Origin of the sequence: Enterococcus sp. 3C7_DIV0644 (assembly GCF_002141235.1) — a bacterium.
Taxonomy (GTDB): Bacteria; Bacillota; Bacilli; order Lactobacillales; family Enterococcaceae; genus Enterococcus_D; species Enterococcus_D entomosocium.
The window spans coordinates 576,527-625,480 of sequence record NZ_NGLK01000001.1 but is presented as its reverse complement, the minus strand read 5'-3'; the positions used below and the strand labels follow the sequence as shown (position 1 = coordinate 625,480).

Annotated in this window: 29 protein-coding genes (1 of these 29 running past the window's edge); 25 read left to right on the top strand and 4 right to left on the bottom strand. The window is 44.5% G+C overall.

The features are described from left to right. The first annotated feature begins 272 nt into the window (after window positions 1–272). Window positions 273–3,425 (top strand): MucBP domain-containing protein, encoded by a 3,153-nt coding sequence (locus A5877_RS02995; protein ID WP_086316342.1) that lies wholly within the window; start codon window positions 273–275, stop codon window positions 3,423–3,425. 78 nt (window positions 3,426–3,503) lie between these two features. Here A5877_RS02995 and A5877_RS02990 read toward each other — a convergent pair whose 3' ends face one another. Beyond that, window positions 3,504–4,178: a CPBP family intramembrane glutamic endopeptidase gene (locus A5877_RS02990; RefSeq protein ID WP_086316341.1), complete on the bottom strand. Its 675-nt coding sequence runs from the start codon at window positions 4,176–4,178 to the stop codon at window positions 3,504–3,506. Window positions 4,179–4,412: 234 nt separating this feature from the next. On the opposite strand from A5877_RS02990, the gene A5877_RS02985 reads away from it, so the two are divergent. Continuing rightward, window positions 4,413–5,975: a polysaccharide deacetylase family protein gene (locus A5877_RS02985; protein WP_176273399.1), complete on the top strand. Its 1,563-nt coding sequence runs from the start codon at window positions 4,413–4,415 to the stop codon at window positions 5,973–5,975. Between the two features lie 71 nt (window positions 5,976–6,046). Here the strand turns inward: A5877_RS02985 and A5877_RS02980 are convergent, their stop codons facing one another. Continuing rightward, entirely contained in the window at window positions 6,047–6,931 is an 885-nt protein-coding gene (locus A5877_RS02980; RefSeq protein WP_016620542.1) for a helix-turn-helix domain-containing protein, read from the bottom strand. A 1,252-nt stretch (window positions 6,932–8,183) separates the two neighbouring features. On the opposite strand from A5877_RS02980, the gene A5877_RS02970 reads away from it, so the two are divergent. The 12 genes from A5877_RS02970 (at window position 8,184) to A5877_RS02915 (ending at window position 36,537) form a co-directional block, all read left to right on the top strand. Then, a complete protein-coding gene (locus A5877_RS02970) occupies window positions 8,184–17,594 on the top strand; it encodes an Ig-like domain-containing protein (protein WP_086316339.1) in 9,411 nt (3,136 codons plus the stop codon). 102 nt (window positions 17,595–17,696) lie between these two features. Then, window positions 17,697–19,166, top strand: a complete 1,470-nt coding sequence (locus A5877_RS02965) for an adhesive domain-containing protein (RefSeq protein ID WP_086316338.1) — start codon at window positions 17,697–17,699, stop codon at window positions 19,164–19,166. Window positions 19,167–19,180: 14 nt separating this feature from the next. Then, window positions 19,181–19,489 (top strand): hypothetical protein, encoded by a 309-nt coding sequence (locus A5877_RS02960; RefSeq protein WP_016620539.1) that lies wholly within the window; start codon window positions 19,181–19,183, stop codon window positions 19,487–19,489. Next, window positions 19,486–20,133: a WxL domain-containing protein gene (locus tag A5877_RS02955; RefSeq protein ID WP_086316337.1), complete on the top strand. Its 648-nt coding sequence runs from the start codon at window positions 19,486–19,488 to the stop codon at window positions 20,131–20,133. Before A5877_RS02960 ends, A5877_RS02955 begins: the two co-directional genes overlap by 4 nt. 111 nt (window positions 20,134–20,244) lie before the next feature. Further along, window positions 20,245–21,288 carry a DUF916 and DUF3324 domain-containing protein gene (locus tag A5877_RS02950; protein WP_005235023.1) on the top strand — a complete coding sequence of 348 codons (1,044 nt, stop codon included), beginning with the start codon at window positions 20,245–20,247 and terminating at the stop codon, window positions 21,286–21,288. 657 nt (window positions 21,289–21,945) lie between these two features. Beyond that, window positions 21,946–22,674, top strand: a complete 729-nt coding sequence (locus A5877_RS02945) for a LytTR family DNA-binding domain-containing protein (RefSeq protein WP_005235024.1) — start codon at window positions 21,946–21,948, stop codon at window positions 22,672–22,674. A gap of 28 nt (window positions 22,675–22,702) precedes the next feature. Next, on the top strand, window positions 22,703–28,633 hold the full coding sequence (locus A5877_RS02940) for a bacterial Ig-like domain-containing protein (RefSeq protein ID WP_086316336.1): 5,931 nt from the start codon (window positions 22,703–22,705) through the stop codon (window positions 28,631–28,633). A 267-nt stretch (window positions 28,634–28,900) separates the two neighbouring features. Further along, on the top strand, window positions 28,901–30,583 hold the full coding sequence (gene kdpA / locus A5877_RS02935; protein WP_086316335.1) for a potassium-transporting ATPase subunit KdpA: 1,683 nt from the start codon (window positions 28,901–28,903) through the stop codon (window positions 30,581–30,583). A 12-nt stretch (window positions 30,584–30,595) separates the two neighbouring features. Further along, window positions 30,596–32,626 (top strand): potassium-transporting ATPase subunit KdpB, encoded by a 2,031-nt coding sequence (gene kdpB, locus A5877_RS02930; RefSeq protein ID WP_016620534.1) that lies wholly within the window; start codon window positions 30,596–30,598, stop codon window positions 32,624–32,626. Between the two features lie 48 nt (window positions 32,627–32,674). After that, entirely contained in the window at window positions 32,675–33,211 is a 537-nt protein-coding gene (locus A5877_RS02925; RefSeq protein ID WP_086316334.1) for a potassium-transporting ATPase subunit C, read from the top strand. 12 nt (window positions 33,212–33,223) lie between these two features. Beyond that, window positions 33,224–35,824 carry a sensor histidine kinase KdpD gene (locus tag A5877_RS02920; RefSeq protein WP_008378731.1) on the top strand — a complete coding sequence of 867 codons (2,601 nt, stop codon included), beginning with the start codon at window positions 33,224–33,226 and terminating at the stop codon, window positions 35,822–35,824. 11 nt (window positions 35,825–35,835) lie between these two features. Continuing rightward, window positions 35,836–36,537 carry a response regulator transcription factor gene (locus A5877_RS02915; protein ID WP_016613477.1) on the top strand — a complete coding sequence of 234 codons (702 nt, stop codon included), beginning with the start codon at window positions 35,836–35,838 and terminating at the stop codon, window positions 36,535–36,537. Between the two features lie 286 nt (window positions 36,538–36,823). On the opposite strand, the gene A5877_RS02910 is transcribed toward A5877_RS02915, so the two are convergent. Next, on the bottom strand, window positions 36,824–37,255 hold the full coding sequence (locus A5877_RS02910) for a GNAT family N-acetyltransferase (protein WP_086316333.1): 432 nt from the start codon (window positions 37,253–37,255) through the stop codon (window positions 36,824–36,826). 282 nt (window positions 37,256–37,537) lie between these two features. Here A5877_RS02910 and A5877_RS02905 point away from each other — a divergent pair, with 282 nt between their 5' ends. Further along, entirely contained in the window at window positions 37,538–38,878 is a 1,341-nt protein-coding gene (locus A5877_RS02905) for a peptidoglycan DD-metalloendopeptidase family protein (RefSeq protein WP_086316332.1), read from the top strand. Window positions 38,879–38,955: 77 nt separating this feature from the next. On the opposite strand, the gene A5877_RS02900 is transcribed toward A5877_RS02905, so the two are convergent. Then, window positions 38,956–39,324, bottom strand: a complete 369-nt coding sequence (locus A5877_RS02900; RefSeq protein ID WP_005235074.1) for an iron chaperone — start codon at window positions 39,322–39,324, stop codon at window positions 38,956–38,958. Window positions 39,325–39,742: 418 nt separating this feature from the next. Here A5877_RS02900 and A5877_RS02895 point away from each other — a divergent pair, with 418 nt between their 5' ends. From A5877_RS02895 to A5877_RS02855, 10 genes are all read left to right on the top strand, one after another. Then, entirely contained in the window at window positions 39,743–40,255 is a 513-nt protein-coding gene (locus A5877_RS02895; protein ID WP_086316331.1) for a hypothetical protein, read from the top strand. Beyond that, on the top strand, window positions 40,239–41,594 hold the full coding sequence (celB, locus tag A5877_RS02890) for a PTS cellobiose transporter subunit IIC (RefSeq protein WP_086316330.1): 1,356 nt from the start codon (window positions 40,239–40,241) through the stop codon (window positions 41,592–41,594). Before A5877_RS02895 ends, celB begins: the two co-directional genes overlap by 17 nt. Window positions 41,595–41,695: 101 nt before the next feature. Next, entirely contained in the window at window positions 41,696–42,424 is a 729-nt protein-coding gene (locus A5877_RS02885; RefSeq protein ID WP_008378710.1) for a GntR family transcriptional regulator, read from the top strand. A 788-nt stretch (window positions 42,425–43,212) separates the two neighbouring features. Beyond that, window positions 43,213–44,298 carry a DivIVA domain-containing protein gene (locus A5877_RS02880; RefSeq protein WP_086316329.1) on the top strand — a complete coding sequence of 362 codons (1,086 nt, stop codon included), beginning with the start codon at window positions 43,213–43,215 and terminating at the stop codon, window positions 44,296–44,298. 137 nt (window positions 44,299–44,435) lie between these two features. Continuing rightward, on the top strand, window positions 44,436–45,449 hold the full coding sequence (locus A5877_RS02875; protein ID WP_254907417.1) for a hypothetical protein: 1,014 nt from the start codon (window positions 44,436–44,438) through the stop codon (window positions 45,447–45,449). Beyond that, a complete protein-coding gene (locus A5877_RS17305; RefSeq protein WP_254907416.1) occupies window positions 45,446–45,742 on the top strand; it encodes a hypothetical protein in 297 nt (98 codons plus the stop codon). Before A5877_RS02875 ends, A5877_RS17305 begins: the two co-directional genes overlap by 4 nt. Beyond that, on the top strand, window positions 45,739–46,113 hold the full coding sequence (locus A5877_RS02870) for a hypothetical protein (RefSeq protein WP_086316328.1): 375 nt from the start codon (window positions 45,739–45,741) through the stop codon (window positions 46,111–46,113). Before A5877_RS17305 ends, A5877_RS02870 begins: the two co-directional genes overlap by 4 nt. After that, on the top strand, window positions 46,046–47,425 hold the full coding sequence (locus A5877_RS02865) for a glucosaminidase domain-containing protein (RefSeq protein WP_086316327.1): 1,380 nt from the start codon (window positions 46,046–46,048) through the stop codon (window positions 47,423–47,425). The genes A5877_RS02870 and A5877_RS02865 overlap by 68 nt, the downstream gene beginning before the upstream one ends. Further along, window positions 47,418–48,461 (top strand): hypothetical protein, encoded by a 1,044-nt coding sequence (locus tag A5877_RS02860; protein WP_086316326.1) that lies wholly within the window; start codon window positions 47,418–47,420, stop codon window positions 48,459–48,461. Before A5877_RS02865 ends, A5877_RS02860 begins: the two co-directional genes overlap by 8 nt. A gap of 13 nt (window positions 48,462–48,474) precedes the next feature. Next, window positions 48,475–48,954, top strand: the beginning of a protein-coding gene (locus A5877_RS02855; protein ID WP_086316325.1) for a hypothetical protein. Its footprint extends 975 nt past the window's final position; the window shows 480 of its 1,455 coding nt (coding positions 1–480); its start codon is at window positions 48,475–48,477; its stop codon lies off the right edge, out of view.

Here is a 48,954-nt window from a genome sequence, read left to right as displayed (position 1 = left end):
GAATTTGCACTGGATTTGCTTGAAGGAAAGGGTGGTTGGATTATAAAATTCAGAAGAGGTGATGTAGTGCAATGATAAGTGAATCAGATATACATATGCTCAACGGTATTTCATGTGTCCGCAAAAAAAAACATTTGATAGGAGTGGAAGAGGCGATAAATAAAAAATTATTTGTAAATTAAAAATTAATAAATTATAATGATTTTCAGGCGCTAAAAAAAGTTTGGATAAAAAGGTTTTAATTTTGAAAAAGAAGGTTAAGGTGAAAGTTTGTGAAAAAGAAGTTTAAATATATTCTATCTTTAGTAATCTTATTAAGTGCTGCGGTGGTAACGCCAGCATTTCAGGTAATGGCGGAAAGCCAAATGTTTTCAGAATCTCAGCAGGGGGATCCGGAAGAAGTGAATGCTATCCAATCTGATGATACGAATGCTTCTGCGGATGCTGGACAAGCTACCTCTAAAGTAGAAAATGCTACGCTGACAACAACGACCTCATCGAGTGTGGATGTTAAGAACGAGCAAACACAAGCAAGTAGTGACAGTGAAGAAGCCATTAATGGATCAGAAAATAAAGAAGAATCTGCTGCAAGCACTGTAGATAAGGTCCCTTCATCTGTTAATGCTTCAGCTGCAAGAGCTATCAATGGGCAACTGACGGTTCAAGTGTTAGATGGTAATTCAAACCAACCGATCCAAGGAGCTTATTTCACATTGACCTCTTCAACATCAGGTGAGGTGACATTGTTAGTCACGGACAGTTCAGGAAAGGTTACAATTCAACTTCCTTCAGGTGGCTATTTTATTAAGCAAGTTGGTACCACGAATCAAAGACTAAACTATGCATTCACATCGGTTGGAAATTCCATCACCTTGCAGCCAGGGGAAACGAAAACACTTGAACTTTACGAGCGTTTAATTGCGGGTGAGTATGCTTTTGGAGATAGTCCTGATACGATTCATATTCCTGTAAACAGCACATTTGATTTCTCAACCAAAGCATTAGGGATTGAGGCGTTTAAACTAAATTTTAGCGGCAATATAGAAAAAAGCATTTCTGACTCGCAGATCTATCCTTACTACACCAATGTTGACCCAAGCAAGCCAGGTTCCTATGTAGCAATTTTTATGGCTCGACAAGCCTCCTATAGCGTGAATACCACACATGTGGTCAATGTCATTGTCGATCCGGAGCAGATTGGAGAGGTAAATGTCCGATACCTTGATAGTCAAGGGCAAGAAATCCATGAGATGCAGACCTTGACCGGTACGATTGGTGAACCATATGATGCCAGCACTGAAGATTATAAGCTAAGATTTGATGGCTACACCTTAGACGAAAGCCAATTACCAGAAAACAGTAAGGGTGTATTTAACGAAACAGCGCAAACTGTCACCTACATTTACACAAAAAATCCTGTACCAGCAGCGGATGTAACAGTGGAGTATGTGGATACAGAAGGAAAAGAAATTCACCCTTCGCAAAAGATCAGTGGAAACGTAGGCGAGTCATACGATGCTAGCACAGAACAATATCAACTAAAAATCGAAGGCTACACTTTAGACGAAAGTCAATTGCCAGAAAACAGTAAGGGTGTATTTAAAGAAACAGCGCAAACTGTCACCTACATTTACACAAAAAATCCCGTACCAGCAGCGGATGTAACAGTGGAGTATGTGGATACAGAAGGCAACGAAATTCACCCTTCACAAACGATTAGTGGAAACGTAGGCGAATCTTACGATGCTAGTACAGAAAAATATCAACTAGCAATCGAAGACTACACATTGGATGAAAGCCAATTGCCAGAAAATAGTAAAGGTGTCTTTAGTGAAACCGCGCAAACAGTCACCTATGTGTATACAAAGAATCCGATATCAGCAGCTGATATAGTGGTGGAATACGTGGATTTAGAAGGCAAAGAAATTCACGCTGCTAATAAAATTAGTGGGAATGTGGGTGATCCATACGATGCCAGTACGGAACAATATCAAGTAAAAATCGATGGCTACACATTGGATGAAAGCCAATTGCCAGGAAACAGTAAAGGCATATTTAGAGAAACCGCGCAAACCGTTACTTACATTTATACGAAAAATCCCGTACCAGCAGCGGATGTAACAGTGGAGTATGTGGATACAGCAGGCAAAGAAATTCACCCTTCGCAAAAGATCAGCGGAAACATAGGTGATTCATACGATGCCAGTACAGAGAACTATCAATTAACGATCGACGGCTATACACTGGATGAAAGCCAACTGCCAGAAAATACCACAGGAGTATTTAGTGAAACTGTACAAACAGTCACTTATGTGTATACAAAAAATCCCGTACCAGCAGCGGATATAACAGTGAGATACGTTGACACAGAGGGCAATGAAATTCATGACTCCCAAACCATTAGTGGAAACATAGGTGATTTATACGATGCCAGCACAGATCAATATAAACTATCGATCGATGGCTATACACTAGATGAAAGCCAATTACCAGAAAATCTAAAAGGGGTATTTAGCGAAACAGCACAAACAATCACATACATCTACACAAAAAATCCCGTATCAGCTGCGGATATCAGGGTCGAATATATAGATACCGAAGGCAACGAAATCCACGCTTCTCAGACGATTAGCGGTAATGTGGGCGACCCATACGATGCCAGCACAAAGAACTATCAATTAATGATTGAAGGCTACACTTTGGATGAAAGCCAATTGCCAGAAAATAGTAAAGGTGTATTTAGCGAAACAGCACAAACAGTCACCTACATCTACGCAAGGAATCCGATACCCGCAGCTGATGTCACAGTCGAGTACGTGGATACAGAAGGTAAAGAAATCCACTCTTCACAAACGATTAGTGGAAACATAGGCGACCCATACGATGCTAGTACAGAAAAATATCAACTAAAAATCGACGGATACACCATAGATCAAAGTCAATTACCAAAAAACAGTAAAGGTGTGTTTAGCGAAACAGCGCAAACAGTCACCTACATCTACACAAAAAATCCGATACCAGCAGCGGATGTAACGGTGGAGTATGTAGACACAGAAGGTAACGAAATTCATGCTTCCCAAATCCTATCAGGAAATGTAGGCGAACCTTACGATGCTAGCACAGAAAAATACCAAATATCAATCAACGGCTACGTCTTAGATCAAAGTCGTTTACCACAAAATGCGAAAGGCACATTCGGCAAACAGGGGGCAACTGTGACGTACGTTTATACAAAAGGACAAGCTGCAACAGTTGATAGTTCTGATAATAAGGAAAAAGCTCCTGTCCAAACTGTTGTTTCGAAAAAAAGCGCGTCTGCACAAAGATTGCCGCAAACCGATGAGCAGGGGACGTTGTTCCCAATTATAGTTGGTTTGTGCTTTATCGCCACGGCAAGCTGGCTTTATTTCAGAAAGCGAAAATAGCGATTAAGTAAGCCATTGGGGAAAGGCATCACTGACTAACAAAAAGGACAGCTAGGATTCAGCTGTCCTTTTTGTTGCTTATTTACCTAAAAATGAAATGAACCCAAGGGAATCATAGAGAAAATGGCAGATCCAGCTGACCCATACGCTATTGGATTTTTTCCATACGTAGTTGAGTGCCAATCTGGCAGGCATCAAGGTGATCAATAATTGGGCTGGATGAAAACCATACGCTGGGATATGCCACAAAGCGAACAGCACACTGCAAATGATGGAAGACCAGAGGAAAGAGAATCCTTTTTTCTGTAAAGCTAATAAGAGATTGGTACTAAGCAACTCTTCTCCCATCAACATGAAGGGAACTTGTAAAAAGACCATTTGGACGGTGATGGTTTCGCCGATCGAGTTAGTTGTTGGTTGTCCAAAAATAGCGGCATAAATAAAGGAAAAGAACACGCCAGTCAAAATGACGAAAGGCACACCCCATAATAAAACGATGAAACGAAAATGTTTGAATTGTTCCAAAAAGGTCCTTCGTAAGAGAAAGTACCCTGCACCAAATGCCAAAATCACATTCCATACAGTACCAATGATGGATAAAACGGAATCGCTTAGGGGTGTATAGGGAAGCATTTGATAGGTTAAACCGATGACTAATGTAAGAATAAATAAATACGTTGTTGACTTGTGTTTCATTTTGAACACATCCTTTAAAGTAATTGCCACACGCTGAATTATAAACAGAAAAAACATCAAAGTACAAAAAGATCTCTCTCATTATTTTTAAACGAAAATAAAACGGAGTGAATACGATATCATGGCTGATAGGCTTGCTTTTATTAGTATCAGAATAAAAGATTTCTTAGAACAATTCTCAAAAATGGCGAACAAAAAGAGAAGTTTATAAGAATCTCTGTAACACTGTTGAAATATTATTACGCTTATGTTACATTTTGTTTACGTTATTATGTTTTAGGGAGAATGTTTATGAAGAAATCAAGTAATTATTCAAATAATTCACAACATAAAGAAGCGACGTCTGAAAAACAAGCACCTTTTTCAAGGGTCGAATCACATCAAAAGCAAACAACGGGAACGGCAAGACGCACGCAAATCAACGATCGTCAAGTTTCTAAAAAGAAGCCAACCCATCGTAAGTATCTCTTTTCATTGATGACGCTTCTGACAATTGTCATTATCGCCACTGGCGGCTATATCGCCTTTACGTTGAAGCAGCAAGAAGCCTTGGCACGGGAAAAATATGAGGCTGCTGCTGAAAAGTTATTGGCATCGATCCAAGAAGAACAAGTTAAAGAGGGAATCCCAGCAAAACTCGAAACATTGTCTAATGGGGACAAGAAAGAATTAATTTTCCGACCAAAAGAAGAAAGTACGATTCCTGTCAAAGATGCAAGCAAGAAATTGTCGACCATGGCAAACAAATTATGCAAAAAACACACCGACAAAGAGACAGTCACCGTTGCTCGGATTGAAGCACAAGCGGTCGCATCGAAAGTGTCAACCTATTCTTTAAAAGCGGACAGCTATGTTTGGAATCGGGAAACTGGTCGCTTTGAAGATGCGGATAGCGTGGTTGCCGATCCAATTTTTATTTCCGAGAAAACCGGCAATGAATTATCCTTGAAAGACTTGGTTCCAGACGAGGGCAGCTTGCTAGGAATACAACAAGTCATTCAGCAAAAGATTTTAGACCAAGCCAAGGAACCTGATAAAGTCATTGATGCGGTCTTGGCGATGGATCGAATCACCTATGAGTCGAAATTTACGTATGATCCTGAAAAATTAACGATCCAGTTGCCCCAAAATCAAACTGGCGTATCTGAGATCACGTTGGCGTACAAAGAGATTGCACCGTTTATTGATCCGGAACTTGTTAATGCGGATCAATTGAAAGAGCAACAATCGACATTGGACGAAAACAAAAAATATGTTGCACTGACTTTCGATGATGGCCCTAACGACACAACCACATTAGATCTTTTGAAGATTTTAAAGGACAACGATGTCAAAGCAACGTTTTTTGAATTAGGACAAATGGTGGATCGGTATCCTGAAGTATCGAGAAAAGTCCATGAGGAAGGGCATGAAATTGCCAGTCACTCCTATTCACATCCGCAATTAAATACGTTGTCGCCGGAGGATGTCAAAGCTGAAATAACTAAGACCGACAAAGCAATCTATCAGGCAACAGGAGTCTTACCTAAGAATTTGCGCCCGCCGTATGGGGCGATTGATCAACAGAGCGCCCAAGCGGCAGGAAAATCGATCATTCAATGGAGTGTTGATACCGAGGATTGGAAGCTAAAAGATCCGAACAAAATTTTGAAGGTCGTACAAAATAATGTCTACGATGGTTCAATAATTCTGCTCCATGATATTCATCCGAAATCCGTTCAAGCCGTACCTGGTATTATTCAAACGCTGAAAGCGCAAGGCTATGAATTTGTGACGGTGGATCAGTTGCTCAATGGCAAACAAAAACCAATGTATCAATACTTTGGTGCCACAGATGAACGCAGTGTTAGCTAATAGCTCAAAAAGGAAGTGATGGCAATCATCGCTTCCTTTTTTCAAAAACGAACGCTGCAGTTGCCGCTTTATCACTCGGAGGAGGCAAATGCTCGGAGATAATCTTCATCCAATAGTAAAGCAAAATCATCGGCAAGGGCTTCTTGATCCAGTTCTCGCATAATAGCCAACATCTTTTGTGTGATCGTTTCACCAGCTTTTTGATCGCCGGTTCTTATGAGCAACACGCCTTGGAAAAACTTGCAGACGGTTTGGTGGAAAAATTCTTTGTAGTCTGTCGCTAAAAGTTTCAATTGGACAACGAGAACTTCCGTCGCATCGTACTGCTGGTGTTTCAGCGTATATTCAATCAAATTGATCAGCAAGGCGCAGTAGATTTCACGACCTTTTTCCATATCGATGTAGTACTCGAGCATCTTGGATACTTTTTTGAAAAAGAGGAAATTATGGTCGTTGTCCAGAAGATCGATGGTGTTGCCAAATAGTTGGATTTCTTGTAACGTCCAGCTCTCAACATCAATGAGGTAAGAAGTGATCGTTTGGCGATCGCATTCTAAAACAGCACTTTGTCGATAGACCCCATGTTCTGCCAAGCATTGTAGCATGCGAATTCGCGAGCGAACCTCTGCAATACGGATATTGTTCAGTCTACTAGTGGTTTGTTGTAGTTCCTGTAACAGCTTTTGTAAATTTGGCAGATCGTGTTTGTTTGAATATTGATTATACCGATGATTATAGCTGTTTTGCTCATCCAGGCGATAGCCATTCGCGATATAGAGAAATTCATCGATATCCATAGAGAGATTTTCTAAAATTTGCAACAGCAGATTGGCAGCAATTTGATGCTTGCCTTTTTCGAACTCGATGGCATAAGACTTTGAAATAATCGTGCCATAGACTTCTTTTTGGGTGAAGCCTTTTTTCAATCGGATTTGTCTGATCGTTTCGCCATACATAAGAAAGCCTCCGCTCTCGTTGAATTAATGAGATCTTGTATCCCCATTATAGTAAAGTAAAGCCAATAGAGGAATCTAAAAGGTCTTTTATTTCAGACTTTCCTTGATTTGGTGGAAGAAATCGTTCAGTAATCTTCGTGATAAAGGATCCTTAGAGGGGGATCGTAGAAAAGCGTGAGAACATTCGGTTCTCACGCTTTTTTTAGACAAAACTGAGGCAGATCAATAGAAAAATCATTACTAGCCAATGCATCGTTTGTTGCTCCTTAAGTCGTATTAGAAGAAGCCAATTGGGCAGCGGTGTTTCCTTCTTACCAACAAGTATAACCGCTTAAAGTAGAATGAACGTTTACGTCCGAAATGTAGGACCAAATAACTGGGTGAGGATGAAAAGCAGTGAAGAGCAACTGAAGAAATAATCGTTCATAATAGTGCAACGTTGATTTTGATAGAATAGTTTCATTCTTTTTTCACAGAACTTTCTGCGAGCGTTTCGATTCCTTTTTTTCGTTAGTAAGAGTTATTTTAGGTGATATCGTGAAAAACGTCTAAATTATTTTTGTTTTTTTATTTGCGGAGGTAAAAAACGAGGTTAAAATCATGAAAAAACACAATCATCATTTTTCTCTATCCCGGTGTATAAACATGCAATTGAAATCGTATTCATTATATTGATTAAATATAAAAAAAAGAAAGGTTAACTGACGAAAAAAGGCAATATTTTATCATTATACATTTGTTTATAAGAAAAATATAAATAATTTCTGCTTGTTTATAAAATAAACCTTTTGTGTTTTGAAAGGTGAAATTCAGTGTTTTTTTAATTATTTATCGTGTTTATAATTTGTTGGAAAGAAATAAATTTGCTAGAATTTTGGTACACAGTGTGTTCGTTTAGTTATTTTATTTTTTTGTTTCACAAGTGTGAGCTAATGTGCTTCTAAACCTGTCTCTTATACACATCTAGATGTGTATAAGAGACAGGTGTGTTCGTTTAGTTATTTTATTTTTTTGTTTCACAAGTGTGAGCTAATGTGCTTCTAAACTATTTGAACAAAAATCACTGGGTTTTTCAGAAAGCTTGCGAAAAAAATCTTCGCTTTGCGATCGGTTACTTTTGTTTTCTCTCTATGCCTTTGGGTGTTGGGTTGAAATAGATTTTCATCTGGTTTTAAAGGGGGAAAGAAGGATTCCAGAGATCATCAGTTTTATCTTTTGTCGGTTAAATTTTTTTCGAACAGGAGGAGAATGAATGAAAGGCATTAATTATAAAAAGCTCATGGATTCAAAGAAAAACACACGCGTTCGAACAAAGAAAAATATTATTGCGAATTTAACTGTCAGTGGAATGTTGTTGACAAGTACGGTGGTCGTGCCAGCAAGTTTGTTATGGGCACCAACGACGGTTGAAGCTGCTTTGGTTTCAGCTGAACTTTTCTCAGATATCACAGCGTCTAATAACTCAGGCACGAGTGCGTCTGCACCTTATGCAATTCCTGGTGCAACGAACCAAGTCAATTTCTCGATTTCTGGATCGAATGCAGTAACGGTTGATGTCTTGAATGGGGATAAAGTCGCGGTTGTTGGGGTTCCTCAAGGCCTTACTGGTTTGGTTCAACCGGCAGGGAATGCATCGATTTCCACCAATGTGATACTCCAACTGGGGAATTTCCCAGCCTTGCAAACACTGATCGGTACAGTCACACCAGCAGTCAATACCTTGATCAGCACGGTGGATGGAATCGTCAATCAAAATTTAGCTGATGCACTTGATATTCCGCCAACAATCGTTGGCGGCTTGCCAAATCCGTTGTATACGGCGGCTTCAATCGTGGATGTTAGCCAAGTGATTTCCGTCAACTTAGATGAAATCACTACCCAGTTAGACTTATTAAATCAACTTGGACAATTTGGCCAAGCGAATTTTGAAGTTCCAGCTGGACTAACCGATAACGAACGTGCCCTGATTGCCAATGTGGATGATGGTTTATTTATCGTTATCAATCAACGCATCAATCAAATTCTCGATAATTTACAAGCAGCCCAGATTCAAGTCAGTATTTTGGATGGTGCAAGTGGGATTCCAGGCATCGGTACCTTGATCGGTCAAATCAATACGTTGGTACAAAGTACCGTTAATACAGCTAAAGCCACTTTAAACGCAACGGTTGAAACAGCACAAACAGTCTTCAATGCAACGACAGATTTAGCAGATCAAATCGCTTCTGCATCTGTTTTAGGTCAAACCAATGTGGTCATTCCAACGAATGTCACCAGTCCGACCTATGCACAATTGGTTGAAAACGGCGTGGCGAATCCATCTAATCCTTACGAAGCCCGCTTCGAAGGAACGATGTCTCAACTTGATTTGATCACCATTGATTTATTTACGGATGCTGACGGCAATAACTCGATTTGGTTTGCGCCAGATACACCAGAAGATCAAACCGATACACCAACAATCAATCCATTGACAGCAGGGGAAACGACGATCAGCGGAACAGCTGAGCCAGGCGCAGCCATCACATTGGCGATCAACGGCGGTGCACCTATTACAACAACCGCAGATGGTGACGGCAATTGGACGGCAGATGTCCCTGAATTGGTGGAAGGCGATACAGTCACAGCAGTAGCGGAAGCTGATGGGGAATCGGCGAGTGAGCCTGCAACGGCAACGGTAGCAGCACCAGTGGTTAATGCACCAACGGCTTCGATTACAGGAAATAGTACCGATGGGTACCCTGTGACGGGGACAGCCGCAGCAAATGCAGCCATTGAAATCACCAATGCCGAAGGTGAAGTCGTTGGCTCTGGGACGGCAAATGAGAACGGCAACTACAGTATCACGTTGAACCCAGCAGATGTAGCGGAAAATGAAAACTTGAATGTTGCTGCAATCGTCACTGCCGGTGGGCAAACTTACCGTAGTGGCAATACGCCAATCGTCGTTCCAGCAGACGATGCGGAGCAACAAACGGGAACACCAACGATTCATCCGGTGACTGCCGGGGATACAAGCGTCAGCGGAACTGCTGAGCCTAGTGCCTCGATTACTGTGACCGTCAACGGTGCAGATCCGATCGTGACGGAAGCCGATGAAGAGGGCAATTGGCGTGTTGATGTGGACGAAGTGTCAGAGGGCGATACGGTTTCAGCTATCGCCGAACTAGCAGGACAAACGCCAAGCCAACCGGCTAGCACCACCGTGTCCGCCTTAACAGTCAACGCACCAACGGCTTCGATCACAGGAAATAGTCAAGAGGGCTATCCAGTGACTGGAACAGCAGCACCAAATGCGGCCATTGAGATCACCAATGCGGATGGCGAAATTGTCGGAACAGGTACCGCCAATGAGAATGGTGTTTATACAGTCACGTTAGATCCAGCGGATGTTGACGCGGAAGAAACCCTGAATGTGACAGCGGTTGTGACCGCTGGCGGCGAAACCTATCGAAGCAACCCAACACCTGTTGTGGTGCCTGCAGATATCCTGCAGACGGAAACACCAACGATCGATCCAGTCAGTGCTGGAGATACGACCGTTAGTGGGACAGCGGAACCGGGGGCAACGGTAACGATCACGCTTCCTGAAGGCGATCCAATCACGGCTGAAGCCGATGATGAAGGCAACTGGGAAGCAACGGTTCCTGAATTATCAGAAGGCGATTCCGTGACCGTCGTAGCTGAGTCTGAAGGCAAAGATCCGAGTGCACCAATCACCGTGAGTGTAAACGGTTTAACCGTGGCGGCGCCAACGGCTACGATCACCGGAAATAGTACAGATGGGTATCCAGTAACGGGAACAGCGACTGCCAATGCAGCAATTGAAATTTTGAATGAAGCAGGAGAGGTCGTTGGTAGCGGAACAGCTGATGAGGATGGCAACTTCACGATCACCCTTGATCCTCAAGAGGTGACAGCTGGTGACAACTTACGAGTGGAAGCGATCGTGACGGCTGGTGGTGAAGACTATCGCAGTACAGGCACACCGCTTGTAGTTCCTGCAGATGATGTCGAAAATTTAACTGAAACACCAACGATCGACCCAGTAACAGCTGGGGATACGACCGTCAGCGGAACGGCTGAACCAGGGGCAACTGTGACGATTACGCTGCCTGAAGGCGATCCGATCACGGCAGAAGCCGATGACGAAGGCAATTGGGAAGCGACGGTACCAGAATTAACGGAAGGTGATACGGTAACAGTCGTTGCCGAAGTAGAAGGCAAAGAGCCAAGTGCACCGATTACCGTGACCGTTGATGGTGTGACTGTCAGTGCACCGAGCGCTTCCATCACAGGCAATAGTACGGATGGCTATCCGGTCAGTGGAACAACCACGCCGAATGCGGCCATTGAGATTTTGAATGAAGCAGGAGAGGTCGTTGGTAGCACGACGGCGGATGACACGGGTGTTTATACCGTCATCTTAGATCCAGCTGATGTGGCGCCAGAAGAAGCCTTGCAGGTGGTGGCAGTTGTGACAGCGGGCGGTCAAGACTACCGCAGTAATGCCACGCCAATCACGGTACCAGCAGACATTGAACAAACAGGGACACCAACGATCGATCCGGTCACAGCAGGTGATACCACGATTAGCGGAACGGCAGAACCAGGTTCGACGGTTACTGTTACGATCACCGGTCAAGAACCAGTAACGGCTGAAACGGATGACGAAGGAAACTGGCTTGCGGAAGTGCCAGCAGTCTCTGGTGGCGATACAGTCACAGTCGTTGCGGAAGCCGAAGGCAAAGAGCCAAGCGCGCCAGTCAGCGTTGGAGTCAATGGAGTCACCGTTGCAGCACCAACAGCGATCATCAGCGGCAATAGTACCGATGGCTATCCAATCACGGGGACTGCTCCAGTGAACGCAGCGATCGAAGTGTTGAATGAGTCAGGCGATGTGATCGGGACTGGGACAGCCGATGGGGATGGAAACTATACGGTAACCATCGCACCATCCGATGCAGCACCAGAAGAAACCTTGTCTGTCGTTGCGATCGTAACAGCTGGCGGAGATCAGTACCGCAGTCCTGCCACACCGGTGACGGTCCCAGCAGATGAGCTTGAACAAACAGCATCACCAACCATCGACCCAATCAATGCCGGGGATACGACGATCAGTGGGACCGCAGAACCAGGCGCTACGGTGACGGTAACGATCCCAGGTGAAGAACCTGTTACTGGTGAAGCCGATGACGAGGGGAACTGGACAGTTGAAGTTCCTGAAGTTTCTGAAGGAGAAACCGTCACAGTGGTCGCACAAGCACCAGACAAAGACCCAAGTGCACCGATCAGTGTTGGAGTCAATGGGTTGACGATCGCTACACCAACCGCGACGATCAGCGGCAATAGTACCGCAGGTTATCCAGTAACGGGAACGGCACCAGCCAATGCAGCCATCGAAATCTTGAATGCCGATGACGAGGTCATAGGTACTGGCACCGCCAATGACGAAGGCCAATATACGATCACGTTAACGAGTAATGACGCGTCTCCAGCTGAAGCCTTACGGGTGGTGGCGGTAGTCACAGCCGGTGGTCAAGAGTACCGCAGTGCGGCTGCACCAATCACAGTACCTTTGGATCAAACTGCAGTCCCAACGATTGAATCGGTGACAGCCGGCGACACGACCATCAGTGGTACGGCTGAACCTGGCGCGACAGTCTCAGTCACGATTGGTGACGCAGAGCCAGTCACTGCCGAAGCGGATGACGAAGGCAAGTGGACGGCAACTGTGCCCGAGGTTTCTCAAGGAGAAATTGTTTCTGTGGTAGCGACCCTTGATGGGGAAACACCAAGTGATGCAGCTACGGTCGTCGTAAATCCACTCACTGTGGCGACACCGACAGCAGCGATCAGCGGCAATAGTTCGGATGGGTATCCAGTAACCGGAACGGCCACGCCAAATGCAGCGATTGAGATCTTAAATGCAGCCGGTGAGGTTGTTGGTAGCGGTGAAGCAAATGAGGAAGGTGCTTACAGCATCACATTGAGCAGCGACGATGTTGATCCTTCAGAAGCACTTCAGGTGGTGGCAGTGGTAACAGCTGGCGGCGATGAGTACCGCAGTACGCCGCTCTCCATCGTGGTACCAGCAGACCAAACGACCACCCCAACGATCGATCCAGTGCAAGCAGGTGATACATCCGTCGGAGGAACTGCCGAACCTGGTTCAACGGTGACGGTAACGATTCCTGGAGAAGATCCAGTGACTGCCGAAACGGATGAGGAAGGCAATTGGACAGTCACCGTACCAGAACTTTCAGAAGGCGACACGGTCACAGTGGTTGCTGAAGCTGAAGGCAAAGACCCAAGTGCACCAATCAGTGTTGGTGTCGGTGCCTTGAACGTGGCTGCACCAACCGCAACGATCACGGGCAACAGTACTGACGGCTATCCAGTCACAGGAACAGCACCAGCCAACGCAACCATTGAAATCTTAAATGCTGCCAATGAAGTGGTAGGCAGTGGTACTGCCAATGGAGACGGTGAGTATACGATCACTTTGACAGAAGGTGTTTCACCAGCAGAAACCTTGCGAGTGGTGGCTATCGTATCAGCCGGCGGTCAAGACTATCGCAGTCCGGCAACTACTATCGTGGTGCCAGAAGATAACGCAGAAGACCAAACAGCGGCACCGACTGTCGCACCAGTGATTGCTGGGGCTACAACCGTTAGCGGAACGGCTGAACCTGGGGCAGATGTAACGGTTGAACTACCAAACGGCGATACTGTTACAGTAGCAGCGAATGACGAAGGTGAGTGGACGGCAACTGTGCCGACGGTTTCTCTGGATGATGTCTTGACAGTTACTGCCTTGGCAGACGGCAAAACAGAAAGTTTACCAGTAACAGTGACGGTGCAAGGGCTGATCGTGGCAGCACCAACGGCAACGATTTCTGGCAATAGTGCAGATGGCTATCCAGTAACTGGTACAGCACCAGCTAATGCGTCAATCGAAATCTTAAATGCTGATGATCAAGTGATTGGCACAGGGACGGCCAATGAGAATGGTGTTTACACCGTTACCTTGACCAGTGAAGAGGCATCAGCAGGAGAAACGGTCCGTGTCATTGCCATCGTTTCAGCAGGTGGGGATGACTTCCGTAGTCAACCAACGGCTGTCGTGGTACCTGCGGATCAAACGGCGACACCAACGATCAATCCAGCAGTTGCCGGCGCAACAGAAATCAGCGGGACAGCCGAACCAGGAGCAATAGTCAACGTGACGGTCGGTGAGCAAGACCCAATCTCAGCCGAAGTTGACGAAGAGGGCAATTGGCAAGTTGATGTGCCAGAGCTTTCCGAAGGGACGACTGTTACGGCAGTAGCAGAAGTAGAAAATGAAACACCAAGTACACCAGCAACGATCACAGTCGGTGCATTAACGGTGGCGGCTCCTAGTGCGTCCATCAGTGGCAATGCAGCCGATGGTTATCCAGTGACCGGAACAGGACCAGCGAATGCGACCATCGAAATCTTGAACGAAGCTGGCGAGACAGTTGGAACGGGTACGACCAATGATGCAGGGCTTTACACGATCGATTTGACCAGTGAAAATGTCTCTCCTGAAGAAAACTTGACGGTAGTTGCGGTGGTCACAGCTGGTGGTACAGATTATCGTAGTCCAGCGACACCAATCATGGTGCCAGCTGAACCGGGTGAAAATCAAACAACGGCACCAACGGTTGATCCAATCAAAGCAGGCGATGAAACAGTTAGCGGAACGGCAGAACCAGGCTCAACTGTGACTGTGACACTACCTGACGGCACAGAAGAAACCGCCGAAACAGATGATGAGGGCAACTGGAGTGTCGATGTGCCTGAATTGTCTGAAGGGGATACCATCACAGTCGTCGCAGACAGTGACGGCAAAGACCCAAGTGATCCAATCACTGTCATCGTTGAAGGAGTGACTGTCGCAGCACCAACAGCTTCCATCAGCGGCAACAGCACGGATGGCTACCCAGTGACTGGTACAGCACCAGCCAATGCAGCGATCGAGATCTTGAACGCAGACAATGAAGTCGTTGGAACAGGCACTGCCGATGGAGACGGCAACTATACAGTGGACTTAACTGCTGAAACTGTCGATCCAGAAGAAACCTTAAATGTCGTTGCCATCGTAACAGCTGGTGGGAAAGAGTATCGCAGTAATCCAACAGCGGTCATCGTACCAGCAGATACGGTAGTGGATCAGACAGCTGCACCAACGATCGATCCAATCACGGCAGGAGATACCAGCATCAGTGGGACCGCAGAACCAGGTTCAACCGTGACGATCATTGTACCAGATGCGGAACCAATCACGGCTGAAACGGATGACGAAGGCAATTGGACAGCAGAAGTACCAGAAGTTTCTGAAGGCGATGCAGTCACTGTTGTGGCTCAATCACCTGACAAAGAGCCAAGCGCTCCAGTAACAGTTGGTGTGGGGGCGTTGACGGTCACTGCTCCTAGTGCAACCATCACAGGCAATAGCACGGATGGCTATCCAGTAACTGGAACGGCACCAGCCAATGCCACCATACAAATCTTGAATAGCGATGGACAAATCGTCGGTTCAGGAACCGCAGACGCGGAAGGAAACTACAGTATCACTCTTGAACCAACAGCTGTTGCACCAGCGGAAAGCCTAACAGTCGTCGCAGTTCTGACAGCTGGCGGCAAAGAATACCGCAGTAATGCGACACCAATCGTGGTACCTTTGGATCAAGAAGAGCAACAAACTGCAACACCAACGATCGATCCAGTCAAAGCTGGCGATACGACGATCAGCGGGACTGCCGAACCAGGTTCGACGGTGACGGTAACGATTGGTGAAAATGAACCGATCACAACTGAAACGGACGAAGAGGGCAATTGGACAGTCGAGGTACCTGAAATTGCGGAGGGTGATACCGTCACTGTTGTGGCACAATCCCCTGAAAAAGACCCTAGTGCACCAATCACAGTGAGTGTGGATGGCATCACGGTTTCAGCACCGACCGCTTCCATCACTGGCAATCCAGAGGATGGTTACCCAGTAACGGGGATGGCAGCACCAAATGCGGCGATTGAAATCGTGAATGAAGCGGGGGATGTCGTTGGATCAGGCAATACTGATGAAAATGGCAACTACACCATCACGCTCTCTGGTGAAGATGTTTCTCCTGAAGAATCATTGAACGTCGTTGCGATCATTACAGCCGGCGGCAAAGACTACCGTAGTAATGCGACACCAATTGTAGTGCCCGTTGAGAATACGATTGATCAAACCGCCACACCAATCATCGAACCAGTCACAGCTGGTGACACGACCATCACTGGTACTGCTGTACCGGGATCGATGGTCACCGTGACGGTAACGGGAGAAGAAGCGGTTGAAACCGAAGCAGATGAAGCAGGAAATTGGTCAGTGGAAGTTGCAGAAGTTTCTCGAGATGAAATCGTAACAGCAGTGGCGCAAAGCGAAGGAGAAACCGCCAGTGAACCGGCAACGACCGTTGTTAATGGCATCACGGTCAACGCACCTTCAGCGTCCATTACGGGTAATTCCCAAGAAGGCTATCCAGTAAGTGGGAACGGACCTGCCAATGCAGCAATTGAAATCCTTAATGAAGAGGGTGATGTCGTAGGAACAGGCACGACCGATGAAAATGGTGACTATACGATCACATTGACTAGTGAGGATGTCGCACCAGAAGAAAACTTATCGGTTGTGGCGATCGTCACTGCTGGTGGGGATGACTACCGCAGTAATCCGACACCAATCGTCGTACCTGTCGATGATGAAAGCATCAAGACAGATACACCAACCATTGACCCAGTTACGGCTGGTGATACAACGATCAGCGGAACGAGTGAGCCAGGTGCTACGATCACCGTTACCATCAGCGATCCGTTAACAAGTAGATTCCTGACCATCTTCGCGGCTGAAGGACCAATCACAACGATCGCCGATCAAAATGGTGACTGGGATGTTGAGTTATCCGCGGAAGCGACGGAAGGCGAAACCGTTACGGTTCTTGCTTTAGCCGAAGGCGAAACCTTAAGTGATCCGACGACGACCGTAGTCGGTGCCTTGACGGTTGACGCACCGGTTGCCACGATCACTGGCAATCCTACCGATGGCTATCCAGTCTTCGGGAATGGGCCAGCCAATGCGACGATCGAAATCTTGAATGAAGCGGGTGACGTTGTCGGAACTGGAACGACCAATGGGAATGGTGCCTTCAGCATCACATTAGACCCAGAGGATGTTTCACCAGAAGAAACCCTTAACGTTGTGGCTATCGTTACAGCAGGTGGCAGAGAATACCGCAGTGCAGCAACACCAATCGTGGTACCAACGGGTGACAATGGTACGGATGGTACCGACGGCACGGACGGTAGCAATGGCACGGACGGTAGCAATGGCACGGACGGTAGCAATGGCACGGACGGTACCAATGGAACGAATGGTACCGACGGAAGCAACGGCGCTTGGGGTAACTGGGGCAGTTGGGGGAACAACAACGGCAACGGTAGCAATAACAACCAAAGCTGGTGGGGAAGTAAGTACCTACCGAAAACGGGATCTGAAGGAACTTGGTATGCTTCACTGATTGGGGCAGCAGTCTTCGTTGTAGGAGGAATTGGTTTGTTCTTCAAAGCAAGAAAGAAAAAAGACCAACAAAAATAGCATGACTTTACCAGCGGAGTGGACATCCTCCGCTGGTATCTCTAGTGAACAATAGTTTTGAAGCAATGATCATCGTTTCGTAAAGAAAGGGTTAGAAATGGTATGAAAAGCAGAAGGAGGGAAAAATGTCTTTACAAATGGACGATCGGCCAATTAATTCTCTTTTTGACCAGCATCAGTTTCGTCAATTTGTATCTTTTAACAACGACAATAAAAGCCGAAGCAGCAGTGAATGTTTTAGATGTGGAGATTTTAAGCAATTTAACGAGTGCCAATACAAGTGGCACCTCAGTAAGCGTTCCATGGCCAGGCAGCGTGACAAATCGACCAGTGACTTTTTCTATTAAAGGCAACGGCGGGTTGAACGCTTCTGTCAATGTCAGTGGGGAAGATAAATTTGCTTTATTAGCGATCCCAGCAGAATTGAGAACTAGCATTAGTGCCAATGGATCCGCATCGATCAAGACGTCGACCACAGTCAATATTGCCAATGTCCCACTTTTGAATGCGATCTTAACAGCGCTTGATTCCTTGACCAGTTCACTAAATCTCAACCTTGGGATTGTTCAAATCGATTTGACAGCGATCAATCAGCAGATTTCTTTACTAAAGACTGTCGGAAATATTGGGAATGTTGAATTTACCAGTCCATTGCAGTTTACGACCCAGAAAGAAGCTTTATATGCCAATATGAGTTCGAACCTTGGTGTCGTCTTAGGAACCAATGTCCCGCAAATTCTACGGAATTTAAGTACCGCGATTCAAAATACCCAGATCCGAGTGATCGGCATCGATATTGGCGGCGTCGTGCGCGCATTGCTGCAAGGGTTGCTCAATACTCTGCTTAGCACCGTGAACTCAGCGTTGAATGATTTGACAACTGTCCAAGAACAGCTGGCGGATGCAGCTGTTTTAGGAGCAACGGATGTTCAAATTCCGACGTTACTTTCAGGTCCGGGTCAGTTGACTGCAAATTGGACCGCTAATTTTTCCGCTTCTGTTTTGAAAGCAAAGCCGACGGACATCAATCTCTTGAACTTTAGTGCGCTAAATATCAGCAGTCGCCAAACCATGATTTATTTCATGGTCGAAGCATTGACGATGGATCGGGCGAATCTACCGACTCAGCTGAATTTTGGCCGACATGCCATTCAAACGAAAAAGAGTGAGACGTGGCGGGCAACCGCCAACGGCGATCAAAGCGCAGCTGCTACAACTGGGATTTTACGGATCAATGATACCCGCAATCGGCAGAAAAAATGGCAAGTAAAGGTCAGACAATCCACCAATTGGGTCAATGGTACACGCACATTGCCAGCCGCCGAATTAAGGGTTCAGCTTGGCACTGTCAATTCAACCTTTACGGATGGTCGAGTGGTTTTACCTGATAATGCAACGATTGCCCTGCAGCAAAATGTCGAAAAAAATGTGGTGGCGTTGGAAAATGCGGCATCGACTGGTGGACTGACCGTTAATTTTTCCCAGTTCAATTTATTTGTACCTGAGAAAACACCTAAATTTCAAGGTCAGTATCGCGCCACAGTCGTGTGGACCGTTTCCGATACACCTTGAAAAGGAAGAGCAGAATGAAAAAGAATTCCCTTGTGCTGCTTCTGATTTTGATGATCGGCAGTTTCTGCAGTTTCGTTCCATCAGCAGTAGCCAATACGACGACCGGCAACATTGAGTTTTATGAAGGACCAACGGAAACAGCTAGCAGTGATTCAATTGATGAAGAAATTGAACCACCGCCCAGTCAAGAAACGGTCACTAACGTAGAAGAACCACTGCCGCAGCTTGCTGAAACCAATCACTTTTGGCTGCCCTTAATAGGTGGATTCTTCATTAGTCTGACATTGATCATTTGCATCAAAAAAAGGAGGATGGCAAAATGATTTCAAAGAAATCGGTAATAGGCGCATTGGGGGTATTGACCGCCCTTAGTATTTTGACCACGGTGCAAGCGGACGATACGACCGGTGTCGTAGAATATACCTCTGGTGGCATCGTGTTTGACCCGGATAAAGGCGGGAGTGATCCCAATACGCAGCTACCAACGAATTTAGATTTTGGTGCCCATGAGATCCAAACAGAAAATGCCGAAACGTGGGTGGCTACTACGGATGGGACTGGACTACCTGGCGATGGGTCCACGCTGCAAAGAGGGGCAGTTGCAGTCAGTGATAACCGAGGACAGGCGAACTCTTCTTGGGCAATTAAAGTACGGCAAGCAACCCAATTTACGGCAGGAGACAGTACGTTGGACGGTGCGGTATTAACGGTAGATACGGGTACATTGACCAACAACTTAAGTTCGCCGCCAACCGGAACCAGTGATATTGCCAATGGCGAGCTTGATTTTGCGGCGATCAACAATGAATATGCTTTCTTGACCGCCAATGCTGGTGAAGGGATCGGTGAAACGTCGATGCCTCTAGAACAATTTACCCTTTCGATCCCAGCCAATACGGAAAAACAATCGGCAACCTATCAAACGACCCTCGTTTGGACGATCAGCAGTGCTCCGACGACCCCATAGGTTAGTAGTCATTGCTTAACAGTTAGCAGAAAAAAAGCAGCTTGCCTAAGCGGCTGCTTTTTATGCTAGCTGATTTTTCTTTCCTATTTTGTGTAGAAAGGATCTGACAGGATGCATCAGAACAAACTTCGAGGCAAAGGATTTCAGTATTGGGTAGTAAGTATTCTAACGGTCTTATTTTTCATTGGTACTAGTAGTACGGGGGCAGCAGATTCACTTGATACCTTCGATGTTCAAATCAAATTGCCGGAGTCACAGCGGGACAAAGAGTTGATGTACTATGATTTGTTGCTGGAGCCCAAGGCAGAAGAAAAACTAGCAGTCATGGTTTCCAATAAAAGCGAGCAACCAATCAATCTACAGCTATCGTTTAATCGAGCGGTCACGAACATGACTGGCGTCGTTGAGTACTCTGGGGCAAATGAGGAAGCAACGCCTTCTGCTCCGTACGCGATCGAAGAACTCGTTACTTTGAGTGATGAAACACTTTCATTAGCCCCTAATGAACAAAAAGAAATCACCTTGACAGTCCGGATGCCATCTAAATCATTTGATGGGATTTTGGCAGGGGGACTATACGTACAGCAAACCGGCAGTGAAGAATTTCAAGGGAATGTTCAAAACCTATTAGCAAGAGAAGTGGCGGTATTGCTCCGAAATAAAGAGTCAGACATCCCGCCAGCGGTCCGAATTGAAGAAGCCCATTTGGAAGAGATCAACCGCCGCAATGTCATCATCGTAGCGGTGGAAAATGCAGCAGCTGATTATCTCAGTAAAGCCACGCTTGCTTATGAAGTGTTTCATGAAGGAAAAGCAACAGCCATCAAAGGAGAAAAAGAGATTCAATTAGCGCCCAATGCATTAATGAATTACGCACTTCCGCTGGATGGAAAGGAACTGCTATCAGGAGAGTATGAAATAAAAGCGACCCTCAAAGCAGCCGATCAAGAATGGCAGGGAGAGCCGACCTTCCAAGTTGCAAGGCAAGAAGCGCAAGAAAGAAACGAGCAAGATGTCAGTATTGAAGAAACCGCTTCGCCGATCCTTCTCTATCTATCGATTGGGGGTGTTTTATGTTTGATCATCGCCTATCTGATTTGGCATAATCGAAAACTAAAACGAGCATTAAAAAAAACAGATGATAAAACCCCATGAGCACTTGTAAGAAATTCCTTATTAATATAGAAGGAAAAAAAGAAAACAATTAAAATTCACGGGATGCATGTAAATCAGAAGCATAATAAAAGCAGCAAACAGGCCATTTATTGTTCGAAATAAATGGTTTTTTGTCGTGTCCATGAAGATTCGATATGGTAAATTAAGTAGAAAAATTTTTTGATTGCATCTTGCAGCAGCGAACGATCACTTTTATTTTGATGGAAAATCTTCAGAGGAAACAGTTGATTACCCTTAACCGGACTGCCCAAAGAGAAGGGTAGCTTTTTTTTGCGAAAAAACGAAGAATAAATAACGATTAATATTTTATTTGAACGAAGGTTATTTTTTTGGAAATCATTAGAAAGGTTGGGCAGTAGTCGGTAAGTTTTGGAATTGTTAATTAGTTAAACTACTTAAAAAAACATAAGTTTTTATTGTTGTTTGCGCTTTCTGTCTTATAAATGTGTTAAGAAAGCAGTACGACGGGAACTCCTTTACTATAATAGGTTTAGACCAATTATAAAGTCTTTTCTTACTTTGTTTTTAATTTAAACTACCTTTTTTGCATAAACGTTTCGCTAATTCGTTTGAAAGTGCAAGCAGGCATTTTTAATTAAGAATACAATTAGAAATGATGTGAAAAGGAGAATTAAGATGTCTGCAAATTTGAGCAATTTCGCTGTTTATATAGTAGATGACAACTTTTTTAATGGAAATTTGATGAAAAAAATGATCACTGAAAGTCATGTTCCTTATTCTATGGTGGAGATCATTTCACCGGAAGAACTAGATTCTTTTCTTGAAGGGTACTTAACAGATGTTAACGATTTATTTTTATTTTCCATTGAAATGATGGGCTTTGATCGAAGTTTTCAATTAGCAGGGCGATTGAGGGAGCAGTGCAAAAAGTGTCAAATTGCTTTTTATGGTGCCTATGCGTCCAAAATCGAAATCAAGAAACTGAATCTTATCTGTCCTTTAGGAATCATCGATACAGAAGAAAAGGATGTGGCAATGCAGTTAAGAAATTTGTTAACAGAAGCAATTGAAGTGAAACGATCATTGCTGGGAAAAAAACACTTATTAAAAATTGTTAGTAAACGAGAGTTGATGATCGTTGATGCAGAAGCAATCAACTACATAACAACGATCAAAGGTGAGCGAAACCGAATCGTATTCCATCAAAAGAAATCAGTTGAGTGCATTGAAACTTCGTTAAAGGTCATCAAACAGCTAGATTTGCCTGAGTATTATAAAGTATTCAAATCGTACATTATTAATGCGCGACAAATCAAAATGATTGATCGAACAAACAATGTTCTTTGCTTTTTTAATGGGGAAGAATTAGAAGTTGGAAAAAAAATCCGTAAAGCAATCAGTTAAAACTACATATATTTAATGGAGGAAAAAAATGAAAAAGAGAAATAAACGAATTCGTCATGGCATTGTTGTTACCGCTTTAGGTCTGTCCCAAGTGATCACTCCGGTCATGGCGCTTGCGGAAACCACGGAACAGGAACAGACCATTCGTACTTTAGATAACTCAAATCATCTGCTGGAATCAACCAGCGGCGTTGCCAATGAAACAAACACAAGCGACGCGCAAACAACTGAGACTACTCAAACGGATCGTTCTTCAGAAGAAAGCGGCGAAGCAACCTCCAAGACGGATGCAGCAACAACGAGTCAAAGTGAAACGCCTGCTACAACTTCATCAACGCATACAGCAGATACTACAGATTCGACGCAAACAAGTTCTTCAGAAACTGAATCGAAAGAGGCAAAAGGAGCCGAAAAGAGTTCCCGTGTCAGCACCCGCATCAATGGACAAGAGCTTTTAGAAAAAGGCACATTACTGACGATTGCTGGTGAGGAGTTCAGTCAAACGGAAGAAACGCGGATTTTAAACAATAGTCCGGTGAAACTGAAATTAGACTTTGAAATCAATGACGAAGACTATTTAGCCGGCACCACTGCTGTTTTTGACCTGCCGGAAGGCCTTGGTTTTAGTGATATGCAAGGAACAAATGAAGCAATCAATGCTTCGTGGGCAGTAGATAGCGCCGCCCATCAATTAACGATCACCTTTAACCAATCCATTCATGATGCATCGTTTTCGATCGAGTTGACTAGTTATCTTTATTCAGAAGACAAGCCTCAGCTAACCATTGAGATAGGCGATCAAAACCAGACAAGCTACGCCATTGATTTGTATGAAGAAGTTGACCCGATTCAATATGTGTCAGAAAAAAATGTCTTTGGGATGCAAGGAATGGTTTACTACAATACTGATCGGACATTATCTGGAACGGAAACTCTTTCACTGCATTTGGTTGATACGCCGGGTGCGTCCTTCAAAAAGATTGAGACCCAACCGTTAAAAGTCTTCAGCTATGAAGTGGATATCAAAGGAAAGATCAAGCCAGAAACACAGACAGCATTAGTCGAAGGGACAGACTATACGATCACCTCAAATAGTCTTTACAATACTGCTGTTGAAATCAAACAGATGGACAAACAAAAGGCTTATGGGGTTTCTTATCAATTCACCATGAGTTTGACCGAGCTGACGGATTATACGCCTTCTTTTTCAAAAGGGTATCCAACGACCGGATTTGGTTCGGTACAGCTAAAACAAACAACTGCCCAAAACAGAGGGTTTTCCTTTACCGCAGCAACCAGTAAAGATGAAAAAGAAGTCGATTCTAGGTATTATATGGGGGTTGCTTCTGCCAGTTTTATGAATGGCCTTTCTAAAGGAAACTACTATGTATCAATTCATCAAATGCCGACGGAGATGAAAGCAGGTCAACAAATCATTCTTTCGAGTCAAAACGGACAGCCGATCACGGCGAAACAGTTAACAGCAAGAGACGCCTTCTATCAAAATGTGACTTTTACGGATTATTTTTCTGTCGAAAATAATGGGGACAAACTGATTGTGACGGCCACAAAAGACAGCAATCTCACTCTTGGTTCCACGAACATAACCGTACCCTTTGATCAGAAAGATATCATCCTCAATGTCTCGACACCGTTAATTGCTAATAAAGAATTCAAAATCGTTGAAGACAACTACGTCGAACCAATCAGTGTTCTTAATCCCAATAACGCTGAAACTGCTTGGGGAAATTATGATCAAAATGGTGCCTATGCCAGTGACACTTCAGTCAATATCGAAGGCAGCACCTCACAACCGATCGAAAATTTACAAATGTTTATTGAACATCCCGAGTATCTTTCTTTAAGAAAGGTACCAAAAGTCGGCTTCTATTATACTTTAGGAACTGATTATACGATTGAAGAAGTAGCAGGCGGAACGATGGTCACCTTTACGTCGCCCATTACCTATTCTGTTCAATTTGATATTGGCTTCAATTATGTGCCAGACAGTTTAGCACCGACAAAATCAATTCCTAACGATACAATTCCAATCACGATTTCCGCGACAGGACTTGACACGGTTCATACCTCCGTCTATACCGGAAGAAAACTGTATTCTGAACGCACGCTCCAAAGCAGTAAGAATCAGTTTTTAGTCAACGCTCGTCAAGATACCATCAGTGATTTGACTGTTGAGACCCATGTTCCGAAAAATACGGATGTTGTGTTTTCGATCATCGATGTTTCCAATGAACAAGTCAGTGGCATTTATCCACAGTACTGGGATCGTGGTTATTATGATAATCAAGCCATGAAAGAAAGCGATCCGAATTATCCAACGATCACCCATGATGAGGCAACCAACTATTATACCTTTGATTTTGGGACGACTAACCATCGCTACATCATTTCCTATCAGTACGCCAATGGTTGGCAGGAAATGAGTACGATTTATGTACCTGGTTTTGCAAAAGAGCCGCTATCAAATAATCAGCAAGGCTCAACTACCGTTTCGGTTTCCAATACAGCGACGGATATTATTGGGATTACTCAAAATACCGTGAATAATACAAAAAACATGACTCAGGTCAAGGTCACAACAAAAAATATCGATGATGGCTCGAAAAAAGTAGCAAATCCAACGATCCTTCTAAAATCATTGGGAAATACCAATGGTGAAATCGATCTTAGGTCAATCAATGTTTCAAATGTGCCAGACGATAGCTACGAAATCAAAGAAATTGACGGAGATGTACAGCTTGTCTTTTCAAACTATGTTTTAACGAAAAATATCGAAATCAGTTACAACGTACTTTCACAAAACGCCGGCCAAATCTCAGCTTCAGCAACGATCGTTTCTGATACGATTGATACCTTGTCGGAAGCCAAACGGACGGCTACTTCGACGGTGACTAACCTGCAATTTTCGGCAGGTGATTCAAACGGGATCATTTACAAAACTAGTGCGTCACTTGATGTTTATAATACCGAAGAACCAACTCAGAAAATTGCAGGCGTTACATTGATGCTTTGGAATCAGTTGACTGGAGATGTTATTTCTGTTGTAACGGATGAGAAGGGAGAGTATCAATTAGCTGATATTTATACAGGGACCTATACGCTTTATGTTTCCTACGTCCCAGAAGGTTACGTCATACCACAGGAACTTCAGCTTGGTAAAGAGGTGCAAGTGAACCGGACGGGCAATCATCTTTCTGTCGGCATCACACCAGAAGAAGACTTGTCGACGATCGACGCCAAAGATAGCACGATCTACGTGGGAGATGAATGGCATGCTGAAGACAACTTTGTTTCAGCGACAGACAAGCATGGCAATGCGTTGACCTTCTCGGAAATTACCGTCAACGGTGAGGTCGACACATCTAAAGTCGGCACTTATGAAGTCAAATACATGAATGGCAACGTGAGCGAGACAGCGACGATCACTGTGGTGGCCAACCAAGAAACGGTGGCAGCCAAAGACAGCACGTTATATGTGGGCGATGCATGGACACCAGCTGATAATTTTCTAGCGGCAACGGATAAAGACGGTAACACAGTGGCAATCACAGAAGTGACCATCACCGGTGAAGTTGACACGGATACACCTGGAGAATACCAAGTAATCTATCGTAACGGCAAAGCCGAAGCAACAGCGACGATCACGGTCTTAGCAGACCAAACTTCGGTTAAAGCCAAAGACAGCACCTTATACATCGGGGACGACTGGCATGCGGTTGATAACTTTGTTTCGGCAACGGACAAAACAGGAGCGAACGTTCCATTTTCAAATGTGACAGTTAGTGGAGCCGTGGATACTTCCAAAGAAGGCCAATATTTAGTGGTTTATCAAAATGTCAATCAAAAAGCAGTCGCCACGATCACCGTGGTTGCCAATCAAGAAACAGTCGTTGCCAAGGATAGTACACTTTATGCTGGAGATGCGTGGGAACTTGCGGATAATTTTGTTTCAGCAACGGATAAGAAGGGACAACCGTTAAGCTTGGCAGAAGTCACCACCAGTGGTGAAGTGGATACGAAAGTACCAGGAGAATACCAAGTAACCTATCGCAATGGCAAAGCCGAAGCAACTGCCACGATCACCGTGTTAGCGGATCAAACGAGCGTTCAAGCTAAAGACAGTACTTTATATGTCGGTGATGAATGGGAAGCCGCCGACAACTTTGTTTCCGCAACAGACAAAACCGGATCAAACCTACCATTTTTAGGAGTGACGGTTAGTGGGTCAGTCGATACCTCCAAAGCAGGCGAATATCCAGTGGTTTACCAGAATGGCCATGTTAAAGCAACGGCGACGATTACGGTCGTTGCCAACCAAGAAACGGTAGTCGCCAAAGATAGTACGATTTATGAAGGCGATGACTGGCAAGCCGCCGATAACTTTGTGTCGGCAACAGACAAAGACGGCAACGCAGTAAAACTGGCTGATATCATAACGATAGGTACAGTCGACAGCGCCATACCAGGGAAATATGAAGTAATTTATCGCAATGGCAAAGCTGAGGCGAAAGCGACGATCACCGTGTTAGCTGAGCAAACATCAGTTAAAGCCAAAGATAGCACCTTATATGTCGGGGAAGACTGGCAAGCAATCGACAACTTTGTCTCAGCCACAGACAAAACCGGATCAAACCTACCATTTTCAGGAGTGACGGTTAGTGGGTCAGTCGATACGAGCAAAGAAGGTCAGTATAAAGTTACTTATAGCAATGAGAAAATGGAAGCTATTGCTACGATTACGGTCGTTGCCAACCAAGAAACGGTAGTCGCCAAAGATAGTATGATTTATGAAGGTGATGACTGGCAAGCTGCTGATAACTTTGTGTCGGCAACAGACAAAGACGGCAACGCAGTAAAACTGACTGATATCACAACAGTAGGTACAGTCGACAGCGCCACACCAGGGAAATATGAAGTGATTTATCGCAACGGCAAAGCCGAAGCGACTGCCACGATTACCGTGTTGGCAGATCAAACGAGTGTCAAAGCCAAAGACAGTACCCTGTATGTCGGCGATGACTGGCAAGCTGCCGACAACTTTGTCTCAGCCACAGACAAAACGGGAGTAACGGTTGAATTATCAGGAGTAATGGTTACTGGTACCGTCGATACCAATCAAGAAGGCACATACGAAGTCACTTATACGAATGGAAAAGTCAGCGACATAGCGACAATCACTGTGGTTGCTCACGAAGAAACGGTCGTAGCAAAAGATAGTACAATCTATGAAGGAGAGAAGTGGCAAGCCGTCGATAATTTTGTCTCGGCAACAGATAAAAGCGGACAAGCAGTCGATTATGATCAAGTATTGATTAGCGGTACAGTCAATACTGATGTGCCCGGAAAATACCAAGTCATCTATCGCAATGGCAAAGCCGAAGCCACTGCCACAATTACCGTGTTGGCAGACCAGACCTCTGTGACTGTGAAAGATAGCATGATTTATGTTGGTGACAACTGGACAGCTGCCGACAATTTTGTCTCCGCTACAGATCGTGATGGTAAGACACTTACGTTGGAGCAACTGTTGGTGGACGGTTCGGTTGATACCAAAAAAACCGGAACCTATCAAGTCACCTATTCAATCGTAACCGATGAAGCAGCAACCCCTAACTTTTTCGCACGCTTATTTGGTACTGACTCACAAGAAGCAGTCACCGCCACAGCGACGATCAAAGTCATTGAAAAAGCAGAAGAACCAGAGGAAAATGATAAGCAGCCAGAGAAAGATGATTCTAATAAAGGGCAAGAAAAACCAACGGATGCAGGACAGCCTGGTAAACAAAGCAAAGCGACCGCAAAGGACAAACGGGTGTTACCAAAGACTGGTACAGCCATCACTCAAGGCTATTCGATTGTAGGAGTGAGCCTTGTGGCACTAGCGGGGATCGTCTTCTTTCGTAAGAAACACACGAACAAAAGCAGAAAAACGAAATAAGTCTCAATGACTCTAGCAGCGGATATCGTGAAGGATATCCGCTGTTTTTGTTTTTTTTTTAAAACCTGCTGTATTGCGGTTTTCTTGTCCGATAAGCAGCCGTATAAAGAAGATATAAAGATGCTAGCAGAAGATTTACACTATTTTTATTTCTTTTTGCGTATACTTACGTCATGAAGGAGTGAAGAATATGAATCTTGTTTTAGGAATAATCGGAGTGATCGTAATGATCTATCTCTTTTGGTACTTGTTTGAGGGGGGAGAACGATGAGTAGCTATTTTGTGCAAGGCTTTTTATTTTTACTGATCTTACTAGCAGTAGCGGTTCCTTTGGGCTGGTATATCAAAGAAATCATGCAAGGAAAAACACCGCGGTTTGTCCGCTTTATTCAACCCATTGAACGGTTGACCTATCGAGTGATTGGTTCGGTCAGCAAAAAAGAAATGACCGCCAAAACCTATCTATTTTCCGTCTTGGCCGTCAGCGTCTTTTCCATCATCGGATTGACCGGATTATTGATGGTCCAGCACCAGCACTGGTTACCGCAAGGGGCGGCCGTTGAGAATTTGTCCTTTGACTTAGCATTGAACACAGCCGTCAGTTTTGTGACGAACACGAACTGGCAAGCTTACGCTGGGGAAGAAGCACTGACCAATCTTTCCCAAGCATTAGGATTAACGGTGCAAAATTTCTTATCTGCGGCAGTAGGACTAGCTGTACTGTGTGCCTTGATTCGTGGGCTGCAGCAAAAACAAAAACGAACAGTAGGAAATTTTTGGCAAGACATCACCCGTTCCTTGCTCTATATCCTTTTACCACTCTCATTGATTTTAGCAATCTTGCTCCTGTCTCAAGGCGTCGTCCAAACGTTGAGGAGCGGCGTGGAAGTCAATGGATTTGAAGGGAAATCCTTTTGGATGGCGCTCGGGCCGGTAGCGAGTCAAATCGCCATCAAGCAATTAGGGACCAACGGCGGCGGTTTCTTTGGCGCTAACGCCGCCCATCCATTTGAAAACCCAACGATGTTCAGTAATTTTTTAGAAAACTTAGCGATCTTGTTGCTGCCAGCTGCTTTGATTTTTGCCTTTGGCTTTTGGATCAAAGAGTGGAAACAAGGACGTACGATCTTGATCACCGCAACCGTCTTTTTGATCCTTGCTTTTATTGGCGTAGTGATCAGTGAAGCTTATGGACCGCAATTCAGTCAAGTGCTTGGAACGGCCAATCTAGAAGGCAAAGAAGTACGTTTTGGTATCGGTTGGTCGAGCCTCTGGGCAGTGAGTACCACCGCCGCTTCCAGTGGATCAGTCAATGCCATGCTGGATAGTTTCACACCACTCGGGGGTGCGATCCCAATGTTCTTGATGCAGCTGGGGGAAATCATCTTTGGCGGTGTCGGTAGCGGACTTTATGGCATGATCGCTTTTCTATTATTGACGGTCTTTATCGCTGGTTTACTCGTGGGACGAACACCAGAATATATCGGCAAAAAAATCGAAGCCTTTGACATTAAAATGACGAGTATCGTTATTTTGACGCCATTGCTACTGACGCTTTTCGGGGCTATGTTGATGACCTTGCATCCTGACATCATGAGCTGGCTAACCAACCAAGGCGCCCATGGCTTTAGCGAACTGTTGTATGCAGCAACTTCGTTCAGCAACAACAACGGGAGTGCCTTTGGCGGCTTGACCGCAGATACTGTTTTCCTGAATAGTTTGGGTAGTATCTTGATGTTCGTTTCACGTTTCGTTCCCATCGCAGCCATCTTGTATCTGGCAGAAAACATGGGTGCCAAAAAGAAAACCGTTCGTAATGAAGGAACCTTGTCAACCACGAGTCCAGTCTTTGTCACGATGCTAATCATTGTGATTATCGTGATCGGTGCACTGAGCTTTTTACCAGCGATGGCTTTAGGACCAATCGCAGACTTTTTTACAACGAAATAGGAGAGAGAAAAAATGAAAAAAATCTATCAATGGGCGATCGGCGAATCCTTTAAGAAATTGGACCCTCGCCAACAAATCAAAAACCCCGTGATGTTTGTGGTTTACCTAGGGGCGATCTTGACAACGATTTTATGTTTTCAAGAACAAACGGTCCCGTTGTGGTTTAGCATCAGTGTGACCGTCTTCTTATGGTTGACTATATTGTTTGCCAATTTTGCCGAAGCAGTAGCAGAAGGGCGCGGCAAAGCACAAGCGGATAGTTTGAAGCAAGCCAAAAAAGACATCATGACCTACAAAGTCATGTCCTTGGAAGATGTCGCCAAAGAGGCTTTTATCGAAGTCCGTTCCTCCGATTTGAAAAAAGGCGACTTGGTTTATGTTCCTTCTGGCGAACAAATTCCTGCCGATGGGGATGTCGTGGAAGGTGCTGCTTCGGTGGACGAAAGTGCCATCACAGGAGAATCAGCACCTGTCATTCGTGAATCTGGTGGCGACCGTAGTGCAGTCACGGGAGGAACCTTAGTCGTTTCCGATTACTTGGTCATTAAAGTGACCGCTGAAAATGGTCATTCTTTTTTGGATAAGATGATTGCGATGGTGGAAGGGACACAGCGGAAAAAAACACCCAATGAGATTGGCTTGCAGCTGTTCTTAGTGACACTGACCATCATCTTCTTGGCTGTTTCCATCACATTGATTCCCTTTACTGATTTTAGCAGTCAGTTATCTGGTCGGGGAATGGCGATTTCCAGTGTGATCGTGATCGCTTTACTGATTTGTCTCGCACCAACCACGATCGGCGCCTTGATTTCCTCGATTGGGATCGCTGGAATGAGCCGTTTGACCAAAGAAAACGTCATCGCCATGAGTGGACGCGCGATTGAAGCTGCAGGAGATGTGGATGTTTTGCTGCTAGATAAAACAGGAACCATTACTCTGGGAAACCGCCGTGCCAGCGAGTTCTTACCGGTACCGGGGGTCACCGCCAAAGAGTTAGCAGATGCAGCGCAGTTGGCATCTTTTGCCGATGAAACGGCAGAAGGACGCAGTATCGTAATTTTAGCCAAAGAAGCCTTCAATATTCGTGAACGGGTATTTCAGCAAGCTGATGTCCATTGGATCGATTTTAGTGCCAAAACCCGGATGTCTGGGATCGACTATCGTGGTGATGAGATCCGTAAAGGAGCTGCTGATACGATCAAGCAATATGTGACGGCAAAAGGGCAGACCTATCCCACTGCATGTGACGAGATCGTGGAAAAAGTCGCTAAAGCTGGTGGAACCCCATTGGTCGTAGTGAAAAATGGCCAGGTACTCGGGGTCGTTTATTTAAAAGACATCGTGAAAAACGGCGTCAAAGAAAAATTTGCCGACATGCGAAAGATGGGCATCAAGACGATCATGATCACCGGGGATAACCCCTTGACGGCAGCTGCTATTGCCGCCGAAGCGGGCGTCGATGATTTCTTAGCCGAAGCAACACCAGAAAACAAAATGAACCTGATTCGCGAATATCAGGAAAAAGGGCATTTGGTGGCGATGACGGGGGATGGAACCAACGATGCACCCGCACTCGCCCAAGCCGATGTGGCAATGGCGATGAACACTGGTACACAAGCAGCCAAAGAAGCGGGCAATATGATCGACCTTGATTCCAGCCCAACCAAATTACTGCAAGTGGTGCAGATCGGTAAACAGCTGCTGATGACCCGTGGGGCATTGACGACCTTTAGTATCGCGAATGATATCGCCAAATATTTCGCAGTGATCCCTGTTCTGTTTTATGCGATTTATCCAGAACTCGCAGCGCTGAACATCATGAATCTTGGTAGTCCCTTAACGGCGATTTTGTCCGCAGTCATCTACAATGCAGTCGTGATCATCGCCTTGATCCCTCTGGCGTTAAAAGGGGTCAAATACCAAGAAAAACCAGCCAGCCAAATGCTGCGGCACAATCTTGTCGTCTACGGCCTAGGCGGCATCATCGCACCATTCATTTGTATCAAGCTAGTAGATTTGCTTTTGTCAGCTGTTCTACTATAAGAGAAAAGAGAAGTCCATCAGAGACAAAGAGTCATTTAGGAGGAAAACATGATGAAGAACACCCTCTTTGCCAGTATCAAATTTTTACTATTTAGTACCGTGCTATTTGGCGGTCTCTATACATTATTGGTCACCGGTGTCGGACAAGTCTTTTTTGCCCATCAAGCCAACGGCAGTCAAATCGTGGAAGATGGAGCGGTCAAAGGGTCTGAGCTAATTGCGCAACCCTTTGACCAAACAGGTTACTTCCAAGGCCGTGATCAAACCGTTTCGCAATTGTCGCCCTATGATCCGACCCAAAAAAAGACTGTAGCTGAGCGGACAGCGGCGTTACTGGCAGAAAACCCAACCCAAACCAGTGTGCCGATCGATCTCGTGACCGCTTCGGGTAGTGGCGTTGATCCTGATATCAGTGTCGAAGCGGCACTTTTCCAACTGCCGCGGATCGCTGACACAAGAGGCATCGATGAACAAACAATTCATGATATAATAAACAGAAATAAAGTAGCTGATCTGTTCTCCACGAGAGAATATGTCAATATCATGACCTTGAATCAGCAGCTCGATCAATTACCCGAAGAATAGGGGGAAGCATCTATGAGTGAAAACAACCAGCAGACGATCCCAGAAGAGATGCTGCTGCAAGCCGGATTTGGCCCCAAACGTGGCAAGCTGCGGGTATTTTTCGGTTTTGCTGCCGGTGTCGGAAAAACCTATACGATGTTAACCGAAGCCCATGAGTGTTTGCTCATGGGCAAAAATGTGGTGATCGGCTATATCGAACCCCACAAACGTCCCGATACCAATCGATTGCTTGAAGGGTTACCACAAGTACCATTAAAGCAATACCAGCACAAGCAATTGACCCTATATGAGCCGGATATCGATCGACTGATCCAACTAAAACCAGATATCGTCTTGATCGATGAGTTAGCACATACCAATCCCATTGGTGCGCGAAACAAAAAACGTTACCAAGATGTTGATGAACTTTTGCATGCAGGAATCACCGTCTACACGACCATCAATGTCCAGCATATCGAAAGTCTGAATGACATCGTGGAAAAGGTCACGGAAGTGGAAGTCAGAGAAACGGTGCCTGACACCTTTTTCCAGCACGCCAGCTTACGAGTGGTGGACGTTGAACCAGACGAACTGATTGATCGGTTGGAACAAGGCAAAATCTATGCCGATGAAAATGCCAAGCGGGCACTAAAAAACTTTTTTACGCCAGAAAAACTTGATCATTTACGTGGACTAGCGATCCAAAAAGCTTCCAATCATATCAATCAAATGAACGGCGGTCGAAAACGAGTCCAAAGCAAGCTTTTGACGATTATTGATGATCGCTTGCCTAAAATGGCAGAGAAATGCATTCGTTGGACCGCCCGCTTAGCCCAAGGAGTGGGGGCGGAATGGACGGTGATTCAAGTTCGATCATTAGATGATACACCTACCGAGGTGCCATTGGCAGAGCGTTTGGGAGCAGAAGTCATCAACATCGAAGCGGATGACAGTTTTGAGACCATCGTAGAGTATGCCAAAATGACGGGTGCCAGTGACATTATCATGGGGAAACAGGTTTCTCAGAAGTGGTTCCAAAAATTGTTTGTCGAGGATTTGGAAGACCGCTTGATTCGGCGCCTTGATGATATTGAGATCCATTTGATTCCTTTTAAAGAAAAAATGCAGCGACCACGGCTGACGTTTTCGCAATTATTTGAAGGCGGTGGTCGAGATTTCACCTTGACCTTTGGGCTGATCATGCTCGCCACCATAGTGACAGAAGGCATGCAGTACTTACATTTCGGCGATCAGAATTTGATGCTGGTTTATATCTTTTTTGTTCTCTTAGTGGCACGTTACACAAGTGGCTATCTTTGGAGTGCCATGGCATCGATCATTAGTGTCCTTTCTTACAATTGGTTCTTTGTCGAACCCTTGTATTCCTTGACGGTCTATAAAGCAGGCTATCCAATCACATTAGTGATCATGCTGATCGTTGCCTTAATGATCAGTAATTTGATGGTTCGATTGAAGACCCAGGCAGAAAATGCCAAGGAAAAAGAGCATCAAATGGAGATATTGTATGAGTTGAACAAACAATACATGGAAACGCGGAATGAGCAAGACATTTATGAAAGTACGACCACCTATTTGGCACGCTTACTCCAGCGAGAAGTGGCGTTATATGACAGGGAAGGTCACTTGAGAAGTCTGCATTCTTCAAGAGAAACATTGTCTCAACTGACTGGCAAGGATGAGAAAGCCGTCGCTTTTTGGGTCGTGAAAAATCAAAAAGAAGCCGGTCGCGGCACAGATACTCTGATTGGTGCCAATGGATTTTACTTGCCGATCGTTTTAAACGGCAAACCACTAGGCGCCCTTGGGGTAGAACGCAACGAGGAGCATCAGTTGGCCAATAGTCAATTGAATTACTTGCGCCTTGTGATCACCCAAATTGCGACCGTGTTGGAGCAAGTCTCTCTGGCGAGTGAGAAAGAACAGATCCAATTGGAAAACGAACGGGAAAAAGTCCGCAGCAATCTACTGCGTGCGGTTTCTCATGACTTGCGGACGCCACTGACGACGATTTCTGGCATTGCCGAAACATTGAGCGAAACCGAAGGCGCGATCAAAAAGGAAACGAAACAAAAGCTGCTAGGAGATATCCAAAGTGAATCCCAGTGGTTGATCCGCATGGTCGAAAACTTACTGTCGGTGACCCGCATCAATTTGACTAACATGGCGGTCAAGCGCAGTGAAGAACCAATCGAAGAAATTATCGAAGCGGTTTTAACGCACCTAAAAAAAGTCTATCCGCAACAAAAAATCATCGTGAAGATGCCCGATCAGCTGATTTTTGTCAAAGTCGATCCAATCTTGATCGAACAAGCCTTGTTTAATTTGATTGAAAATGGCGTACGCCATGGAACCGCCGATACACCGATTTTCTTGCGAGTTTTTCAGGAGCAAGAAGTGGTCATTGAAATCGAGAACCAAGGGGAGATCCCCCTAGGGCAATACCAAAAAATCCAAGCGAATTTGACTAATGACACCGAAGTGCCGGTGGATTCCAAAAATGGACTAGGCATCGGACTGAGTATCGTTAAAACCATCATCCATGCCCATGAAGGCAAATTGGCGATCGAAACGAAAGCCGGCAGTACCATCTTTCGTATTTATTTAAAGCAGTAAGGAGGAAGAGCATGCAGCGACATTTTTTATTGATTGAAGATGATTCGAATATCGTTGATTTTATGGAGGTCGTCTTGCAAAGAGAACACTACAACTTTACGTCAGTTGGCACGGGCATGGAGGCATTGATGCTCTTGCAGGAAGAAACTATCGACTTCATCTTGCTGGATCTGGGCTTACCGGACATTGACGGCATGGAGCTGTTGAAAATCATTCGTAAGCGCATGAACACACCGATCATCGTGATCTCTGCCCGCAAAGATGAACAAGACAAAGTGCAAGCGTTAGACCTCGGTGCCGATGATTATGTAACAAAGCCCTTCAGTACCAATGAATTATTTGCCCGTATCCGCACGGCATTGCGGCACAAGGAGTCAGCTGCCTTTAGCAGCAGCCCGATTCTCGTAAACAAGGAGTTAACGATCGATTTTGAGAAGAAAATCCTGTACAAGAATCAAAATGAGATCCATTTGACCAAAAACGAATACCGTATCATGGCAGTAATGTTCAAGAATTTAGGCAAAGTCGTCACTTACGATACGCTGACCAGTGAAGTCTGGGGACCTTTTGCAGCGGATGCACAAACCTTACGAGTCAATATCTCAAACATTCGCAAAAAAATCGAAACCAATACGCTGCAGCCAGAATATTTGATCACTGAAATCGGCGTCGGGTATCGCTTGCGGGAGTATCCAGCAGAATCTTCTGTATAAGTTCGATTCAATCCTAAACAGCCTCCTCCTAAAATTTAGGAGGAGGCTGTTTACTTTCATTGCATCGATGACCATAGTATCCACTGCTTTATACCATTTGACAGTGCCAATCCAAGGGGAGATGGGACTGCACGAAGGGGAAAATGTCGCTCATTCAAATTTTGTATATTTGTCCTATATGTATTGCTGGGAAATATGTTGTTTGATCAGTTATACTTTTTTTATTAAACAGTTTCCAAAGGGTTCGTTAACTAACAGGTAGAAAAAAATAGGAAAAAGAGCAGCATCAACGATGCCACTCCATGGTGTTTTCGATTTCATTGGTATCAGAATCCAGTTGTTCAGAAACGATGGTAAAGCCGTTTTTGAGATAAAACGCAATAGCAGCTGTATTTTTTTTGTAGACATTCAGAGTCAGCTTCTCGTGTTCTGCTTGTACTTTTTGTAAAAGCTGCTTGCCAATGCCGTGGGCACGATAGTCTTTCAAAACGAAAATACCAGCGATATAATCACCCAACATCCCGATGAAGCCGACGGGCTGATCATCCACCGAATAGGTGTAAATAAGGGCATCAGAGAAGGCTTTTTTCACAAAATCATAGTTATCTTGCCAATGGGCAGCCGAAATAAAGTCATGGGCATCCAAATTACTTTGCAGCCAAATCTGGGCGATGGTTTCTAATTCAGAATCAGTAAATTGGGTCACTTGTTGTATCATGAGAACCTCCGTTTTTATTCAGTATAGCATAGGTCCAGTACTGATTGCTGCGAATCGCGGCACTTTCGTAGACAATCGGTCAGGAGACGAACCGCTTGATAAGTAACGAAGGTTAAATGACGAAGAAAAGCAATCTTTTTCGTTGAAATATTCTAACAATTTTGTTTCAGCTAGATGTCAATTTCTTGCAGCCAGATGTTATTTGTGTGAAAACAGCCCTAAGAATGAAATCTTTCGGTATGCTAGAGAAAGCGATAAGACACATCTAGTTAAGGAGAAAAAATGAAAAAGACACTTTTGGTTGCAAGTTCACTTGTTTTGCTGACGCTGCCTGTCGTGACGGTATCCGCAGACAGCTTTGATCAGAAGATCCAGCAGCAAAATGAAAAAATCAATGACATAAAAAATGAATCTACCTCATTAGAATTACTGAAACGATCCACAGAGGCAGAGATTCAATCGATTGAAGGAGAAATCCAAGCAATCCTACAAAAGAAAACGACGACGGAAGAAGAAGTCAATGCCTTGGCACAAGAGATCCAAGTCCTTGAAGAAAAAATCATCAAGCGCACAGAGGTACTGGCGAATCAAGCGCGTGACATTCAAACGTCTGAACCTTCCAATCGGTTGTTCCAAAAAATCGTTGATGCTGAATCCATCGGAGAAGCCATTCAACGGGCGATTGCTTCAGTAACGATCATGAATGCCAGCAATAGCATCGTCGAACAACAGCAAGAAGATATCGCAACGAGCCAGCAATTGGAAAAAGAGTTGCAGGAACAATTGGTTGTGATCGAAGAGCAGTCAAACGCATTGCAAGGAAAACAAGCGGAATTAGCTGATGTCAAATTGAATCAAGAAGTTGAACTAGCGGACCTTGCCTTGGCATTGAACACCGAAGAAGAGAAAAAAGACCGATTGGAAGCGGACCAAGCAGAAGCAAAACGGCAACGAGAAGCAGCGTTGAAGCAACTGGCTGAGCAAGAAGCACAAGAAGCAAAAGCGCGCAAAGAAGCAGAAGAAGCAGCAAAACGCCAGCAAGCAGCAGAAGCCGAGTCAGCTAAAACTGCTGAAAATCCTGCCGTTCAACAAGCAGCAGTGGCAGCAGCACAGCCGAAGACGGAAGCCGCAGTGTCGTCAGAAACATCGGTGTCGTCAGAAAAACCTGCAGCTACTCCTGCACCTGTGCAGCAAGCAACTGAGCCAAAAGAACAAGCAAGCACAGGTGGATGGCAAATGCCAGTCGATTCGGTTCATATTTCGAGTCGTTTTGGGTATCGAACAGATCCAACAGGGGCATCAGGAAATCAACATAATGGCATCGACTTTACCGGGGGGACAGGAACACCGATCTATGCGATTCAAGCAGGCGAAGTTGTCGAAGCGGGCTATGGTCCGTCAACTGGTAACTATGTGATCATCAAACATGCCAATGGCATTTACAGCTACTACATGCACTTTAGTACACTGCCAGCTGTCTCGGTCGGACAAAGCGTCTCAGCTAGACAATATGTAGGCGGTATGGGAACGACTGGGAATTCAACTGGCGTCCATCTACATTTAGGGATGTCAACAAGCTTATGGTCAGGATTCTTTGATCCGGCACCAGAATTGGGCTTATAATAGTCAGAAAATCCGCAGAAGCGAACAGGCTTCTGCGGATTTTTTGGTTGCTATTCTTTTACGAAGTCTCAATTGGCTCAGCGCCAAAAGCGGGTCATCTCCGCTTTGTCTTTCAGGTTGAAAGCGATCATGTCTTCAATCAATGCTTGATCGATCGGCTCAGTCCACTTGATGCGAAAAATGTTATCCGTATGGCTGTAGCCAGCTTTTTCAATGGCATCGATAAACTGTTCAAGACACTTGGTTTCTGGAGAGACAGAAAAGTGCGGTTTTGAAACGCTGAAACCGATAATAAAGGTTTCATGTGCGGTGAACATCGGCTGATTCCATTTAATGACTGGAACGAGGTCAGGAAATTTCTTGGTAATAGCGGCAAATAAGGCACGCAGTTTTTCTTGTTTTACTGGATCTTCAATGCTGGTTAAGTAAGTTTCTAATACATCCATTGGGAGATCTCCTTTCGTTTTAAGGAACGAGTACAGGCAATGTCGATTAATAAAAATAACGCATGTTTGAAATCAACTATTTTGTTACTTAGAGTGTACTGTAAAGTTAGTAAGTTGACAAACCTGTTGCCTTGCATGGGGGATAAAGCCTTCAGAAACAAACATTTTTTGCAAAAAGTAACGCTAAAAACAACTTTTTTTCTGCTCGAACAAAAGCCAAACATCAGGAACATTCCAGTATTATCCTGCAAGGTTCCTTGAGATCAGCTTAACTTTTCAGAAATAACAAATGAAAAAGCAGGTTATTTTCAGAGAAAACTTTCAAAAAGAAATCGGTTGCATTCAACAAGAATTCTGCTAGAATATAACTTGTTCGAACAAGTTGTTGAGCGAAAGCAAAAAGAAAGGAGGAGGACTTGTGACCAAAAGGAAACCGGTAACCCAAGCAGCCAAGAAAGAATATGCAAACAAAAGTATGCGGTTTAATCGTTTTTTACTTTTTCGTTATATGACTGCGATCTTTTTCTTTGTCAATCTTTATTGGACCATATTGAGTCTGTCTCAATGGACATGGGCTGGTTTGATTCCCATTGCCTTATTGATCGTTGATGGACTTATACTTATTGAACAAACTCAAAAATATTGGCAGCAATCGAATCGTTTACTGGTGACAAAAATCGGATATTGGCTCCAATTCGGTGTCAATCTGATTGCAATTCTATTTATTTTGATCGGACAGCAAGCAACATTGATTCCTTTTATGAATCAATCGGGTAGAGGCATCTTACTTGCCTTGTTTACTGTCGGCATGATCGCGTGCCTGTTCATCCAGCGTAAAGCGTGGTTGATCGAGCATGACCGCGACAAATATTTCACGTATTTGACTACATTTGAAACTCAAGGAGGAACAGTCAATGGATTCAGAAAATAACAAAATGTTTGCCTTCTTGGACCGCTACTTAATGGGTCCAATGGGGAAAATCTCACAATTACGGATCGTTCGTGGGGTCATGGCAGCCGGGATGGCGTCGATTCCTTTCACTATTGTAGGATCTATGTTCTTGATCATTAGCGTTTTGCCACAAAGCTTCCCTGCATTAGAGGGCATTTGGAGTGCGTCATTCGATAAGATCCAAAATCTTTACATGTTAGGTAATACCGCAACGATGGGGATTTTAGCACTTTACTTCTGTGTCGTGTTTGGTTACGAGTACACCAAAATCCAAGCACAAGAAGAAAAAATCGTTCTTAGCCCAGTCAATGGCGCGTTGCTTTCAATGATGGCGTTCTTTATGTGCTTGCCACAATTAGTTTTTGAAGGCGGTATGGCAACATTAGTTAATGTCATTTCTGATGACCAAAAAATCATCGATGGTTGGGAAATGGCTGGCGGGGTGACTCGTTTAGGAACAACTGGGATCTTTACAGCGATCATCATGGCGATTATTGCCGTAAAAATCTACGCATTCTGCGTGAAACGCAATATTGTCATCAAAATGCCTGACACAGTGCCAACAGGAGTATCTTCCTCTTTTACAGCATTGATCCCAACGGCACTGACTTCATTAGCTGTAATCGTCATCAATGGTGCATTAGTCGCAATGGGCACAGATATTTTCAAAGTCATTGCGATTCCTTTTAGTTTCGTGACGCAATTGACCAGTACCTGGGTCGGACTACTTGTTATCTACTTCTTCATGCATGCGCTCTGGATCGTGGGTATTCATGGGGCAACGATCGTGACCTCGTTCTTGACGCCAATCGTATTGTCGAATATGGTGGAAAACCAAAATGGTGCCAACATTGCCTTCGCGGGTGAGTTTAACAATAGTTTCGTAACGATCGGTGGTTCAGGAGCGACGTTAGGAATGGTGATTTTCATCGCCTTCTTTGCAAAATCAGCGCAGTTAAGTGCTTTAGGAAAAGCAGCGATCGTGCCATCCTTCTTCAATATCAATGAACCGATTTTGTTCGGGATGCCAGTGGTATACAACCCGTACACAGCGATCCCATTCTTCTTAGCACCGATGGTTTCAATGTCCGTTGCTTATTTTGGCATCAACTTAGGCTTTGTTAACCCACCGATTGCCCAAGTAGCGTGGCCAACTCCAATTGGCTTATCCGGCTTTATTGGTTCAGGTGGTGACTGGCGTGCCTTTGTCTTAGCAATCATCTGTGCAGTCGTTGCTTTCTTGATTTGGTTCCCATTCATCAAAATGTATGATGGCAAATTATATAAGGACGAACAAGCAAACGCAACGAAGGCATAATCTATCCGTTTTTTTGATAAGCCGGCTATGAAAAATAGCTGGCTTTTTTTACGCCAAAGACGATAATAGTAGTAGAGAATCGCAAGGAAAGGAGTAGGCAGATGACGAAACTCAGTATTGAAGACTTAGCAGCAGAATTGATCAGAAAGATCGAAGCCGGTGACATTGGAAATGAGCAGGGGAAGATGCCTAGTGAACGAGAGCTTTTGGCAATTTATCCAGTTTCTCGTTATACGTTACGCCAAGCCCTCAATAAGTTGAGCAAGATGGGCTGGATCTACCAGATGCAAGGCCGCGGCTCGTATATTCGTTTTCATAACAACCAAAAACCGACCATTGAACAAGGAGATCTTGGCTTCAATGAAGACTTGACACGGGGCGAGAAAAACATTCGAACGGTCAAAGCCTCAAAGCGACTGGTCAAAGTATCAGAGGCGTTGTTTCTCCCAAGTCAAAAACAATTTGCGAAAGATCAGCACTTTATCGAAGTCCAACGGTTTCGCACGCTAGATGACAAACCGTATTTGATTGAGCGTTCCTATTATATACCTGAAATCGTAGGGGAGATCTCCGAAACAATGATGGAGGGGTCAATGTTCCAAGCTTTGGCAGAAGAAAAACAACTGACAGTCGCCTTCATCGACAAGTTCATTCAAAGCAAACCGTTATCACAGGAACAAGCAGCGTTTTTTCATCTAGAAGAAGGTATGCCCGCACTGATCGTACGAGACGACAGCTATCTGAGAAATGGCGAACTATTAGCCTTTTCGATGATCCATTATGATTATCGGATGGCGACCTTATACATGCATAAAAAGTTGTTCGTTTAAAGAAAATGGATTTTCAAGAAACGGTTCTTTCTTTTTTTGAAGGCAATAGAAAAGCAGCCCATTAGGGAAAAAAACTTACAGTTGCAGATCGGTAGACAGGAACCGGCTTTCAAACTGAGAGAAAAGGGATCGCTTCCAATAGATGAAAGATGACTGAGCAGTAAAACTATATAATAGGTAAAGAATCGATCAGCGACCTTGGCTTATAAGGTCGCTGATTTTTTTTGAGGGGATTGATCGGCGGTTAAGAAGGCGTGATTGTTGATTTAAGATAAAGATCGTTTAAAGAAGACCATTCGTTTCCTTAACACGAAGATATTTTGCTCAATTTTTAACAATATCATGTGGATAAACGACTTGCTCTGACAGATATTTCATCAAGTGAAGAAATATCTGATTTTTCAATCTGTTTTTGCTTTGATACTATCAAATAGACAACAGATGTTCTGCGAACGGAAGCCGTCTTTTCGTTTAATGGCTATTTTATTGAGAAACAGGCCGATTCACTGACTTGATTTCTATCCTCCAAAATAAATGGAGGTCGTGGAAATCAAGGGGTGTGGTGGTTTTTGCTTTCTTTTTTTGAACGAATGATGGCAAGAAGGAAACGGACATCACTGCTCAAAAGGTCACAGCAGAAACGTCAGCTCGTTTGAAAGAACGACCGCGGATAGAACAGCGAAAGTGCAACTTTTCACGAAAGCAGACGAACAAGCAGACCAATTTGTAGACACACTAAATTGTTAACGAATCAAATCATCGATGAGTGAGGAATCAGGAGGGGTAACATGGCATTATTTCGCAAAAAGAAAGATGAAGAAACTTACGAAGGCGTTCATGTCTACGACGAGGAATATGATGAAGAAGAGTACGACGAAGACGAGTACGATGATGAAGAATATGATGACGATGAGTATGACGATGAAGAATATGAGGACGACGAGTACGAGGACGATGAGTACGAGGATGAAGAATACGAGGAAGACGAGTATGACGATGATGCCCAAGAAGAGCTGCTGGCATTAGAAAATACCGTTTCACAACTGACCAAGACCGTCGAACATTTGACCAAGCAATTGGAAAACAAACAAGAATCCATCAATCGGATGGCTTCGCAAGCGACGCAACAAGAAAGTATCATTTATGAAAACAAGCAGCTGCAAATGCGCTACAACGAGTTACAGCAGCAGTTAAAAGAAGCAGAACGTCAACAAGAAGCCCTCAAAACCAATTATGAGCAAGAAATTGAGCAGTTGACGAGTCAAGAAGACGAATTGATCGAAGTAGAAGAAGAGCTCGAACAATTGCGTCAAAGAGAAGATGAACTGCTAAAAGAATTAGAAGAAAAAAGCAAGCAAGTCCAGGCTTTTGAAGAAAAAGCGATTCATTTAGAAGAAAAAGCGGCGATAATCGAAAACTACAAATTAAAAGAAGTCGAAAGCATGCGCCGGATCACTTCGCTTGAAAATGAAAATCAACAGTTGAACTTGCGCTTGCAAGAAGCGGAAGCGAAATATCGGGATCTCGAACGTTCAAGAGTCGAACAATTGGCAGATAAGAATGTCTTACAGCGTGACTTGGAACGTGAGCTGGCAAAGGTCGAACAAATGAAGGACGAGCTGGCGACGATTTTGATCGAAGCAAAAGAAAAAGCACGGGAAACCGCTGCTGAAGCAGAACTGGAAGCCGACAGAAGACGTCAGATGGCGGAAAATGAAGCCCACAAGATCATTTCAGAAGCATCGATGGAAGTGATGAAAATCCGTCAAGAGATCAAGCAATACCAAGAACGACTTACGACGTTTCATCATGAATCGAAAGGGTTGTTTGAGCAGTTGATCCAGCATAGCAAAGTGTTGAATCTGCCAGACTAAAAAGAAGGTTATGAGTCGGAATAGACGAAAAGGTCTGCTAAATAATTTCCGAGAGCGACACGACAAAGGAGGGAAACCCACTAGGACCATATATGCTGTATAAGAAATCACAGGCAACAACTACGACTTGATTTCTTATGAGAATGTTGGTCATTGGGACGAATGTGACGAATGATATTTTAAAAATTGCCATCTATCCAACCTTGAGTCCAAATCTTGAGGAATTATTTTACAAACAAGAGGCACTTCCATCAGTAATCACTGCCTGTGACAACCTCTATCAAAAAAAGTGGCCGCTCAAATCGTCGATTCGCAAACAAGTGACGCATTACTTTGAGCAATTTTATTCCATCGAAGCCTTCACCCATCATATCGAGATGGAGATCTTACGGAAAAAAATCGATTACTCAAAATTACGCATTCCCTTGGAACAGCAATTTCCTCAGTTTGTGTGGACGCAAATTGGCATCAATCATGTGTCCGATGAGAAAAGCAATTTGTTTTTGGAGTTTGTACCAATCGCATACACAGAAGAAGAGTTTCCCTTTACGATGCAGTTGCATGCTAGCTTGCAGCAGCAAGCCCCCGCTGGTGTAAGTGATGCGAACGACTTTAAAGAGCAACTGGTAAAAATCGTACAAAGCGTGATCGACGAACAAAATGTCACGTTTGTGAGTCGCCCGAAAGCGCAAGTCCATGAAGAAAAACGTCAGGGCAAAACCAATGCAATGAAAAAAGAACTGGAAGACACGCTCGAGTTCCAAAAGGTCAGTGCGGATGAGCCACCAAAGTTCAAAAAGAAAGTTCGAAAAAAAAGCAGCAAAAAAAAACAGTCAAAAAAAGCCAAGCAATTGTCCAAAGTCAACGCCAATGAATTAGCGTTGGAGGAAGAGGCGAAACGAGAACGAGCAAGCAAAGAGCGCTTGCGCTTGGCCAATCAAAAGCTTGAGATCTACATCGAAAACTTAGAAGCCTCTTTGATCAAAAATAGTATCCACTATTTAAACAGCTTGACCGATGAAGAAGACGAGAACTGGCATACGCAATTGAAAATCAGCTTACGAGAATATACCTATCTTTTTCAAAAAGCCAAATACCTCGAACAGGTTTGGCGCATCAATGAAATCTCGTACAAAAGATCGAAAAAATGACGTTGAACGAAAAAGAATTGACCTATGAGAGAGGGCAAGTGCAGCAAGTGGTCGACAACAACCTATCTGCTAAAGATATCAGTTTAGTTTTTTATGAATGCAGCGTGATTGAATCACGAGTCAAATTGTATGAGCGACCATGGTTTAGAAAACCTTACGCACGCATTATGAAGATGGACTATGACAATCTTTTACGAAAAGCCGCTTACTTTGATCTTCTCCAAAGCGAAAGCTATCTATTAGAAAAAAAAGCATTGATCGAAGGCAATACAGACGTTAGGAGCAGTCTATGAGAACCCAAAAGCAAAAACAACGATTCTTATTCTTATACCGCATCTACTTTATTGCTTCTTTGATCCCATTAGCGGTATTTTTGCAGCTGACCGCCTATTTTTATCTCTCTGCCTTTCGAGAATATGTCACTATCAGTCACTTGTTTTTACTCGCTCTTTTGCTAGGTTTTACGATGTATTTGCGGAACAATGCCTTTCATTATCAATTGCTGCTTGTGCAGCTTGATAAAAATGAAAGCAAAGACCATGAACGACCAAAAAAAGGCACCAGCAAGAACAGCCCCAAGGAGGAGGATCAAGAAGATGAAAAAGCCCAGAAGAAACGTAAAAAGTCTGTTAGCGATCGGAGCATTTATCGGAATCATCAATAATCAAACGATTTCTGAAGCCATGGTTCGATCGATCTTAGGTGTAGAACCATCTACTTATATGGAAACCATCGATGCACAACGAGAAAGTCGTGGGCAATCGATAACGGATGCCCTCCGACCGGTCTCTTACGAAGGAGCTGACAGGATAACGGAGCAACTTGATACTCCTCCAGAACAAACAAAAGAAACCCTTCCAGAAGAAGCGGAGCAGGCCGAAAAAGGAACGGAAGTCCAAGTCGTAAATGATGTGGAACGACCGGCAGACGAGGGACAGACAGACGAGGAAGAGATGGAGAGCGGCTCGGATGAAACAGAAGACCAAGAGGCCGAAAACGTTCCGTCGACGCCAGATCCTTCAGAAGGCGATCAACAGCCGAATCAGCCTGCTGGACCTGAAACGAATGAGCAAGAAACCAACGATACCAACAGCAGCAACAATAGCGGAAACAACCAATCAAATGGGAATCAAACCAATCAGGACAAAGAAAAAGAGCCCGATCCAATCACTGAAGAACCCGAATCGCCGATCGATGAAGAAGAGCGGGAAAGCAACTTTCAGTTTTCGGTTTCACGTAATCTAACGACACAACAATTCATCAATGAGATTGGTTCTGACGCGCAGGATGTTGCCTATAACAATGATCTTTATGCCTCAGTGATGATCGCACAAGCCATCTTGGAGACTGGCTCAGGAAATAGTGCCTTATCCAGTCCGCCGAACCACAATCTCTTTGGCATCAAGGGCAGCTTTCGTGGGCAAAAAGTGACCTTCAATACGCAAGAAGATGATGGAAGTGGTGCGTGGTATACGATCTCTTCCAATTTCCGTAAATACCCAAGTTACCGTGAATCCATCGAAGATTACGCTCGCTTACTAAGAGGAGGCATCACTGGCAACCCGCGCTTTTATGCCCCCGTTTGGAAAGAAAATGCCCCAACTTATCGGGAAGCAACTGCGTGGTTGACAGGGCGCTATGCTACGGACATCCATTATGACCAAAAGCTGAATGCGTTGATCGAGGCCTATGATCTAACCATTTATGATAATGAGCCGACCGAAGAGATTTTGGAAGAGATTGAACGCACACGTGCACACGCAATCGAAGCAGCCCGCAAGGAAGAAGCGGAGACGACCCGTTCGTTGTTTGAAGACTTGCAAAGAAGCGCGGCAAATCGTCGAGGCTCAGGGAATTTGCCAGCATCCATTCGGACCGTCAAGGATCGCTTGCAGGAAAATGCCAATGCCAATACTTATGCAAACCAATTAAGAGGGATGGAACGAGCGGGCAGCGAGGTAGATGCCAATGAGTAATCAGTCGCAAGCACCTAGAAGAAAAAAACGTCCGCCACAGCCTGCCAAACGTGAAAAAAAACGAGACCAACCAGAGGATACACCGAGAAATCCCCGAATCGAAAAGTTTCAGGCGCAAGGAAAGCAAGCCAGCCCTTCTAGTGGCAAGAAACGACCAAAAAAGCCGACCCAAAAAGAACCGACAGGACAGGCGCCTGTGAAAAAGAAACGAAAAAAAGCGGCTGGTACAGCGAATCGCCCCAAATTACCGACCGAAAAGCAGCGTCCTAGCAAGCAAAAAGAAAGAGCAGCTGCCAGTACGACCAGTGAAGCACCACGCAAAAAGAAAAAGCGTCCACCGCAGCAAGCACGTCCAAGTCAGCACAACGAGCAGGGGAAAATCAAAAAATCAAGTCATCCTAATGCCAAATCAAAAGGGACCCACAAGCACGGCAAAAAACCAGCGGAAGTTTCCCAGAAACGACGTCCCCCGCAAAAAGGCAAAGCCGCGACGAAGAAACCAACAGCCAAAAAGAAATCTGGCAATCTCGTACTGAAAATCATCTATCTGATTTTCTTGGTTTGTAGCATGACTGTCCTATTTACGTTTATCGGCTTATATGTGACTGATCAAAACGAAATGACAGTTTTTAATCATCGGGTGGTGCGTTTATCAGATAATGGGATGGCGAATCTTGACAGCTCCGCATTACGCACACAAGATTTGATCATTTTAAGAGAACAAGCCTTCACTCAAGTACAGCCAAACGGGCTCGCGGTCTTTACAAATGGCTCAGGAACCGGCTATATTGCTCGCCGAGTACTATCGATCGAGGCTGACGAAGAGCAGGGCTATCATTTATCCGTCATTGGTGATGGACAGGCATTTGGGGAAGAAGCCATCGAAGCAGACCGTTTCGTTGGAGAAGTCTCAATGAGTATCAACCATGTAGCAGATGTGTTTCGTTTTATTGATCAAAACTTGATATTATCCATCATCTTCTGTGTATCATTGATCGCCTTATTCATTCTATTAGGCATTTATCTCTTTACTTGAGAGCCGTCATTACTTGAGAAAAGAGGAAACAAGGGTGCAAAAAAAAATAGTGTTAAGAAATAGTATCGCGGGTCTGCTTTTCTTTCTTTTGTTGCTTAGCATCTTGATTTGGCAGAATAATCAGTCTATTCATATTCGTCGATTAGCGGATGAAAATGAAGTGTTCGAAAAAATCGAGATTTTGGAAGAATGGCAGGAACGAATGACCCTTACAGGGACGACGATCCAACGATCCGTTCGGGTAATGAACGCTAGTGAAGTGCCAGTCTTTGTCCGAGCAAGTTTTGAAGAAGTGCTGCGCTATATCGCGCCAGACAGTGAGGAAGCAGCTTTTGAGCAGGCGGCAGATGCGAGTGATGCGCCAGACTTATTACCAGTACTGTCTCGCTTTGATGAAAACGAAATTTTAGCAAGAGGGTATCAGAACGTGACCCAGCAGATCCCAGAACTCATTGGAAATGCTCTTGATGGTCAAGTGATGGTTTGGATCAGC

What these genes read in the sequence shown, in the direction of transcription:
- A5877_RS17305 (WP_254907416.1), top strand. Translation starts at nt 45,446, where the DNA reads ATGACGTTGAACGAAAAAGAATTGACCTATGAGAGAGGGCAAGTGCAG.
- A5877_RS02950 (WP_005235023.1), top strand. Translation starts at nt 20,245, where the DNA reads ATGCATCAGAACAAACTTCGAGGCAAAGGATTTCAGTATTGGGTAGTA.
- A5877_RS02875 (WP_254907417.1), top strand. Translation starts at nt 44,436, where the DNA reads ATGAGAATGTTGGTCATTGGGACGAATGTGACGAATGATATTTTAAAA.
- A5877_RS02960 (WP_016620539.1), top strand. Translation starts at nt 19,181, where the DNA reads ATGAAAAAGAATTCCCTTGTGCTGCTTCTGATTTTGATGATCGGCAGT.
- A5877_RS02955 (WP_086316337.1), top strand. Translation starts at nt 19,486, where the DNA reads ATGATTTCAAAGAAATCGGTAATAGGCGCATTGGGGGTATTGACCGCC.
- A5877_RS02905 (WP_086316332.1), top strand. Translation starts at nt 37,538, where the DNA reads ATGAAAAAGACACTTTTGGTTGCAAGTTCACTTGTTTTGCTGACGCTG.
- A5877_RS02970 (WP_086316339.1), top strand. Translation starts at nt 8,184, where the DNA reads ATGAAAGGCATTAATTATAAAAAGCTCATGGATTCAAAGAAAAACACA.
- A5877_RS02860 (WP_086316326.1), top strand. Translation starts at nt 47,418, where the DNA reads ATGAGTAATCAGTCGCAAGCACCTAGAAGAAAAAAACGTCCGCCACAG.
- kdpA (WP_086316335.1), top strand. Translation starts at nt 28,901, where the DNA reads ATGAGTAGCTATTTTGTGCAAGGCTTTTTATTTTTACTGATCTTACTA.
- A5877_RS02920 (WP_008378731.1), top strand. Translation starts at nt 33,224, where the DNA reads ATGAGTGAAAACAACCAGCAGACGATCCCAGAAGAGATGCTGCTGCAA.
- A5877_RS02885 (WP_008378710.1), top strand. Translation starts at nt 41,696, where the DNA reads ATGACGAAACTCAGTATTGAAGACTTAGCAGCAGAATTGATCAGAAAG.
- A5877_RS02965 (WP_086316338.1), top strand. Translation starts at nt 17,697, where the DNA reads ATGAAAAGCAGAAGGAGGGAAAAATGTCTTTACAAATGGACGATCGGC.
- A5877_RS02990 (WP_086316341.1), bottom strand. Translation starts at nt 4,178, where the DNA reads ATGTTTTTTCTGTTTATAATTCAGCGTGTGGCAATTACTTTAAAGGAT.
- A5877_RS02880 (WP_086316329.1), top strand. Translation starts at nt 43,213, where the DNA reads ATGGCATTATTTCGCAAAAAGAAAGATGAAGAAACTTACGAAGGCGTT.
- A5877_RS02980 (WP_016620542.1), bottom strand. Translation starts at nt 6,931, where the DNA reads ATGTATGGCGAAACGATCAGACAAATCCGATTGAAAAAAGGCTTCACC.
- celB (WP_086316330.1), top strand. Translation starts at nt 40,239, where the DNA reads ATGGATTCAGAAAATAACAAAATGTTTGCCTTCTTGGACCGCTACTTA.
- kdpB (WP_016620534.1), top strand. Translation starts at nt 30,596, where the DNA reads ATGAAAAAAATCTATCAATGGGCGATCGGCGAATCCTTTAAGAAATTG.
- A5877_RS02900 (WP_005235074.1), bottom strand. Translation starts at nt 39,324, where the DNA reads ATGGATGTATTAGAAACTTACTTAACCAGCATTGAAGATCCAGTAAAA.
- A5877_RS02925 (WP_086316334.1), top strand. Translation starts at nt 32,675, where the DNA reads ATGATGAAGAACACCCTCTTTGCCAGTATCAAATTTTTACTATTTAGT.
- A5877_RS02985 (WP_176273399.1), top strand. Translation starts at nt 4,413, where the DNA reads ATGAAGAAATCAAGTAATTATTCAAATAATTCACAACATAAAGAAGCG.
- A5877_RS02915 (WP_016613477.1), top strand. Translation starts at nt 35,836, where the DNA reads ATGCAGCGACATTTTTTATTGATTGAAGATGATTCGAATATCGTTGAT.
- A5877_RS02945 (WP_005235024.1), top strand. Translation starts at nt 21,946, where the DNA reads ATGTCTGCAAATTTGAGCAATTTCGCTGTTTATATAGTAGATGACAAC.
- A5877_RS02865 (WP_086316327.1), top strand. Translation starts at nt 46,046, where the DNA reads ATGAAAAAGCCCAGAAGAAACGTAAAAAGTCTGTTAGCGATCGGAGCA.
- A5877_RS02940 (WP_086316336.1), top strand. Translation starts at nt 22,703, where the DNA reads ATGAAAAAGAGAAATAAACGAATTCGTCATGGCATTGTTGTTACCGCT.
- A5877_RS02870 (WP_086316328.1), top strand. Translation starts at nt 45,739, where the DNA reads ATGAGAACCCAAAAGCAAAAACAACGATTCTTATTCTTATACCGCATC.
- A5877_RS02910 (WP_086316333.1), bottom strand. Translation starts at nt 37,255, where the DNA reads ATGATACAACAAGTGACCCAATTTACTGATTCTGAATTAGAAACCATC.